At 47.7% G+C, this 57,671-nt stretch carries 48 protein-coding genes and 3 pseudogenes (1 of these 51 running past the window's edge); 12 read left to right on the top strand and 39 right to left on the bottom strand.

Translation table 11 applies throughout. The features are described from left to right. The 11 genes from traK to HMPREF3034_RS11420 form a co-directional block, all read right to left on the bottom strand. Window positions 1–369, bottom strand: the 5' portion of a protein-coding gene (gene traK / locus HMPREF3034_RS11470; protein WP_004291519.1) for a conjugative transposon protein TraK. The gene continues 255 nt to the left of window position 1, outside the view; only the first 369 of its 624 coding nucleotides appear in the window; its start codon is at window positions 367–369; the stop codon falls past the left edge of the window. Window positions 370–400: 31 nt separating this feature from the next. Then, entirely contained in the window at window positions 401–1,405 is a 1,005-nt protein-coding gene (gene traJ / locus HMPREF3034_RS11465; RefSeq protein ID WP_004291518.1) for a conjugative transposon protein TraJ, read from the bottom strand. Between the two features lie 3 nt (window positions 1,406–1,408). Further along, the gene (locus HMPREF3034_RS11460; RefSeq protein WP_004304283.1) at window positions 1,409–2,038 is read right to left on the bottom strand and encodes a DUF4141 domain-containing protein; all 630 of its coding nucleotides are present in this window, start codon (window positions 2,036–2,038) and stop codon (window positions 1,409–1,411) included. 23 nt (window positions 2,039–2,061) lie between these two features. Next, window positions 2,062–2,442 carry a DUF3876 domain-containing protein gene (locus HMPREF3034_RS11455; protein WP_004291516.1) on the bottom strand — a complete coding sequence of 127 codons (381 nt, stop codon included), beginning with the start codon at window positions 2,440–2,442 and terminating at the stop codon, window positions 2,062–2,064. Window positions 2,443–2,482: 40 nt separating this feature from the next. After that, on the bottom strand, window positions 2,483–4,987 hold the full coding sequence (locus HMPREF3034_RS11450) for a TraG family conjugative transposon ATPase (protein ID WP_004291515.1): 2,505 nt from the start codon (window positions 4,985–4,987) through the stop codon (window positions 2,483–2,485). Then, window positions 4,984–5,316, bottom strand: coding sequence for a DUF4133 domain-containing protein (locus HMPREF3034_RS11445; protein WP_004291514.1), 333 nt, complete (start codon window positions 5,314–5,316; stop codon window positions 4,984–4,986). Before HMPREF3034_RS11445 ends, HMPREF3034_RS11450 begins: the two co-directional genes overlap by 4 nt. A 10-nt stretch (window positions 5,317–5,326) precedes the next feature. Further along, a complete protein-coding gene (locus HMPREF3034_RS11440; RefSeq protein ID WP_002560983.1) occupies window positions 5,327–5,644 on the bottom strand; it encodes a DUF4134 domain-containing protein in 318 nt (105 codons plus the stop codon). Window positions 5,645–5,845: 201 nt separating this feature from the next. Continuing rightward, window positions 5,846–6,574: a hypothetical protein gene (locus tag HMPREF3034_RS11435; protein WP_004304280.1), complete on the bottom strand. Its 729-nt coding sequence runs from the start codon at window positions 6,572–6,574 to the stop codon at window positions 5,846–5,848. Between the two features lie 16 nt (window positions 6,575–6,590). Continuing rightward, window positions 6,591–6,944, bottom strand: a complete 354-nt coding sequence (locus HMPREF3034_RS11430) for a DUF3408 domain-containing protein (RefSeq protein ID WP_004291505.1) — start codon at window positions 6,942–6,944, stop codon at window positions 6,591–6,593. A 2-nt stretch (window positions 6,945–6,946) separates the two neighbouring features. Beyond that, window positions 6,947–7,387 (bottom strand): DUF3408 domain-containing protein, encoded by a 441-nt coding sequence (locus HMPREF3034_RS11425; RefSeq protein ID WP_004291503.1) that lies wholly within the window; start codon window positions 7,385–7,387, stop codon window positions 6,947–6,949. A 2-nt stretch (window positions 7,388–7,389) separates the two neighbouring features. Next, a complete protein-coding gene (locus tag HMPREF3034_RS11420) occupies window positions 7,390–8,316 on the bottom strand; it encodes a ParA family protein (protein WP_005783105.1) in 927 nt (308 codons plus the stop codon). Here HMPREF3034_RS11420 and HMPREF3034_RS13060 point away from each other — a divergent pair. The 4 genes from HMPREF3034_RS13060 (at window position 8,315) to mobC (ending at window position 12,564) form a co-directional block, all read left to right on the top strand. Beyond that, on the top strand, window positions 8,315–8,479 hold the full coding sequence (locus tag HMPREF3034_RS13060) for a hypothetical protein (RefSeq protein ID WP_196029218.1): 165 nt from the start codon (window positions 8,315–8,317) through the stop codon (window positions 8,477–8,479). The genes HMPREF3034_RS11420 and HMPREF3034_RS13060 overlap by 2 nt on opposite strands. 381 nt (window positions 8,480–8,860) lie before the next feature. After that, window positions 8,861–9,289: a conjugal transfer protein MobA gene (gene mobA, locus HMPREF3034_RS11415; protein ID WP_004291488.1), complete on the top strand. Its 429-nt coding sequence runs from the start codon at window positions 8,861–8,863 to the stop codon at window positions 9,287–9,289. After that, a complete protein-coding gene (mobB, locus tag HMPREF3034_RS11410) occupies window positions 9,268–10,515 on the top strand; it encodes a conjugal transfer protein MobB (RefSeq protein WP_004291483.1) in 1,248 nt (415 codons plus the stop codon). Before mobA ends, mobB begins: the two co-directional genes overlap by 22 nt. 30 nt (window positions 10,516–10,545) lie before the next feature. Then, window positions 10,546–12,564, top strand: a complete 2,019-nt coding sequence (mobC, locus tag HMPREF3034_RS11405) for a conjugal transfer protein MobC (RefSeq protein WP_004291482.1) — start codon at window positions 10,546–10,548, stop codon at window positions 12,562–12,564. Window positions 12,565–12,695: 131 nt separating this feature from the next. Here the strand turns inward: mobC and HMPREF3034_RS11400 are convergent, their stop codons facing one another. From HMPREF3034_RS11400 to HMPREF3034_RS11365, 8 genes and pseudogenes are all read right to left on the bottom strand, one after another. Beyond that, window positions 12,696–15,950: a P-loop NTPase fold protein gene (locus HMPREF3034_RS11400; protein WP_004291481.1), complete on the bottom strand. Its 3,255-nt coding sequence runs from the start codon at window positions 15,948–15,950 to the stop codon at window positions 12,696–12,698. Between the two features lie 16 nt (window positions 15,951–15,966). Beyond that, on the bottom strand, window positions 15,967–17,097 hold the full coding sequence (locus tag HMPREF3034_RS11395; RefSeq protein ID WP_004291480.1) for an ATP-binding protein: 1,131 nt from the start codon (window positions 17,095–17,097) through the stop codon (window positions 15,967–15,969). Between the two features lie 301 nt (window positions 17,098–17,398). Further along, window positions 17,399–18,004, bottom strand: coding sequence for an RteC domain-containing protein (locus tag HMPREF3034_RS11390; RefSeq protein WP_004304269.1), 606 nt, complete (start codon window positions 18,002–18,004; stop codon window positions 17,399–17,401). Window positions 18,005–18,242: 238 nt separating this feature from the next. Then, window positions 18,243–18,665, bottom strand: a complete 423-nt coding sequence (locus HMPREF3034_RS11385; RefSeq protein WP_004291474.1) for a dihydrofolate reductase family protein — start codon at window positions 18,663–18,665, stop codon at window positions 18,243–18,245. Between the two features lie 279 nt (window positions 18,666–18,944). Further along, complete coding sequence (locus HMPREF3034_RS11380) at window positions 18,945–20,267, bottom strand: sigma-54-dependent transcriptional regulator (protein ID WP_004291471.1); 1,323 nt, start codon at window positions 20,265–20,267, stop codon at window positions 18,945–18,947. After that, window positions 20,260–22,578 (bottom strand): hybrid sensor histidine kinase/response regulator, encoded by a 2,319-nt coding sequence (locus HMPREF3034_RS11375; protein WP_004291467.1) that lies wholly within the window; start codon window positions 22,576–22,578, stop codon window positions 20,260–20,262. Before HMPREF3034_RS11375 ends, HMPREF3034_RS11380 begins: the two co-directional genes overlap by 8 nt. Further along, the gene (gene tet(Q), locus HMPREF3034_RS11370) at window positions 22,578–24,503 is read right to left on the bottom strand and encodes a tetracycline resistance ribosomal protection protein Tet(Q) (protein ID WP_004291466.1); all 1,926 of its coding nucleotides are present in this window, start codon (window positions 24,501–24,503) and stop codon (window positions 22,578–22,580) included. Before tet(Q) ends, HMPREF3034_RS11375 begins: the two co-directional genes overlap by 1 nt. Before the next feature lie 657 nt (window positions 24,504–25,160). After that, window positions 25,161–26,930 (bottom strand): annotated as a pseudogene (locus tag HMPREF3034_RS11365) (helicase-related protein); the annotation flags it as partial. A 526-nt stretch (window positions 26,931–27,456) separates the two neighbouring features. Here HMPREF3034_RS11365 and HMPREF3034_RS11360 point away from each other — a divergent pair. Further along, on the top strand, window positions 27,457–28,725 hold the full coding sequence (locus HMPREF3034_RS11360) for a TonB-dependent receptor (protein WP_227198154.1): 1,269 nt from the start codon (window positions 27,457–27,459) through the stop codon (window positions 28,723–28,725). Here the strand turns inward: HMPREF3034_RS11360 and erm(F) are convergent. Next, window positions 28,713–29,513: a 23S rRNA (adenine(2058)-N(6))-methyltransferase Erm(F) gene (erm(F), locus tag HMPREF3034_RS11355; protein ID WP_004359035.1), complete on the bottom strand. Its 801-nt coding sequence runs from the start codon at window positions 29,511–29,513 to the stop codon at window positions 28,713–28,715. The genes HMPREF3034_RS11360 and erm(F) overlap by 13 nt on opposite strands. 193 nt (window positions 29,514–29,706) lie before the next feature. Here erm(F) and HMPREF3034_RS11350 point away from each other — a divergent pair. Both HMPREF3034_RS11350 and HMPREF3034_RS11345 read left to right on the top strand, forming a co-directional pair. Then, window positions 29,707–30,688: pseudogene (locus HMPREF3034_RS11350) on the top strand (IS30-like element IS4351 family transposase). Then, window positions 30,685–30,942: a hypothetical protein gene (locus tag HMPREF3034_RS11345; RefSeq protein ID WP_004359029.1), complete on the top strand. Its 258-nt coding sequence runs from the start codon at window positions 30,685–30,687 to the stop codon at window positions 30,940–30,942. The pseudogene HMPREF3034_RS11350 and the gene HMPREF3034_RS11345 overlap by 4 nt, the downstream one beginning before the upstream one ends. A 218-nt stretch (window positions 30,943–31,160) precedes the next feature. Here HMPREF3034_RS11345 and HMPREF3034_RS11340 read toward each other — a convergent pair whose 3' ends face one another. From HMPREF3034_RS11340 to HMPREF3034_RS11280, 14 genes and pseudogenes are all read right to left on the bottom strand, one after another. Beyond that, the gene (locus tag HMPREF3034_RS11340) at window positions 31,161–31,580 is read right to left on the bottom strand and encodes a plasmid mobilization protein (protein WP_004359027.1); all 420 of its coding nucleotides are present in this window, start codon (window positions 31,578–31,580) and stop codon (window positions 31,161–31,163) included. Between the two features lie 192 nt (window positions 31,581–31,772). Then, window positions 31,773–32,282 (bottom strand): DUF3408 domain-containing protein, encoded by a 510-nt coding sequence (locus tag HMPREF3034_RS11335; protein ID WP_004359024.1) that lies wholly within the window; start codon window positions 32,280–32,282, stop codon window positions 31,773–31,775. Then, entirely contained in the window at window positions 32,270–32,584 is a 315-nt protein-coding gene (locus HMPREF3034_RS11330) for a helix-turn-helix domain-containing protein (RefSeq protein WP_004359023.1), read from the bottom strand. The genes HMPREF3034_RS11335 and HMPREF3034_RS11330 overlap by 13 nt, the downstream gene beginning before the upstream one ends. A gap of 20 nt (window positions 32,585–32,604) precedes the next feature. Then, window positions 32,605–32,874 carry a helix-turn-helix domain-containing protein gene (locus HMPREF3034_RS11325; RefSeq protein WP_004359021.1) on the bottom strand — a complete coding sequence of 90 codons (270 nt, stop codon included), beginning with the start codon at window positions 32,872–32,874 and terminating at the stop codon, window positions 32,605–32,607. A gap of 390 nt (window positions 32,875–33,264) precedes the next feature. After that, complete coding sequence (locus HMPREF3034_RS12725; RefSeq protein ID WP_118264313.1) at window positions 33,265–33,510, bottom strand: hypothetical protein; 246 nt, start codon at window positions 33,508–33,510, stop codon at window positions 33,265–33,267. Window positions 33,511–33,537: 27 nt separating this feature from the next. Then, window positions 33,538–34,023, bottom strand: coding sequence for a DUF1896 domain-containing protein (locus HMPREF3034_RS11320; protein ID WP_062435649.1), 486 nt, complete (start codon window positions 34,021–34,023; stop codon window positions 33,538–33,540). A 55-nt stretch (window positions 34,024–34,078) separates the two neighbouring features. Beyond that, window positions 34,079–35,362 (bottom strand): site-specific integrase, encoded by a 1,284-nt coding sequence (locus tag HMPREF3034_RS11315; RefSeq protein ID WP_009292478.1) that lies wholly within the window; start codon window positions 35,360–35,362, stop codon window positions 34,079–34,081. 12 nt (window positions 35,363–35,374) lie between these two features. Next, the gene (locus tag HMPREF3034_RS11310) at window positions 35,375–36,628 is read right to left on the bottom strand and encodes a site-specific integrase (protein WP_004359018.1); all 1,254 of its coding nucleotides are present in this window, start codon (window positions 36,626–36,628) and stop codon (window positions 35,375–35,377) included. 266 nt (window positions 36,629–36,894) lie between these two features. Next, window positions 36,895–40,956 (bottom strand): annotated as a pseudogene (locus HMPREF3034_RS11305) (N-6 DNA methylase); the annotation flags it as partial. Beyond that, a complete protein-coding gene (locus HMPREF3034_RS11300) occupies window positions 40,946–41,398 on the bottom strand; it encodes a DUF1896 domain-containing protein (RefSeq protein WP_004304266.1) in 453 nt (150 codons plus the stop codon). The gene HMPREF3034_RS11300 and the pseudogene HMPREF3034_RS11305, both read right to left, overlap by 11 nt. Window positions 41,399–41,560: 162 nt before the next feature. Continuing rightward, window positions 41,561–43,648, bottom strand: coding sequence for a type IA DNA topoisomerase (gene topB, locus HMPREF3034_RS11295; protein WP_004291456.1), 2,088 nt, complete (start codon window positions 43,646–43,648; stop codon window positions 41,561–41,563). A 60-nt stretch (window positions 43,649–43,708) separates the two neighbouring features. Then, window positions 43,709–45,280: a DUF3945 domain-containing protein gene (locus HMPREF3034_RS11290; RefSeq protein ID WP_004291455.1), complete on the bottom strand. Its 1,572-nt coding sequence runs from the start codon at window positions 45,278–45,280 to the stop codon at window positions 43,709–43,711. A gap of 20 nt (window positions 45,281–45,300) precedes the next feature. Continuing rightward, window positions 45,301–45,651, bottom strand: a complete 351-nt coding sequence (locus HMPREF3034_RS11285) for a helix-turn-helix domain-containing protein (RefSeq protein WP_004291454.1) — start codon at window positions 45,649–45,651, stop codon at window positions 45,301–45,303. Window positions 45,652–45,654: 3 nt separating this feature from the next. Beyond that, window positions 45,655–46,017, bottom strand: coding sequence for a helix-turn-helix domain-containing protein (locus HMPREF3034_RS11280; protein WP_004304264.1), 363 nt, complete (start codon window positions 46,015–46,017; stop codon window positions 45,655–45,657). 201 nt (window positions 46,018–46,218) lie between these two features. Between HMPREF3034_RS11280 and HMPREF3034_RS11275 the strand changes: the two genes are divergently transcribed. Both HMPREF3034_RS11275 and HMPREF3034_RS11270 read left to right on the top strand, forming a co-directional pair. Beyond that, window positions 46,219–46,518 (top strand): helix-turn-helix domain-containing protein, encoded by a 300-nt coding sequence (locus tag HMPREF3034_RS11275; RefSeq protein ID WP_004291426.1) that lies wholly within the window; start codon window positions 46,219–46,221, stop codon window positions 46,516–46,518. 31 nt (window positions 46,519–46,549) lie between these two features. Continuing rightward, window positions 46,550–46,855 (top strand): helix-turn-helix domain-containing protein, encoded by a 306-nt coding sequence (locus HMPREF3034_RS11270; protein ID WP_004291424.1) that lies wholly within the window; start codon window positions 46,550–46,552, stop codon window positions 46,853–46,855. A 77-nt stretch (window positions 46,856–46,932) separates the two neighbouring features. Here HMPREF3034_RS11270 and HMPREF3034_RS11265 read toward each other — a convergent pair whose 3' ends face one another. After that, window positions 46,933–47,295: a hypothetical protein gene (locus HMPREF3034_RS11265; RefSeq protein WP_004291423.1), complete on the bottom strand. Its 363-nt coding sequence runs from the start codon at window positions 47,293–47,295 to the stop codon at window positions 46,933–46,935. Between the two features lie 11 nt (window positions 47,296–47,306). Then, on the bottom strand, window positions 47,307–48,542 hold the full coding sequence (locus HMPREF3034_RS11260; protein WP_004291422.1) for a site-specific integrase: 1,236 nt from the start codon (window positions 48,540–48,542) through the stop codon (window positions 47,307–47,309). Window positions 48,543–48,892: 350 nt separating this feature from the next. Between HMPREF3034_RS11260 and yihA the strand changes: the two genes are divergently transcribed. Next, window positions 48,893–49,489: a ribosome biogenesis GTP-binding protein YihA/YsxC gene (gene yihA, locus HMPREF3034_RS11255; protein WP_036896474.1), complete on the top strand. Its 597-nt coding sequence runs from the start codon at window positions 48,893–48,895 to the stop codon at window positions 49,487–49,489. After that, window positions 49,489–51,270, top strand: a complete 1,782-nt coding sequence (gene abc-f / locus HMPREF3034_RS11250; protein ID WP_036896476.1) for a ribosomal protection-like ABC-F family protein — start codon at window positions 49,489–49,491, stop codon at window positions 51,268–51,270. The genes yihA and abc-f overlap by 1 nt, the downstream gene beginning before the upstream one ends. On the opposite strand, the gene HMPREF3034_RS11245 is transcribed toward abc-f, so the two are convergent. The 3 genes from HMPREF3034_RS11245 to HMPREF3034_RS11235 are packed head-to-tail and all read right to left on the bottom strand — an operon-like array spanning window position 51,267 to window position 56,079. Next, window positions 51,267–51,869 carry an AbgT family transporter gene (locus HMPREF3034_RS11245; protein ID WP_036896478.1) on the bottom strand — a complete coding sequence of 201 codons (603 nt, stop codon included), beginning with the start codon at window positions 51,867–51,869 and terminating at the stop codon, window positions 51,267–51,269. The genes abc-f and HMPREF3034_RS11245 overlap by 4 nt on opposite strands. Then, window positions 51,859–52,584, bottom strand: a complete 726-nt coding sequence (locus HMPREF3034_RS11240; RefSeq protein WP_036896481.1) for a DUF5932 domain-containing protein — start codon at window positions 52,582–52,584, stop codon at window positions 51,859–51,861. Before HMPREF3034_RS11240 ends, HMPREF3034_RS11245 begins: the two co-directional genes overlap by 11 nt. Before the next feature lie 6 nt (window positions 52,585–52,590). Then, window positions 52,591–56,079, bottom strand: coding sequence for an ATP-binding protein (locus tag HMPREF3034_RS11235; RefSeq protein ID WP_052052764.1), 3,489 nt, complete (start codon window positions 56,077–56,079; stop codon window positions 52,591–52,593). A gap of 264 nt (window positions 56,080–56,343) precedes the next feature. Between HMPREF3034_RS11235 and HMPREF3034_RS11225 the strand changes: the two genes are divergently transcribed. Further along, window positions 56,344–57,456: a tyrosine-type recombinase/integrase gene (locus HMPREF3034_RS11225; protein ID WP_082721777.1), complete on the top strand. Its 1,113-nt coding sequence runs from the start codon at window positions 56,344–56,346 to the stop codon at window positions 57,454–57,456. Window positions 57,457–57,671: the final 215 nt, after the last annotated feature.

Raw genomic sequence — 57,671 nt, 5'->3', positions numbered from 1 at the left:
GTAGTACCCCTTCTCCGCGAAGTCCGAATAATAGTGGTACACGCTCTTGTCCGCCAGCAGCAAGGCACGTTTCACGTTGTGTTCAATCGCGCTTTTTTCAGGTGATAGCGTGAAGAACATCTCGTGGAAACGGCGCACATGTTCCCGTGCCTCCGCCGGGCGGTTCTGCGACAAATCCTGAGACAAGGCGAGCATCAGGCTCTTGCCGTTGTCCAGCACATAGATTTTCTCCCGTTGCTTCTCTGCGAAACGGTAGGAGTTCCACACGCTCCACACCGTCACCACGGCGCACAGCGAGAGGAAGACGATACCGAACAGGCGTATCTGCCTGAACGACGATTCGATGTTTCTAAGTGATTTGAATTCCATTTATATTTTCCAATTTATGATTGCACATTGATTATTTCAGCAATTTGCCGACACGTCCGACTGCGTTTCCTGCGGCTGCACCCGCCACGCTGCCCGCCATGCTTCCGGCTCGTCCCGCCATCTGGTTCACGTTGCGACCGTAACCGCCCATGCCTCCGGCTTGGATAATCCAGCCCGCAACGGTGGGAATGGTAAAGTAGCCGATGATGCCGATGCAGAGGAATACGATATACACCCCGTCGCTCGAATCCAGCGAGAAGTTCGGGTCTGCCTGCATCCGCTCGATGTCGTTTTGCAGCATCAGAACCTGTATCTTCGCCAGTATGGTGCTGAACATGTCCGATACCGGTAGCCACAGATAGACCTGTATATAGCGGCATATCCACTGCGTGAGCGTGTTTTGGAAACCGTCCCATACCGACAGGGCGAAGGCTATCGGACCGAGAATCGCCAGCACCACGAGAAAGAAGGTGCGGACGGTGTCTATCACGAGGGCGGCGGCTTGGAACAGCAGTTCGAGTATCTCGCGGAAGAAGTCGCGGATGCTCTTCTTCATGTTGTACATTCCCCGGTCGATATACATTCCCGCCATCGTCACCATGTCGGAGGGCGACCAGCCGAGTTCCTCCAGTTGCTTGTCAAATTCCTCGTTGGACACGAGGTAGGCGGTTTCGGGGTTGCGTACCATCGCCTCGTATTCCAGTTTGTCCTTCTGCTCCCGGTATCGGTTCATGTCCAGCGTTTCCGCCTCCAGCATCTTTGCCGTGCCCTGTACGACGGGTGAGAGGATGCTGTTTATCGTGCCCAGCACCACAGTCGGGAAGAACATGATGCACAGACCGATGGCAAAAGGACGGAGCATCGGGAATACGTCTATCGGTTCAGCTCTCGCCAGCGACTGCCATACCCGGTAGGCGACGTAGAACAGCGCACCCAGCCCGGCGATGCCTTTCGCCACACCAGCCATGTCCCCACACAGCGGCATCATCTGCTCATAAAGTGAACGTAAAATCTGATGAAGGTTGTCGAACTTCATAGGCTACCAGTATCTTTCGTTCATGTTCCCGTACAGCCCCATGATGCGGTCGAGGTCGTTCTTCTTTTTCGCACGCAGGTAACTCACGGAGATGTTCTTGTTCGTGTAGTAGCTCACGAGGTTGCGGTAACGCTTCATCTTCGAGTGGCAGCGTTCCACCACGTCCATGCGCTCCTTGTCGGTCATGGAGAGCGTGGTGATGTTCACCACGTTCCTGAGTTCCGTCAACACTTCGTTGCTTTCCTCCAGCAGTTTCGTGTAGCCGAAAGCGATTGCGGAAAGCTCTTCGGGTCTGAAATTCCCGTCACGGAGCATCCGTTGGAAACTGTTCACATAGATGTCTGTGATGTCGCCCACCATCAGGATGGTCTGCTGCACCTTGCGGGCGTCCTTGACCAGATTGTTCACCGATTTGAGGGCATCGTAATACTTCTTGCCCTGCTGATAGATTTTCACCGTCTCCTGAAAGTTGCTCACCATGTTCGTGGCGGTCTTGGAGGTATGGATGATGTTTTTGGAGGCATTGATGATGCCCTGCGCTAGATTGCCCGGATCGCTTACGACCCACTGTGCGCTTGCCCTGCCCGCGAAAAGCAGGCACAGGCAGATAATCATTGTTATTCTTGTTCTCATGTTACTTTGGATTTTAGTGGTTGTTATTCTTCGGTCGGATGTCCCGGCTGCGGCTTCACCCGCACATAGTCCCCGTTTGGCGAGAAAGTCAGCACATCCGTGGCCTCGTTGTAGGACACGTCGATGCGGAAGCCGGTGTTCATGAACAGGTTGCCGTTCTCCTCCTGCAAGAGATAGGTTTCCGGCTTGAGCTTGCGGCGCAGACCGCTACGACGGAACACCGTCACTTTGTAGGCTTCGCCCTCCTTGTAGATAAGCACGTCAGGTTTTCCCTCCACGCTCTCCCAGTTCCCGCACAGCATGTCGCGGCGGTTGTCGGCCACGTCGCAGGATTGCAGCATCATGACCGCCAATCCGATAAGGCACTTGCTGACTTGCAGCATTTTCACTTTTGGTAAATTCATACGCGTTTTTCTTTTTTGGTTGATACATTCTGTTTTTTAGTTATTCCTTGTTTCTCCGCCTTTCGGCAAGCTGCCGGATGGCGGCTTCGATGTCGTCGCCCAGCTTCTCCGCCAGACGGTAAACCTCCACTTTTTCCGTTTCCTCGGTGGTGTACGCCAGATACTCTTCCGCGCTGACCTCCGTGGCATAGACCGCCGACTGCGTGCCGCCCAAGCCTATCCACACCTCCTTGTAGAGCCGTGAAGGGTTGTTCGCCATGTTGATGGAGAGTATCTGCGACTTCTCCTTTTCCGTCAGTCCGAGCAACGCCTGTATCTGGTCGAACTTGTTCATATATTTCCTTTGGTCAAGCAGGATTTTACAATCCGAGTTGTTGATAATGCTCTCTTTGACCACCGGAGAACTGATAATGTCGTCCACCTCCTGCGTCACCACGATTGCCTCGCCGTAATATTTTCTGACCGTCTTATACATATAGCGCAGATATTCAGCCATGTTCGCCGATGAGAGGGCCTTCCAAGCCTCTTCCACGATAAGCTGTTTCCGCACGCCTTTCAGCCGCCGCATCTTGTTGATGAAGGCTTCCATGATGATGATGGTCACGACGGGGAACAGTTCGCGGTTTTCTTTAATCGAATCTATCTCGAAGACGATGAACCGCTTGCCGAGCAGGTCGATGTTCTCCGTGGAGTTGAGCAGGAAATCGTAACGCCCGCCCCGGTAATACTGCCGCATGGTGGTGAGCATGTTGTCGATGTTGAAGTCGGACTTCTCCACCTTGATGTCACGCTGTGCCAGTTCCTTGCGGTAGTCGTCACGCATATACTCGTAGAAGGTGTTGAACGACGGCACGATGCTACGGTCGGATTGGATGCGCTCAATATAGGCACTCACGGCACTGCCCAGCTCGCCGCTCTCCGTCTTTGTCACCTTGTCGTCCTCCGACTTCCAGAGCGTCAGCAACAGGGTCTTGATGCTGTCCTTCTTCTCCACGTCGAAGATGTAATCGTCGGTGTAGAACGGGTTGAAGCTGATGGGCTTATCTTCCGTGTAGGTGAAATACACACCGTCCGCTCCGCCTGTCTTGCGTCGGATCATGCCGCACAAGCCCTGATAGGAGTTTCCCGTGTCCACCAATACCACATGTGCGCCTTGCTCATAATATTGGCGCACGAGGTGGTTCATGAAGAAAGACTTGCCGCTGCCCGAAGGACCCAGCACGAACTTGTTGCGGTTGGTCGTGATACCTCGCTTCATGGGCAGGTCGGAGATGTCAAGGTGCAGCGGTTTTCCCGTGAGCCTGTCCACCATCTTGATGCCGAAGGGCGAGAGCGAGCTGCGGTAGTTGGTTTCCTCTGTGAACAGGCACACCGCCTGTTCGATGAAGGTGTGGAAACTCTCTTCCGCCGGGAAGTCCGCCGCATTGCCGGGTATCGCCGCCCAGTAGAGTGTCGGGCAGTCGATGGTGTTGTGGCGCGGCACGCATTCCATGCTTGCCAACTGGCTGCCCACGTCGTTCTTGATATGCTTCAGTTCCTCCGCATCGTCGCTCCACGCCATGACGTTGAAGTGTGCCCGTACCGAGGTCAGTCCGTAGGAATGGGCTTCGTTCAGGTATTGGTCTATCCACTCGCGGTTGATGCTGTTGCTCCTTGAATAGCGAGATAGCGACTGCATGTTACGGGCGGACTTCTCGAACTTCTGCAAGGTTTCCTCACTGTTGTCTATCAGCACATACTGGTTGTAGATATGGTTGCAGGAGAGCAGAAGCCCCACCGGGGAGGCGAATGACAGTCGGCAGTCACTCCGGTCGGTGGAGAGCTTCTCGTAACGGGTGTCGGTAGCCACCTTGCCCGGCAGGTCTTCCGCGTCGGAGAGGGTGTGCAGACACAGGCGGTTGTCGCCGATGCGCATCTCCCTTGCCGAAAGCTCGATGTCCTGCAAGGTGGTGTCACCTTCCGGCATGAGCGAGAAGTAGCGTTCAATAAGTCCCGTCTTTCCCTCAGTACCCACAATCTCATCGGTGGAGAGGCGGCGCAGCCTGACAAGCCCGCTGTCGTTCATGATGCGCTCGAACTGTTCGCAGGCTTCCAAGAACTTGGTCGTGGTTTCCCTGTCCAGCTCCTTCGGGATGATATGTCCCCGGCACAGCGTGCTGAAATTGCTCTGCATCCGGTTACGCTCCTTTGTTGTCTTGGTCAGGTAGAGGTAGCAGGTGTGTTTCAGGTACGGACGCTCGTTGAAGTGACGCTCGAAAGAGCGGCTTAAAAAGCTCATGTCGTCCTTCTGAAGCTCCGGTTTGTAGCGTTCCTTGATGAACCAGTCCTGTTTGTGGACGACGGAGTAGTCCGGCAGCACCTTGATAGCCTTGCACCAGCAACTGTGTATCGCCTCGTACTCCGCACCCGTCACGGTGTAAAGTTCCGGTAGTTCCACCTCGAAAGCCACCGTGATGTCGGCGTCCTTTGAGATGATGCAGCCATGCTCCACCGCTAAAAGTGGGAACCTGTTTTCCAGTGTTGTCATTTTCGATGTATTCCTCATTGTCTTTCTTCCTTTCGTTGTCGTTTGAACAGACGGGTTATCCGCCGCCGGTTGATAAGGTATCGGGGATGGCTCCGTGCCGCTCCTAATTTCATCAGCCCGTGTTCACCGTACCGGGCGTTCAGCGCGAAGGTCTGCCATACAAGGAGGGAGGACGATGCCGCGCCGAAGCCGATACATATCCACTGGTCGATACCGACCATGTAGAGGATGACGAACAGGACGAAGAGAGCCAGCAGACCTCCGCAGAAGATGAAGAGGTACTGTGCCTTCAAGCCCTTGAACTCTACCGGACGGCCGATACCCTTGTTGATTGGGTATTCAGCCATACATTATTTATTAAAGGAAGAATGAGCGCAGGATGGTGGCGGCAACAATCAGGAAGATGCACGCGCCGAACCACGAGGCGGCTGTCTTGCTGGTGTCGGGGTCGCCCGATGAAAACTTGCCGTACACTTTTACGCCCCCGATAAGCCCGACGACTGCACCGATGGCGTATATCAGTTTAGTTCCGGGGTCGAAATAAGAACTCACCATAGAGGTGGCTTCGTTGATGCCCGCGATGCCGTTTCCCTGCGCGAAAGCGGAGGCGGTTGCGGCGATGACAAGTGCCGCGGAGAGGATTGCTTTTCTGTTTTTCAAGATGTTCTTGTTCATAAACTGTTCTTGTTTTTTGCCGTCAAAAGGGTGGATGGTCCTTTGTCGGGCGGTTGATACTTTGTTTCTTTACTTTGGTTTTAGTGGATGCCCGTTTGTTTCCACGGACGTGGGCGTGTCCGTTGCGGATGGGGATGCGCCTTGCGTTTCCTCGCCGCGTGGGTTGATGTCATTCTTTCATGTTCATTTCTTTTATTGTTGTCATACATAGTTGCGAATGTCGAACTCCTCGATGTTGTCCGGCACGACGAACTCCTTTTCAGATTTCTTCAGCCGAATCTCGATAAGCCCCTTGATGCGGATGCCTATCTCCGAAGAGCCTTCCATCATTTTCTCGTACAACTCCGTGCCCTCCATGTCGGTGAACACCTTAGCCGCCTTTTCACGTTCCGCCTGTGTCGCGTCCGGGTTTTTGGCGGTCTTGCAGGCGTCGTCAATCTCGTCAAAGCTGCTGCCCGAAGCCCGTGGCGTGTCCGAGGCGTCCTCTTCCGGTTCGTCGTCCCCGTATCCCAGTTCCTCCGGCGGTATGCTCGTGAAGGTCTCATCGAGTTTTTCCTCCGGGACTTGTGCCGGGCGGGATGCGTTTCCCGTTTTTCCGTCGTCAAAAGTAGCCTCTTCCTCCGACAGCTCAATGCCTTTTTCAATAGTGGCGGCTTCTTGCGTCGGTATGGCAGCGGTTGTCCGGGTGGATGCCATCCTGAAACGGCTCTTGCCGATGATGTCCGCCTTTTCCGCAGGGACTTCCTCGTGTGCCGCTATGCGTTTAGCCTCATTCCCGTCCAGTGACCGCCATAATCCGACAATGCCCTTGAAGAAGCGGACAATCCGCGTGTCCATGATGCGCTCGTAAAGGAGCAGGAACAGGAACCAGAGGTTGCAGCCGACCGATACCGCCAGCAGAATGTCTGTCATGCTGATTGTGTAATTCATATCCTTCCGTTTTTGGTTAGAATACTGAATTGTAATTTCGGGCATAAAGGCTCTTTATCGCATCTTCGCACTGGTTGAAGTGGTGCGTCAGCACATGGTCGATGTAAGCGGACAGCGTAAGCCGGTCATGCCCGATTACACGGGTGATACGCATGATACGCTCGTGGTACTCCGGGCGCACATACGCCATCTTCCCCTCACGTGCCTTTACTTCCGGGTCGCGGATGAACAGGCGTTCATAGTCCTTCTCACTGCATTTGCCGCTTACCGGGACAGGCGACAGTATTTCCACACTCGCCTGCACTTGGGTAAACATACCTCCGCAGTCTTGCTGTGGTCTTTTTTCATTCGGTGTCATTTCTTTTTCCATTTTCAAATCAGATCTTCACGTTGTTTCTTGTACAGTTCGTTGATTCTCTCCTTGTGCTGTTCCAGATGCTGGCGCAGCACGGTATCCACATATCCGCCTACTGAGATTTCCCCTCCGGCGATGTCGTTCACGATTCTGAGGATCTTGCCGTGGACGTCACGGCTGATATAGACACATTGGCGGGTCTTTATCTCGTTGCGGCGCAGGAATAGCTCGTTGTAGTCCTCGTCCTGCCTTTTCCGGCGTCCACTTTCCCTCTGCGCTTTTTCCCGTGTTACGGGTTGCACAGGAGATGGTTCCGGTGCGGCGGTGTCCTCTTCGGTCGGTGCAGCTGCGGGTACTTCCTGTGCGGGGCGCAGTGTCCCGTCCTGTGTGCGCCGCCCGATGGAGGCTAACAGCAGTTCCTCGTCGATGCCTTCCGTGTTCACTTTCCTGCTGCCCATGCTCACTGCGGTCTGATGATGTCGCTTATCTCTTCGGAAAACTCCCGGATGCCACTCCCTTTCAGCAGTGCCGTGTCCATCGGGAAGATGGTGGAGCGGAAAACGCTCTTGCGCTCTTCCGAAAGGTCACGGCGGAACTTCTTGCTGTCGGGCAAGCGGGTGGAAAGTACCGGAAAGCCCATTTCGGCTATCACTTCCTCGTAGATGCCGTACAAGTCGTTCCTCTCCCTGCCGTCCACCATCGTCCAGAACAGATGCAGCCCCTTTGTTTTCGCCTGTCCGGTAGTCATCAGCCTGTCGCGGAACATCGTGACGAATTTCAGGGTACTCTCCACGACAAAGCGGTCGGCACTCAGCGGAGTGAAAATGTAGTCCATCTGCGAGAGCGTCTTTATCACGCCGTTGCTTCGGAGTGTGCCGGGCATGTCGAAGAACACCACGTCGGGTTTCACGTCCTCAGTGGCAATCATCCTCTCGGCATCGTCGAGGGCGTTCACCGCATTGCTTTTGACGATGGTGTAGGCGTTCTTTTTGATCCGGCGGAAATGGTCGCAAGCGAGAGCCTTGAAGTAGGTGCTGCTGTCGATAAGCCCCATTTCGTGTTCGCGCAGCCCGTGGATGCTGTGCTGCGGGTCGTCGCAGTCCACGACGGCGACATTGTAGCCTTTCACGTTGTGCAGGTAGCTGGCGGCAAGTGCCGTGACAGTGGATTTGCCGATGCCACCTTTCTGTGTTGCGAATGCAACGAAGATTTCCTTACTCATAGTTCCATTTATTTTAATTGTTGATGATTTGTTTTTCTGTTTCCATACGGATTTGGCTGTCGCACCATCCGCTTCCGTGACTACACACGCAGGCGGGTCGTCGCGTATCCGGTTCTGTGGTGAAGCGGTGCGTCGGACAAATGGTGATTGACGACATTGCGTCATGAAGTCATTGAATCCATACGTCACCGAATTGTCGGAGAACCGGGTTTCCGACGGTTCGGGTATCCGTTTCGGCAAGTATCCGAAGAAGCGGATTTCCGGGTATTTGAATGTTCCGTTTATCATATCTTCAAATCGTTCGTTTCTTGAATCATGCTGCAAATAAACAAGTATATTTTGGAACCTGTATCACTTCTCCGGCAAGTGGCGGCACGTTGCGCCGGTTGGCAGTCATTGACCGGGTCAAGCATCTGTCCGATACCGCTTTAAGGGCGTAACTTTGCACCCGGACAGCAGGGTTCGCCGATGACGCGCGGCCCGGAGTCCTGAAAGGTATTTTCCCAATCCGTCCCCTGACGGATTTTTATGTTCACCTGAACATAGCAAGATGTCTTTTCAGCCGCTCAAAATATTTTGAGCAGCCACGAAAAGCACTTGCCCTTGCAGGGGGCGGGCTTTCCCTCCGAAGTCGGGAAGCCTTTCAGAACTGCGGTGCTGTAATCCGAAGCGGCGGCTTATGCCGTCAATCCGCTAAATCCAAAGTAATATGAAAGAGAAAAGGAAAAGCAAATCAGGGAGAAATCCCAAACTTGATCCGGCGGTGTACCGGTACACCGTCCGTTTCAACGAGGAGGAACACAACCGTTTCCTCGCCATGTTCGGAAAATCGGGTGTCTATGCACGGTCTGTTTTCCTCAAAGCGCACTTCTTCGGGCAACCGTTCAAGGTGCTGAAGGTGGACAAGACGTTGGTGGACTATTACACCAAACTGTCGGATTTTCATGCACAATTCCGTGCCGTGGGTACGAATTACAACCAAGTCGTGAAGGAACTGAGGCTGCATTTTTCAGAGAAAAAGGCGATGGCGTTGCTCTACAAATTAGAGCAACACACCGTCGAACTCGTGAAACTGAGCCGCCGGATTGTGGAACTTTCAAGGGAAATGGAGGCAAAATGGTCGCAAAAATCAGTGTAGGAAGTTCGTTGTACGGCGCGATTGCCTACAACGGGGAGAAGATTAACGAGGCGCAGGGGCGGCTTCTCACCACCAACCGCATCTACAATGACGGTTCGGGAACGGTGGACATAGGCAAGGCGATGGAGGGTTTTCTCACCTTCCTGCCACCGCAGATGAAGATCGAGAAGCCGGTGGTGCATATCTCTCTCAACCCGCACCCGGAGGATGTGCTGACCGATATTGAGTTGCAGAATATCGCCCGCGAGTATCTGGAAAAACTCGGTTTCGGAAACCAGCCTTATCTTGTATTCAAGCACGAGGACATCGACCGCCACCACCTGCACATCGTGACGGTCAACGTGGACGAGAACGGGAAAAGGCTCAACCGGGATTTTCTCTACCGCCGCAGCGACCGTATCCGCAGGGAACTGGAACAGAAGTACGGATTGCATCCGGCAGAACGTAAAAATCAGAGATTGGATAATCCGTTGCGCAAGGTGGCCGCATCGGCAGGTGATGTGAAGAAGCAGGTAGGCAACACCGTGAAGGCTCTGAATGGGCAGTACCGTTTCCAGACGATGGGCGAATACCGTGCGCTCCTTTCCTTATATAATATGACGGTGGAGGAAGCGAGGGGCAACGTGCGCGGACGGGAGTATCACGGGCTGGTCTATTCCGTCACGGACGACAAGGGTAACAAGGTGGGCAACCCGTTCAAATCCTCGCTTTTCGGGAAGTCCGCAGGCTATGAAGCCGTACAGAAGAAGTTTGTCCGTTCCAAATCGGAAATCAAGGATAGGAAACTGGCAGACATGACGAAACGCACCGTCCTTTCCGTGCTGCAAGGCACTTATGACAAGGACAAATTTGTATCCCAACTCAAAGAGAAGGGCATCGACACCGTACTGCGCTACACAGAGGAAGGGCGCATCTATGGGGCTACCTTCATCGACCACCGCACGGGATGCGTGCTGAACGGTTCGCGCATGGGTAAGGAGCTTTCGGCGAATGCCTTGCAGGAACACTTCACCCTGCCATACGCCGGACAACCGCCGATACCGCTATCCATCCCTGTGGATGCTGCGGACAAGGCACACGGGCAGACCGCCTACGACAGTGAAGATATATCGGGCGGTATGGGCTTGCTCACTCCCGAAGGTCCGGCGGTAGATGCCGAGGAAGAGGCTTTCATCCGGGCGATGAAGCGCAAAAAGAAGAAAAAACGCAAGGGCTTGGGTATGTAATCAGAGTATCAACAATTAAAAAATCAATGTATGTCACAACAAGAAGACGATTTGAGGGCATTGGCGAAAATCATGGATTTTCTGCGTGCCGTGAGTATCATTTTAGTGGTCATGAACGTGTACTGGTTCTGCTACGAAGCCATCCGGCTGTGGGGCGTGAACATCGGCGTGGTGGACAAAATCCTTCTGAACTTCGACCGCACGGCGGGGCTGTTCCATTCCATTCTCTACACGAAGCTGTTTTCCGTCCTTTTGCTTGCCTTGTCCTGTCTGGGTACGAAGGGTGTCAAGGGTGAGAAAATCACTTGGGGGAGAATCTGGACAGCATTTGCCGTCGGGTTCGTGCTGTTTTTCCTGAACTGGTGGTTGCTGCCCCTGCCGCTGCCGCTTGAAGCGGTGACGGGACTGTATGTCCTTACCATTGGAACGGGCTATGTCTGCCTGTTGATGGGTGGTCTGTGGATGAGCCGCCTGTTGAAACACAATTTGATGGAGGATGTTTTCAACAACGAGAACGAGAGTTTCATGCAGGAAACGAGGCTTATCGAAAGCGAGTATTCGGTCAATCTGCCGACACGTTTCTATTACAGGAAACGCTGGAACAACGGTTGGATCAATGTAGTTAATCCCTTCCGTGCGTCCATCGTGTTGGGTACGCCGGGCAGCGGCAAGTCCTATGCCGTGGTAAACAATTTTATCAAGCAACAGATTGAAAAGGGCTTTAGTCAATACATCTACGATTTCAAGTATCCCGACCTATCTACTATTGCCTACAACCATTTGCTGAACCACCCGGACGGCTACAAGGTAAAGCCGAAGTTCTATGTGATCAACTTCGACGACCCGCGACGCTCTCATCGGTGCAATCCCATTCACCCGGATTTTATGGAAGATATTACGGATGCCTATGAGAGTGCCTACACAATAATGCTCAACCTCAATAAAACGTGGGTGCAAAAGCAGGGCGACTTCTTCGTGGAGTCACCTATCATTCTGTTTGCCAGTATTATCTGGTATCTCAAAATCTATCAGAACGGGAAGTTTTGCACGTTTCCCCATGCTATCGAGTTTCTGAACCGCCGTTACGAGGATATATTTCCGATACTGACCTCTTATCCGGAGCTGGAGAACTACCTTTCGCCGTTCATGGATGCGTGGCTTGGAGGGGCTGCGGAGCAGCTCATGGGTCAGATAGCGTCGGCAAAAATCCCGCTTTCGAGGATGATTTCACCGCAGCTCTACTGGGTGATGTCAGACAGCGAGTTTACGCTGGACATCAACAATCCCGAAGAGCCGAAAATCCTCTGCGTGGGTAACAATCCCGACCGTCAGAATATCTACGGTGCGGCACTCGGTCTGTATAATTCCCGTATCGTGAAGCTCATCAACAAGAAGGGGATGCTGAAGTCATCGGTCATCATCGACGAGTTGCCCACAATATACTTCAAAGGGTTGGACAATCTTATAGCTACCGCCCGAAGCAACAAGGTTGCCGTGTGTCTGGGCTTTCAGGATTTCAGCCAGTTAGTGCGTGACTACGGGGACAAAGAGGCGAAAGTGGTGATGAACACTGTCGGCAATATTTTCTCCGGTCAGGTGGTGGGGGAAACAGCCAAGACGCTCTCCGAGCGGTTCGGTAAGGTGTTGCAGAAACGGCAGTCCATCTCCATCAACCGGCAGGATGTTTCCACCTCCATCAACACGCAGATGGACGCGCTCATTCCACCGAGTAAGATTTCCGGGCTTACGCAGGGAATGTTTGTCGGTTCTGTATCCGACAACTTCAACGAGCGTATCGAGCAGAAGATTTTTCATTGCGAGATTGTGGTGGATGCCGAAAAGGTGAAACGGGAAGAAAGTGCCTACAAGAAAATTCCCGTCATTACAAACTTCACGGACGAGGACGGCAACGACCGCATGAAGGAAACGGTGCAGGCGAACTACCGGCGCATCAAGGAAGAGGTGAAGCAGATTGTGCAGGAGGAACTGGAGCGTATCAAAAACGATCCGGTGCTGTGTAAACTGCTACCAGATAATGAGACTGTCTAACAAGTCCCCAAAATTGAAAATTATCCCTATCGAAGTTTGAAGTGACCCCCAAAAGTTGGATACAATTTTTTTGGGGGGCACTTCAGTTCTGACGGGTAAAATCGTAAAATTCGGACTTGTTAGACAAATACTTACGCGGTTTCAACCTCAGGTACTGAATCTATCGAATTGACAAATTTAACCAATTGCGGATCTGAATCTTTTTGTATGAGGTTTCGGAGACTCTTTTTCAATTCATAAGCATCATCCCCTGCTGTATTTATTAAATCCATATAAAAATCTTTGTTTTGCAGAATCAATGAACGGCATGCCCCATCGGAAATTACAGGTTTCACTATTTTATCAATAACGTCTCCAGCTTGACTTTTCAAATTACCATGCGATCTAAGCCATGTTTCGAAAAATTGAAACTTTATTGCATTGATAGTCTTTTTACCGATGCAGAAATCATTTCTTATATCGGTAACTGTCGATTTAATTTTTCGTTTATCCAATCTTTCAACTATATTCTTGAAACAATTAGGGAAAGGATTCAAACTTTGAGTTCCAGAAGCAATATCCATCAGAATCTTTTTGCCAAATTCAGTCAAGTTATCTGGCAAGGATTTGATTTTAGCCAGTAAATGTTTTATTGCGACAAACCAATAATATGATGTATGTGCTGTTCTTTGGGCGTATAATGTATCAACACTTATTTCAGACAACGCTTCGAACGCTATTTTATTGATATGATCGGTCAGGACATTGCTTATTTTAGTGGTCAAATCGTAAAAAGATGCGTCAGGAATTACATCTTTAATATTGTTCTTAGTGATATACTTATCCAAATCGGTATTCCACTCTGCTAAATGCTCGATAAATACCTCATCCGTTACACCTATTCTGTTCTTAATATCTTCAAATTGGGGCAATATGTCTGAGAGCAATAATTTATAGCCAAGTTTATGATTTACCATGTATTGTAGTGTTTCATTTAATAGCGGTATATTCCATCCCACACTATTTACTAATAAGTCTCCATGATCCACATAATAGTCCATGAGTTCTGCAACATATTTTATATCTCCACCCTCTATTAAGGAAACGGAATGACCATGTGCCAATTGCATGGCGACTAAATCGTAATATCCAGACTCTTTAATGTTTCGGCCATCAGTTTCTAATTCAGAATGCAACTGATTTATGTAGGTTGAATCTAACGTTACAGGTAAAGGTCTTTCTTCGTCAGATGCCAATAAACGATAGGTTGTAAATATAGCCCCTATATTATCTTTATTTACATTCTGTTCATCAATGCAATTCGTGATCGCTTGCAAAAGCGTTGGAAACGTATAGGTAGAATTATCTTTTAACGTTTTTACAATATCTGCATGGTCGAAATTATCGGGTAGTAAGTTTGCCAAATAATTATCGAGCGCCTCCGAATTTGTTGCTACTTGATAATATTTATATGCTTTAGTTGTCGCGTTATCCCGATAGGCAGCATCTGTTGCATTTGCAGCTTGAATATAATCGATAAATGTATTTGGCTTGACTGTTTTTGCTTCAATCAATGACGTAAAATCGCACGCCAACTTATTTTGCGCAATAAACCTGTCTATTGCATCTAACGTTTTGAAATAGTCGCCGCCATTGAAGTCATTGAACCGAACTATCTTCTTATATAATTGAGCAATCACATGGTTTTGGCTTTCCGTGTCTAAATGCAACAGCAGTTCTTGGTATTCGACAGGGAACACCTGCTTCTCTATGGATTCTTTTAATTTCAATTGTGCTATTCTTTGCCATACACGCAGAATAACATCGCTCTTTCGAGTTAATTTATGCAAACAATGTATAATCTTATCGATAAGCGCATTGTCCATACATTGTATAACTTCTTCTAATACAGTGTCAAATTGTTTATTAGTCTCTGCATATTGATTTATGTCGTGGTCTTCTTCTCCGTTGATGCAGCCTTCAATATATTTTTTCAATGGAATTTGTCGAGCATCTTCAACATCGACACCATATACCAAAGCTGCAATTTCGCGTTGTGTTTGCAGATCATTGTTAATTATTGTTTGAATGCCATTCAGATAGTCGCCGGACAATATTTGTTCTACTGGATTTGCCAGAATATCCGTCTTCTTCAAACAGAACAATGCTATGTTTATCATCAAAATTTCGTTACACCACTCTTGTTTAAGAGCGACCATCTCATTGATATATGATATAATTTCCCTAACATTGGCATTAGGATTTACCAATCTGAATATCCGATTTATAGTTTCTTTCGCTTCATTTTCTGTTTCTCCAAATGCTTCAACAAACAGTTTGTTGAATATACTTCGATAGTCGGTAATAACAGGAGGAGCAACACGATAAACAATAGGGAAAGTTTTATTGATAAAATACTTGGTCAGTTGTTTCGTTTGTTCGTCGGTCTCATCTCCGAATGCACAAGCTAAATGTGTTTCATCGAAAGGAATAACAGCCCAAACATTTTCAAAACCGCTATCGGCGAAGAACGTATGGATAGAAGACCATAATTCTTTTACTTTTTCAGCGGGGAGACGATCCATGTTGTCAAAAACAAGGACTAATTTACGTTGTCCTTTTTCCTTGATAAAATCAGAAATGTCTTGCATCCATGTTTTGAACTCGTAAACCGTTGGTTCGTCTTCGCTCAAAGTCTCATAGCAAACGTCCTTTTCGACTTTATCTTGATAAATAGCTAACATATAACTCCATCCATATTTATGATCTTTGCTATATGCCCATTTCCAAACGCACAATGCAATAAGAACTGGCAGTGCAGCTATGATAATAGACAATAAAGAAAACCACCATGTTGTGGGTGTAGGTTTTACTGCATACGCAATAAATGTAAATATCGGAGTTAAAACTGCAACCAAAAATGCCGCAACCATACCATTACTGATAAGGGGATATTTTTCGGTTACGGTCTCCGTTTTACGGGCTAATAAATATTTCAGCTTTTCAGACCATGATACGGTTTTCGTACCTCCACCTTTGACTTTTATTGTTGCATTTCCAGATAGGATACCATCATCAATAAGTTTGCTTGTAAGCAATTCCAATATAGAGCGGCGTTGCAAGTCCTCTTGATGTCCCCATGCGTCATACTCAAAAAAGTAATAGTCGTCTGATAATTCACGTTCCAACATTTTAACCACGTTGGATTTTCCAGATCCCCAAATACCTTCGATGCCGATAATTCGAGGTAAAGTACATTCCTCATCCAATGAATCATTCTGACAAAAATGGCGAGCAATAGTTTTTGCCAACCTTTCTTGCGAACCTCCATCGAATTTGTCAATACCACACGGTTTATTTTGGATAAACCGCGGATATTGCTGTTTGGATTGTAGTTTTGTTTCCATATACGTAATTTATTGATTATACGAACTCCAAATAATTCTCCCGATTTACCACATGAAACTCGGCATAGGGATAGGCTTCTTGGAAGGCTTTCGGTGCGGCCGGCATTTTATTTCCCCACTTGAACTCCAAGGCGGTAAGACTGTCGGCACTCTCCTCAATCAGGTCGATTTCCTGTTTGTCGTAGGTGCGCCAGAAATAGAACTCCCTGTGCAGTCCCTCATTGAAGTTCGCTTTGCGCCGCTCTCCGATGATGTAGTTCTCCCACAGCGCACCGACATCCTGCCGAATGGCCAGCGGTGAGAAAGCCCCGATAATGGCATTGCGAATGCCGTTGTCGTAGAAGTACCACTTGCCAGCTTTTGTAACCTCCTTGCGTAGGTTACGCGAATAAGCCCCCAGACGATAGATAACGAAGACCTTTTCCAATAGGTCGAGGTATTTTTCAACGGTCGTCTTGCTCATGCCGAGTTGTTTACCTAACTCTTCGTAAGAAACTTCGCTGCCCAACTGAAAAGCTATCAATCGCAGTAGATCGCGCATCTTGCTCGAATTTTTTAAGCCGTCAATTGCTAAGATATCTTTAAGCAGGTATGCACCGACAATATCACGTAGGTAGTCTGTTTTACGTTCATAGTTCTCCATCATTACTACTTCGGGATAGGAACCGTAAATCAAGCGCGCTTCGAGGTTCTGGCGGGTTTCAAGTGCCGTTTCCGTCTGTGCGATTTCCCGTTGCGAGAATGGTGTAAGGAGAAATTGCGTACTGCGGCCGACCAACGGTTCACCAGTCTTATTCAGCAAATCGAATGACGAAGAACCACTTGCCAAGACACTTATTCCCGGTATTTCATCAACTATCAACTTCAGAATACTACCGATTTGTGGTATGTTCTGTGCCTCATCAATAGCCAGCAAATCAATACCATCCAATAAATGCCGATAATTGGCTATTGAGCGATTCTCCAATAGTGCTAATGTGTCGTAGTCTTCGCCGTTGAGCATCATCGTCCTACCTGAATAGTTGTCCACAATTTTACGCATCATTACCGTTTTACCAACACGGCGAGCACCAAAAATCAGTACTGCTTTATTGGGCGCGATTCGTGCTGTAATCTTCTCTTGAAGTATTCTATTTACTGTTTCCATACCTTATAAAATATAATGCAAAGATAATCATATTTTTTTAATTGGCGAATTTTACAAAAAAAACGGGCTATTAAATGGCGATTTTTACAACCACAATCTTATGGAAGTTGTTTCATTGTTTTTAGTAATGATATATGTTCATACTATGATGACTCAATAATTTACCAGACATACGTTTCTGAAATTTGTCCTTATAGGAATGAAAAACTCACATATATTGTGCTAATTAATATATAATTAAATGAAAATAAAAAGACAGGATACGAGTATTCCTGTCTTCTCATATGTAATGGATATTTTTTTATTTTCTCATCCGCTCCAACTCCTCATCACGCAACATTCTCTCGTTCAGTTTTTCCTGCATCCTGTCAATGAAATAGGTGCGGCTTTCGTTCTTCCGGCGTTTGATATCAGTGTAGAAGCGGTAGCAGTCTTTAGAATCAACCCCGAATATCTTATAGAGAAGTGGGGCGAGCTGTTTGAGCGGCATATTGCCGTTGTTGATGCAGCCCATCACGTCTATGCCGTAGATAAGTTCCACGAGGTCGATGGCATTGCCCGTCCATTGAAGAAGGCTGGCGGTGGTTTCTGTTGCGTTGTTGGCGGATATTAGTGGTGGCACTTGGGGCGTGGCAAGGAATTTCTGCATCTTTCTTACGAAAGACAGAGCCTTGCTGACGTAGGCGGCAATCTCTCTTTTTTCTTCTGACAGATTACGTACGGGATGGTGCTGCAACTCGATTTCGATGTAGGCAAGCGCGATGACGGTAAGGTTCATGTCCATGCCGCCGTTGCACAGTTCGATCACTTGGGTGGCGAAAGCCGTGTATGCCGTTTCCATATTGCAGTCGCCGGCTTCGTTTATCAGGCGGAAAAAGTCGGTTTCCGCCAGCAAGAAATAATTCATGGTTCTGTCAATTTTGAAAATTACACTTTGTTTTCTGCGTGCGCACATGAATATAATTGGCAAAAAACGCGGCAGAAAATAAAAAATCCAACACTCAATTTTACAAAGTGCTGGATTTCAGAGGTATAAAATTCAGTATTTTTTCACAAGGACAAATTATCTCCGACTTAAATTGTTTGTAATCGGAACATTTATTCTATTCCTGAAAATAGAAATGTATGCTTGCCGCACATTTTGGCTATCTTGCTTTTTTATCAAGGATATAGATAATGCGACATACACCGTTGGGATAGCTTTTCAAAGAGGAAAGCGTCCAGTGTTGCTCTGGCAGAGCCGACTTAAAAAAATGTCGTCCGCTTCCGGATATGAAAGGAACGGTGTATAGTATGATTTCATCCACAGCGTGCATCCGCAGCAGTCCGTTTATATAGTCTGCCGTGTCCGGTGTGGCTTCCGCGAGGTAACGGATGTTTGTGCAGTCTTTTCTCCATTCGTGCAGCATTGAAATGGAATAGTCCGGTGTCACACGGTAAAAGGCTTTCTTCCTGATTTCATCAAGACCGCAACGGTCAAGGCACAAATCCTGATGTGCTTTATCATATAACTCTGAAGAAAGACATCCGTCCATCGTCAGTACGGCGAGAATCTGAACTTTACCCATAATCGTTTCCTTTCGTTAGGCAAGGGTAAAAAAGTAGCGTGCAATTCACACTACCTTCAAGCGATGGCTCTGGTAAAGCCTTTACGGAGAGTACGTGAATGCACGCTATGCGTAAGCATAGCATAAGCATCACGCAATCGTCTCCGTAGTTCCAATTTACCAGATTTTCGCTTGAAACGCCTTGCGGTCTTATCCTATATGTTGGCGGCGAAAAGCTCCTGCCAATCGCCGTTTTTCTCAAATGTTATGCAAAGATAGCCAAATTCAGTGAATTACGGGCTATGATTGCTTGAATTTATATTTAAGTCCATACTCTTCAAGTTTGCTGTATAGTGTTGTCCTGCCTATGCCGAGCAGTTCTGCGGCGACACTCCGGTTGCCGTTTGCCTGTTTCAACGCACGCAATATCCGCTCCTTATCCTCCGCGTCATTGCGCAAGGCGAAGCTGACAGTAGAGGTCGGTTTCGTCACGGCAAGTTCCAGATGCTCTTTCATGACAACACCTTCCTGCGCCTGCAATACAGCACCCATAACTTTCTGCCGAAGTTCCCGCACGTTGCCCGGCCATGCGTGTGTCAGCAACGCTTTACGTGCTTCGGAACTGAACCCGCTCACGCTACACTCCAGCTCTCTGTTTGCCATATCACGGAAGAACTCTGCCAGCGGCATAATGTCTTCTTGACAGTCACGCAACGGAGGAACGGTTATCCCGAAGTCGTGCAGGCGGTACAGAAGATCCTGCCGAAAACGCTTTTCATTCACCGATACCTCCAAATCTTCATTGGTAGCAGCGATGATGCGGACATTGAAATTCCGGTCTGCCTTGTCTCCGACCGGGCGATACCGCCTCTCCTGTATGGCACGGAGCAACATCTGTTGGGTTTCCAACGCGAGGTTTCCTACCTCGTCCAGAAACAACGTGCCGCCTTCCGCCTCATGGAAATATCCTTTCTTGGCATTGTCCGCACCTGTAAATGCACCTTTGACGTGTCCGAAGAAAGCCGACGGTGCAAGCTCTTTGGAGAGTGAACCGCAGTCCACCGCCACAAATGGCTTGCCTGCACGTTTGCTCTTGTCATGCAACAGGTGGGCAATATGCTCCTTGCCCGTGCCGTTCTCACCAAATATCATCACGCTCATATCGGTGGCGGCTACCAGCCTTATGCGGTGCATGATTTTCTGAAAGGCGGAACCTTCACGGGCGAATATAGGCATACGGCGTTGTCCTGCCTGACGTTCTTTCAGTATGGAACGGATCAGGGGGACAAGTTTATCCTCCACAAGCTGTTTGGGAATATAGTCTATCGAGCCGAGTTTCATGCTTTCCACGGCGGTATTAACTTCGGCGTAGTCGGTCATAATGATGAAGGGCTGCATCTTTCCCTCCTTTCGCATCCAGCACAAAAGGTCTATGCCACTGCCGTCAGGCAGACGCAGGTCGGCAACCACGATATCATTATCTGTTGCCTGTTGCAGATGTTTCTTCGCGGTTGAGAGGTGGTAAGCCTTCATATTGCGGTAGCCCTCCCGTGACAGCATATTGCAGACATATTCGCAATACACGATGTTGTCTTCCACCACAATTATTTTTGTCTTATTCATCTTCGTATTTTCTCCTTTCCTCTTCTGCCAACCGTATTATTTCCACTCCCTTATCCAGCACGGCAGTCACGGCATGGCTTAACGCTTCACCATCCGGGAGAGCATCGCCACGAAGCAATCCGTAAAGTACATTCAGCGGTTGGTCGGCACGGAGCACCTCCCACGAACTGCGCAGGTGGTGGATCAGGGAATCCAGCTTTTGCAGGTCTTTTTCTTTTGCTGCATCCCGTACCGCCTGCATTTCCTTTTCTGTTTCAGTTATCAACTTTTCCAGCATGACGGCTTCATTGCCATAGGACAATAAGGCGGAAAAGTCCGGTTTCCCGTCCGGTGTCGCTTTTATGGCACACCTGTCGGAAACCTCCATCAGTTCCGATATGGAGAACGGTTTGAACAGGCATCCGGCAAAGCCTTTTGCCAATAGTTCCCCTTTGTTACAACTGCCCGAAGCGGTTGCCACAACCACCGGGATTGTTGGTGAATTGCCCACGTTGGACGAACGCAACAGTTCCAGCAATTCGAAACCGTTTATATCGGGCATATTCAAGTCTGTCAGCAACAGGCTGTATTCTTTCTGGCGTATCATTTCCATCAGTGCCGCAGCATCGGTGCAAGTGTCGCAGTGTATTCCTTCTTGGGAATACATCTCTTTCAGCATCAGAAGTAATACCTCATCATTGTCAATGGCGACAACATCATGGAATTTATTGTTATGATAAACAGGTGTATTGCTTGTATATCCAAGCTGTTCTTCAGCTTCCTGCATAGAAATTTCAACTGTGAAACGACTGCCTTTCCCTTTCTTGCTGTCTAAACGGATTGTTCCGCCAAGCATCGACACAATATTACGCATTATGGCAAGCCCAAGCCCGAAACCCTCCTTTGCGGCGGCATTTGATAGACGTTCAAACGCACCGAACGCTTGTTTCTGTTCCTCTTCTGTCATGCCTGTACCTGTATCTTCAACGACCAGTGTCAGAACTCCATTATCATATTCAGTAATCAAAGAAACACCGCCTTCTTCTGTGAACTTGACAGCGTTTGACAGCAGGTTATTCCCGATTTGTATTATTCGCTCTTTGTCGGTCAATACAATGGCATCGTGTCCAGTCTTCACGGACAAGGACAGCCCTTTGTTCACGGCAACAGGCATGAACTCCGTTTCAAGTGTGTGCGTGATTGCTGAAATCCGGCAGGGTGACAGACGGGGCTGTTCCTTGCCGTTGTCCAGGCGGAAGAAGTCAAGCAAAGTGTTAAGCATATCCCGCATACGGTCGGAGGATTGCAGTATGTTTTGGATATACTGCCCGGACTTATCCTCACACTGTTCTTTCCGTATCAGTCCGGCATAGCCTGTTATTGCTGTCAGCGGTGTGCGCAGTTCATGGGTGATAGTATGTACCGCCTTCTTCCTTGACGTTATCAGTGCCTCGTTCCGTTGTACGGATTGTTCCAGTTGCCTTATCAAATCAGTTGTCTTGTGCTTGTATTGTTTAATGCTTTTTGCATCACGATGTATGATGATGTAGGAAATTAACAACAATAGAAGAACGAATCCCATTAAACCGCCTACTTGCATAAATGACTTTTCACGCATGGCAACTATTTCGTTTTCCCGGCTTTGCAGTTCGGTTTGTACCTTTTCTTCTATTTGGCAAATCAATTCTTGCAGTTGTCTGTTAAGTTCTGCATTACGAGCTGCAAGGCTGTCGGCTTGTTCCGACAATTGGCGATCCTGCACTTTCTGTTCGCTGATTACGTTTCTATTGACCGAATGAAGGATAGTGGTTGATACTGCTGGAGTTACTTCCTTTTTTTTGCCGAATATGCCTAAGAAACCTTTTCGTTTTGGCTTTTTGGACTGTTCCTGCACACTTTTCTGTACAATAACCGGAATTTGATTGGCTATCTTCTTGTTAATAGATTGTTGTTCATCCATTAACCGGACTATCTGGAACATCTGTCGTTCCTTATCCTCTAAAAGACTGCGCACACTATCGATGCGCTCTGCTGGATAGGTGGCCTTGAAACGGCAGAGCATACTGTCCATTGCCATACGCCGTGCATGGTAATGCTCGATATCTTTATCGTTCCATTCCAGTATTGTTTCACCCAATAGAGAAAATTTTATCATTTGAATATTGATATTGTTTATTTCTTTTCGGAGCTCGTCTATTTTTTTATTGCCAAGTTCTAATGCTTCTATCTCCTGCCATTCATAGAGGCTATTATATGCCATACATCCGATAAGAATGGAGATAAGTATATATCCCAACCGTATTGCCTTATAGAAATTTCCTGACCGCTCCATTATTTTAATGACATTGATTTTTGGAACATGAATAAAAGTTTATCTTTTTCGTTCATGCGGATATTATCAGAATAACCGTCTTTTGTTATTTGATACCCACATGGCTTAACCATAAAAATGCCTAAGCCCTTAGTGTACGAACTTACTTCTGAGGCATAGTCTTTACTTGTATTTAATGGAACTTTCCCTTTAATATGACACCACTCATTATTACAACTGATGTCTTCAATCTCAGACATCAGTTTTTGCAAATCTGTAATAGCTTTGGAACTCGCTACTTGGGGTATCTGCAACTCAAAACAGAGCATCGGTTCGAGAATGTCCACACCTGACTGTTGCAAAGCCAGCCTGAAGACATAAGGGGTCAGCTGTCTGAAATCAGCAGGTGTACTTACCGGGCTATAATACTCGGCTTGAGTAAAAGTTACTTTCAGATCTGTCACTTCCCATCCATGTAAACCAGATTGGCAAGACATACGAATCCCTTCAAAAACGGCATTTTGAAAAGAATGGTTCAGATAACCATAGGAGATGTCACTTTCGATTTGCAACCCTGCCCCTAACGGTAAGGGTTCAAGAGTCAGCCCTATTGTGGCCCAGTAAGGGTTGGGTGGTACTTCGATCTGAATAATCTTATTGACCTTTTTTATAGGTCGTTCTTTGTAGATAGTCTTGATCTCATCAAAATGGACCTTTACGGAAAATCGTTCTTCCAGCAATGTCTGTATGATTTCCTTTTGGGTCAAACCATATAACGAGATTTCCAATTCATCACTATATGAGTTTATGGAAAAGGACAAAGACGGGTCTTCAATCCACAATGTATTCAGAGCGGATATCACCTTGCTTCTCTCTTCGGGCTTATTTGGCCGGACGGAGGATTTGAGAGCGGGATGCTGATGAGATAATCCTTGAATCAAACAAGGTTTAGCACCTAAATAATCTCCGATTCGAAAATCTTCTATATCTTCTACAATCGCGATATCATTGGCACCCACTTCATCAACATTTATCTCTCTGCCCTGATAAATAGTCTTTAGATTTTTAATCTTGATGAATTTTTCCGAATCGTTGATTCTTACAACGTCTCGAAGTCTCAGACTTCCGTCAATTATTTTAAGAAAACTTCTTTTATGCCCTTTGGGGTCATGCTCTATCTTATAGAGATAAGCTGAAAGTCTGTTTGAGACTGATGCCGGAGGAAGTATAAAAGAAGAAATGGCGTCCAACAACTCATTGATACCGATATTGAACATTGCTGATCCATGTAGCACCGGATAGACTTTGGCTTTTGCCACAAGAGCGATTATCGTATTCCAATAATCAGCCGGTGAAATTTCGCTATCCGCCAAATATCGTTCTAATATATCGTCGTCATGGTTGCATACAAATTCTTTGTATTCTTCCTTTATATATGTTTGGGAGCAAACCGGATAAACCGATCCATCGACAACAGTTTGCATAAACAGGACATCTTGCGACAGATTTGTTTTTATATCCATATACAAACGCTCCAAATTCACACCGGCACGGTCAATCTTATTGATAAATATAATTGTCGGGATTTGCAGCTTTTGTAAAGTACTGAACAGCAACTTTGTCTGCGCTTGTATGCCTTCCTTTGCGGATAAGATGAGGACTGCTCCATCAAGCATTTTGAATGTCCGCTCCACTTCCGCAATAAAATCCATGTGTCCCGGAGTGTCAATGATATTGCATTTCACTCCATTCCAGATAATAGATGTCGTAGAAGCCCGGACAGTAATTCCTCTACGTTTCTCTATATCCATAGAGTCCGTTATGGTGTCACCATTATCCACACGGCCGCACTTTTCCGTTGCTCCACTGGCAAACAGCAGATTCTCGGTTACGGAAGTTTTTCCTGCATCAATGTGAGCAAGAATTCCTAAATTTATAATATTCATTTGGATTAAGCAATAATATACTACAGTAGATGCATTGTCGAAACGCACCTTTTAATACCTCCTCGTAGCATATGAGAACTACAGGATTACTAACTCGTATTAATATGTATATTATTACTGCCGCATAACGATTACAAAATTACACAAAAAAATATATCTAACAAAAGTGGGAGGATTTTTTAACTTTTTACCATAGACATTTTATTAGGGAAGCGTAGGTTCAACTGGCAAGTACAAATAAGTAGAAATGTTTGAACAACACCGTTTTAGGAAGTTGAAAAATCAAGTTTCTCTCTCGGTATAGCGTTTATTTTGGCCAATATCTTCTTTAGTTTAGCATTTGTGTATTTCCCATTCGTGTTCTATTTAGCTCCTTATTATGAGTATGTAGCAAGTTACTTATCAAATTCAGCCTCTTTGAGGGTCAAATATGGTTTTGCAAATGGTGACTGACAAGACATAAACAAGGTCAGCAGGAATTTTTTACATAAATGGACATGAATGTATATAACCTAAAATAAGAATAAATTTTAATAAGGGCTGCCCAAAAAGAAAAAAATGCAGTTGCCATCCTATAGATACTTGCAGAAAGGATAAAATTTACTTTTAGACCTTTTGGGATAGCCCTTATTAATACTTCAGATAAAATTCCTTAGGTTATATTTTCAATCCTTTGGACCGGGTTTCCTCCTTGGCATACAGTCCCGGACGCCCGATTATGACATGGTTGGCAACGATACTATCCGCCGGACTGCGTATCTGCGGCGGTGCATTTTCGGGATATTGCGCCTGCCTGTTCCTCACATCTTCCGCTTCCGGCTTGAGCTGTTGCCCTTCATTCTCCTTTTCTGCGACTTCGGGCGTGGGTGGCGCAAGCTCCAGCTGAATTTTTCGGTCAAGGGCGGCAAGTTCGGACTTCAACTGCTTCAGCTCGTCCTCCTTCTTCCACACCTTACCCGCTATCTCCTGTAACTGCGGTATCTCCATCTCCAGCACCTCGTTCTTCGCCTTGTACTGGTCGATGATGGAGGGTATCCTCTCCATCGCGTTGAGGAAGTTGCGGGCGGCGGCCAACGGGTCAGCCATCGCCAGATGCCCGTTGTTGTAGGTGTACTTGTAGTTCCCCTCGACCACGAAGCGGTTGTCGGTGAACTCCAATCCCTCTTTGAGTATCCTTTCGCTCACCACCTTTATCGGAAAACCGTAAAGTTCACCGACCTGCGTGTACAACCCTCCGGTCGTGGCATTCTTGGCTATCTCCTGCAAACGCTTTCCGATGACCTTCTCATCGGCGGAATCCACTCCGTCCACCTTTATTATATTAAGGCGGTTGCCCTCCTTGTCGGTCTGCACCACCGACAGGAAGCGGTTCCAGTCCTCCGTCATGGCATCTATGAAAGCCGTGTTGTTGCGCAACTCGCCGGTCTTTGACTCCAGCTTGAACTCCGAATCACGCTTGCCCTTGTTGAACGACTTGCGTTCCCCTTCGAGCGATGCGATCCGCTTTTCCAGTTTCGCCTTGTCCAACAGGTCGGTATTGCCGGAGAGCAACGCCATGTATTCCGAGAAATTCATGCCCGATTTTTCGTCCATTGCCCCCTCGTCGATGGTACGCGCACCCATCGCACCGCTTTTGAGCTGGCTTATGAAAGTCTGCTTGCAGTGCAGGAGGTTGAACTTGTAGCTGTCCAGTGACTTCTCCACCGCGTAGATGATTACATCCACGTTGTTCCCGGCGAAATGTTTGGCAATCTCATTACCTGCCCTAACTCCGCGTCCGTCACGCTGTTGCAAGTCGGACGGTCGCCACGGCGTATCGAGATGATGGATAGCCACACACCGTTTCTGGGCGTTCACACCCGTTCCGAGCATAGAGGTAGAGCCGAACAGCACACGCACCGTCCCGGCGTTCATGGCGTCTATCACCGCCTTCCGCGCCTTGTCGGTCTTGCACTCCTGAATGAAGCGCACCTCGCTTGGCGGTATACCGTAGTCCTCCGTCAGTTTGCGCTTGATTTCCGAATAGACGTTCCACCCGTCGCCCGGCTGGTATGTCCCCAAATCAGAGAAAACGAACTGCGTGCCTTTCTGGGCGTCGTATTTTTGATAATACTCCGCGATCATCTTGGCACAGTGACTCGCTTTGTTGTCGGGATGATCTTCGTAATTCGGGTCTATCATGCGCATGTCGAGTGCCATTTTCCGGGCATAGTCCGTGGCGATGAGCATCTTCGCCTTTTCTTCCGTTTCCGAAAGCGGCAGCCTGCCCAACAAGGTGGCATCGCCCGTCTTGGCGAACTGCATCAGTTTCTGTATGAAGTCCTCCTGTTCCGGCGTGGGCGGTATATGGTGCAGTATCTCGTTCTTGGCAGGACGGTCAACGCCCACATCCTCCGCCGTGCGGTAGTCCGTGATTTCCGCATAAAAGTAATGGGGGTGAATGTAATCGACTGATTACTAATAAAAAGCAGAATATATAATCTGATAAGGTGAACGACTAAGAAACGAGCGAGTTTCTTTCCCTTTCTTTATTCTGCAAAGTCTCAAAGAACTCTCTGTTTGATGTTGCAAAGATAGCGATATAATTCATATAAGCAAAGTATTTACGTTGTTTTTTCAATGAAAATCAACCTTAGACATTTCTAATTCTATAAAATCGCCATTTTAAGGTATTGCATATATCTATGAACAATGGTAATTTTGCAAAATGATAATCAAAAGAATTCTTTTAATCTTCATCATTCTACTTCTGCTGTTTCCCACTGCTAATGCTACTATTTTGAATTTAGTTGTGGGTGATACTATATACCCTACTCGAAAACATGTTTCTTCATTACATAAAACGATAGAACTCGATGAAGTTCAAGTTATTGGACAGCGGAAATTGTTTTCCATAAGAAAAGACACCACGTTTATCAATACTGATTGCCTTCGAGTAAGGAAAGGTGCTAACTTGGAAGACTTAATCAGGAATATTCCGGGCATGGAATACGACAAGGCGAACAGGCAACTATCATTCAAAGGAAAGCCATTGAACGGCGTAAACATCAATGGCGAGACCTTTATGGGCAACGACATTATCGCAGCGTTGGAGAATATGCCAACCGATGCAGTGGAACTACTGAAACTGTATGACATGCTCAGCGCATTGGAGAAAATGACGGGAGTAGATGATGGTGCCGACAATTATGTGCTGGACATCAAGACCAAATCTACCTACAATGGCAGCCTGACAGGAACACTAACGGCTGAACACGGCAATCGCGACAGACGCAGGGATGAGGTACAGGGCAATCTATTCAATGCCGATGGCGAAAACACCTCGCTGACTTTGCGCTCTGACAATCTTAGTAATATGAACATTGGGGGAAACAATTTCCAAAACATATTGTCGGGCAATATCGTGAAGAAATTTGGTAAGAAAATTACGCTCAATGCAAGCCTCTCACTCAATGCCTTCCACAATGGAAGCGAGAATCATGACTATGATGAGCAATATCTTTCATCGGGAACAAAATATCGGGAATCAATGCTGCTTTCCTTGAGCAAGAATCACAGTAATGCCGCAAACATAAATCTGCAGTATAACATAGACAAAAAGACTTTGCTGAATATAAGTGCAAATGGAAACTTCGGACGGTCAGACAACCTGACTGACAACACAACATACCTATATGAGCGCAATACGGCTGCGGACACGCTGACCTCGGGAACGCTGCGAAATAACACAAAAAGCAATGGAAAGAATTACCATGTATCTGCCGACCTCACACGGCGGATTGGCAAGGCTGGGGCATCATTTACCGTGAAGGCGACACTTGGCGGTAACTCGAATGAAACTAATAATACCAGCCTTTCACTGACGAAATTCCACCACCTGCGCAACGCTGTGGGCGGAGATTCACTACTGTTGCGCAATCTTTGCCAACAACTGCCCACCCTGCGCAACGAAAGCAGAATATCATTGCAATATACCCATCCTTTTGGCAAACAGTTGAAATTGCAGACAGGGTACGGACTGCATCACGAAGAGGATAGAAACACAAGCAACACTTACGACTATACTATACCGAATAGACCATACATAGATAGCCTAAGTTATGAGAACACACTATCTATATGTGGGCAGGAACTCACCCTGAGAATGGATTATAAGGGTAAGCAATGGAAGATAAACAGTGGCATTGATGTAGACCACCCGACTTTGAACTACGAAGGATGAAATTTTTCAGGGACAACTTCCAGCATTTCCAAAAAACAGTTTAACCATTGACTTGGAGACAAACAAACAATTTGAGCATTAAGGTTTAAACCGAATTTTTCCGAAATTGACCTGACCTGACTTTTCCTGAAAATCGACTTTAAAGCTGTTTTTACAGATAAATCAGGTTTCTCTAACAGACAGGAAATAAATGCTAAGTATTTGGCTTTAAACTTAAAATCAAAAAATAAGTGTTTTCTTTTAATGTTTAACAGGGCTGATTTGACAGTTGGCGGTGGCAAGAAACTTTCAGGACCTACCTCATAGACAAGTTTCAAATCAAAAAAAGTATGATAGAAAACGGTATATGGATTGTAAAGCTTCCTCGAAAATAACTTTTGTGTAGGTTCTAATTGAAGGATAATGGAACCTCCCAGAAAATTTCCAAGACTCTCAAACATCAGGATTTTGAAAATATCGGAAGTAATGCCATAAGGAATATTTGACACCACTTTGAAAGGAAATTTCGGAACTGCAAAATTCCTAAAATCACAACCGACAACTTGAACATTTCGGGCATCAGAAAATAATTTTCGTAAATGTTCAACCAAAGCTGTGTCGTTTTCAATAGCAACAACATTGTTGGCGATTTTTAATAAATGAACAGTAAGAAACCCCTTGCCTGCCCCAATATCTAAAACCGTATCCTGATTACTTATATTTGCTTGTCTTATTGCATCTTTTATTAGCACTTTATCAATAGTAAAGTGCTGACCCGTAAAACGAACGGGCAATTTCTTTTTTGTCATTAGTAACTTCTTACAGGTGAATACTTCTTGAGTTCAACTTATAAATGCAACTTTTTGGGTGCGGATAATAAGCAATAAAAACATTTATTTTTCAGAGAGGAAAGAGAGACAATGTCCCCCTTTCTCTCACTCTGAATGGATAAAGTTTGCTATCTTTGCTTTAATTGTCCGTCCAAAGAAAAAAAAGTTGCAGATGAGCAAACATATAACCGAGGAACAAAGGTATGCAATTTTCTATGATGTTGCAAATACCGATGAGCAAAAAAGCAATAGCGGAAGCTATCGGAGTAGATAAAAGCACTGTTTACAGGGAGATAAAGCGCAATTGCGACGCCCGAAGTGGTAGCTATAGCATGGAGCTTGCCCAGCGAAAAGCAGACAGGCGCAAGCAGCAAAAACATCGCAAGGAAGTGCTTACACCGGCAATGAGAAAACGGATAATAAAGCTGTTGAAGAAAGGATTCAGCCCGGAGCAGATTGTCGGCAGGAGCCGCTTGGAGGGAATTGCGATGGTATCTCACGAAACGATATATCGCTGGATTTGGGAGGATAAGCGGCGGGGTGGCAAACTGCACAAATATCTTCGCAGACAAGGTCGCAGGTATGCCAAACGTGGTTCTAAAAATGCAGGGCGAGGATTTATCCCAGGCAGGGTGGATATTGATGAGCGTCCCGAGATAGTGGAACTGAAGGAGAGATTTGGTGATTTAGAGATAGATACAATTATTGGTAAGAACCACAAAGGTGCCATTCTTACCATTAACGACAGAGCAACAAGCAGGGTCTGGATACGCAAGTTGTCGGGAAAAGAAGCCATCCCGGTAGCTAAGATTGCAGTATGGGCACTGCGGAAAGTGAAAAACTTAATACACACAATTACGGCTGACAATGGAAAGGAGTTTGCAAAGCACGAGGAAATTGCGCAAAAATTGGAAATAAAATTCTATTTTTGCAAACCATACCACTCATGGGAACGTGGTGCCAATGAAAACACCAACGGGCTTATCAGGCAGTATATCCCAAAGGGTAAGGACTTTAGTGAAGTAACCAACAAACAGATTAAGTGGATTGAAAATAAACTCAATAATCGACCTCGTAAAAGACTTGGATACCTCACGCCAAACGAAAAATTTAAACAAATTATTAATCAGAATTCTGTTGCATTTGCAAGTTGAATTCAGCTTATAATAAGAAAGGAGATGAAGAATTTACTTCCCAACAGGACATTTTATTCCCTAAAGTGTTTGATGTTGATGGCATGCGAGTTTTTATTTATTGGAAACTTCCACATCCTGTGGAAAAGCTCTATCCATATGTTGATTACAAAATACGGAAAATTTCAAAAGATACGTTAGTTATAGGGGATTATACAGACTTTGTGTTTGTTAATGGTCATGGTAATGCCCCAAATCGGGAATTGTCAAAATAAAAAAATAATAAATGTGGGGTAATACTCCAAATCGGGAGTTATTGAAATAATTATCTGATTATCAATGTACTTTCCAAAAGATAAAGTATTAGGGCAGAGTGGAAAAATCGTTGAAACTGGTCCTATGTAATCGTTCAAAGTGACCCTTTTGTATCATCCAAAGAGGGATTGGACATTCGCGGTACGATACGAGTATGGGTGTTATGATTTATCAGCATTCATTCTTCTCTACTCCCAAAGGATTTTGTCAGTTGTACTGCTTGCTGTTGTAGTCTGATGAGAATTTGGGAATAGGTTTCGAGTTTGCCGAGCAGTTGTTGAGCAGTGGCAACAGAATGATAAGTATTGAGGACTTTCACGACTTCGTTGTACAGAACTCCTATCTTATGAGCCAAGGCAACGATTTCTGAGAGTTTCTCCAAGTAAGGTTCTTTTGCAGGGTCTTGGGTGATGACCTTAAAAGATTCACCAAGAAGCCTTGCTCGGACAAAGTCGCTCTTTGTCTTTGCTCCCGACTTGCGATAGAGTCTGATAAGTTTCTGCTGGTCTTCGGAATTAGGTATTCTGATGTGCCATCTGTCCCATCGTGGGCAGGTGGCACATCTGCCGTCTGGCTTCTTTTGTTTTTGCTTCTTCATTGCTTTCTAATCACGACTTTGGAGTGATTTAATCCCCTTTCGGGGCAAGGGTCTTTGTGGTACAAATGGCAATTTGTGGTACAAAGACACACCTTGCTGATGTAGAAAATGGGATTATAAGCCCCTGCTGTGTTACTGCATTCATTGAATACAGTAACTCGGCGTAGGCTTGCATTCGAGGAATGCAGTAATTCAGAGTTTCCTCCATCTTTCCACATCTTCCTTGTATTGGTCGAGGTGTTCCCGCAGTACCTGTTCGACATATCCCGAAACGCTCGCTCCATGCTCACCGATTCTCCGCACCACGAAGTCTAACTTTCGTTGGGTTTCCTCTGATACATACACGGCTTTGCGGTGGCTGTTGCGAAAGGGCTGGAGATATTTCCCCTGAAACTCGGATAATTGCTTTCTGTCCTTTGTTTTTCCCATTCTTTGATGAAATTCTTCGGTAGAAGTAGCCCTTTCTGTTGGCGACAACGCTGTTTCTTGATAGGACGGTTGAGAAAAATCCTTGTTACTCTCCTTGTCATTTTGTTCCTCAACTTTATCAACAGGCTCAAACCTTCTCTTTTCCTCTTCATAATCGAAGGGCTGGTCAAAATCGGGTAACTCTTCGGGCTTGCGGAGCTTAACGCCATAATTTCCCATATCTCTAATGGCTTGTTCCAAGCGTTGTTTCCTTTTTTCATCTATTCTTGCCATAATTTCTTGGGTATCGGGTTATAGTGTTTTTCAAGCATGGCTTGTATGTCGCTCTGCTTGTAGAGTATCTTCCCTCCGATTTTGTAGAAAGGAAGCGTTCCTGAGTTTCTGTACTCTTGGAGCGTGCGTGTGCTGAGCCGTAATTGGCTGCAAACCTCCTCACCCGAAAGGTAAACCTCACCATTCAGCATCGGACGGGCGGTAGAGCAATACCGCTCCAACTTCTTCAAAGTGCCTTCCATCAGTTGTGAAAACAACTGCATCTGAGGGTCTTCCCGCGTAATGATTTCATTCTCTGCCATAATTCATTCATTCTTTGATTTCAATCCTTGACTGCATTCAGCATTTCACAGATGTCGGTCTGTTTGTAATAACACTTATGTCCAATCATGGAGAAAGGGATTTTGCCCGTATCTCGGTATGATTGTAGGGTACGCTTGCTGATGCCTAAACGCTTGCACACGGCTTCGTTGTCGAGCCATTGCTCGGTCTTGGGAGGATTACCGATGAGTTTTTCCACACGATGGATAAAGTCTGCAAATTCGGAGCGATGTCGCTCCCACGCTTTGCGGTCGATGATAATGAGTTTCATTGCCTTAATTTTGTTTTGATTACTTTATTGTTACTCAGCAAACAAACTGTTATGCAGTCCATTGCCGTACTTCTCGGGTGCAAAAGTAACCCCTCGGAAGCACCACTGCAAGAAATGAGGATAAGCAGGGAAATAGAGAGAAAGCAATAGAAAAACAAAGGAAATCCGTCTGTGTTATTGCGGTAATGAGATGAGGTGCCGGCTCGTTCCTTTTATTATCTTGTTGTTTTATCGATAATTCGATAGTTCGACAAATCGAGATGTCGAAGTGTCGATAGATAGTTTTATCGATAGATTATTTTGACGATATATAGTTTTGACAACAGATAGTCATGACAACAAATTGTACAAACAATAGATTGTCCGTATTATCGTCAGTCCTATCTGTTGTTAGTTGTTACGCCTTGCGTCCAAAGAGCCTGAGTATGCCGTATTCTTGTCGTGCCTATACTCTCTACGGCAGCCCAGCCCTGCAAGGTTGGGAGAGATGAATACGACCGCATGGATATAGAAAATGGCAATACCACCTTGAAACAGAGAAATCCTGCGGTGGAGATTCTTCTCTCCATCCGCAGGACTCGACCTTGTCAGGGCAGACAGGCTGCCGTTGTACCTTTGCACGATAAGAAACGGCATCAGGAACTTTGCGTGCGCCGCCTTTGCCTACAACGCCTTCAGGATTGCTTCCTCCGTCAGTCTGACCGTTGGCAGATTGTTGCTCTCGATGAGCAGCACTATCGTGCCTGTCAGTTCGGTGTAAAGACGGCCGTATTGCTCGTCAGAAGCCAATGTGTCCGTCAAACCGAACTTGTCGAATGTGGCTTGAACAGCCTTGTTCGACAACAGTATAGGTATGAGTTTCTCTGGGAGCGGTGCAGGAAGTTCCCTTTCAAACTCGTTTTCCAACACGGATATAAGCGTATCGTACTTGGAAAAGTGCAAGCCTTGATACAATGCCTCGCTTGCCATGCTCTCCGCTTCAATGTGTGTAAAGCCTTGTGCTACAGCATCGCAGTAAACTGTGAGAGCCATATCTGCCCGTGCAGTGATAAACTCCGTATCTTGCAACTTTTCGGGGTGATGCTCACTTATGTAACTTCTTAACTTCAATCGAAAGTAGGAAAGTTCCTGTTTGTTCTTCTGTTTCATTGTTTTTCTTGTTAAAAAGTTGGACTTCTTTTTTTTGAATCATTCATTACGGCTGTTACATCCCAATTATGGGACTTGACTTTTTCGGTGTTCTTGACGGACACAGCCGTAAGGCTTTACGCAGTACCCTTGTATGCTCACTACCCATCAGGGGTTGCATTTCCTTGGCAATCTTGCTCTTGGTCACCCGTGCATAAATCTCGGTCGTGGAGATAAAGCGATGCCCCAGCATCTTGCTCACCGTCTCTATCGGAAGTCCGTTCTCCAGACAGATGGTCGTGGCAAAGGTATGCCGTGCGGTGTGCGAGGTCGCTTGGGTATGCGGTGACAGTCCCGCCTTAATACAAATCTCCTGAATAGTTCTATTGAAATTACTGTTGCTGGGAAACTCTCGAAAGAAAAGCCCCTCCCTTCGTCCGTGGCTCACAATGGCGAGTATTTTCTCGGCAACGGGCAGCAACGGGACAATACTTCTGTTCTGTGTCTTTGTTCGGCAGAGGGAGATATATCTGCGTCCATCACCGAGCTTATAGACATCATCCATTCTGAGTTTCTTCAAATCGGAAAATGCCAGCCCCGTAAAACATCCCAAGAGGAAAATAAGTCTGCAATGGTTGTCTGTCGAGCGGTGCGGACGGTAAGCCAAGAGTTTTTGCAGGTCGTCCGCCGTAAGTGCATTGCGCTCGTAGGTAGGCGTTTCTATGTCTATGAGTTCAAAAGGGTCTTCACGAACGTATCGCTCCTGCAATGCCTTGCGAATGACCTGATGCAAGTGGCGTAGGCGGTTGCCGACACAGCTTTCCTTGTTTCCCAAGTCCCGAAGCATATAAAGGCGATAGTCCTCAAGCAAAGTCTTGTCCACCTCTGTGGGCATACAGTCTGCCCTGCCCCTTACTTGCAGGAAATGAACAAAACTCTTGTAGCTGTCCTTAAAAGCCCTGACGGTTGCCTTGCTTAAGGTTCTGCCCTGCAATTCCTCCTTGTATTCACAAACGGATTGATATAGCTCCGTAAGTGTTGGCATGGGGCGACTTTGCTGCATATAACGCTCCTTGAGGTATTCCGCCGTGATATAGTTTTCTTCCCTTAATGTACGTTCATAGAGTGAATGCAAGCACTCTTCTATTGAGTTCAGTTGCAGATTGATGCCGCTTGAATTACCTGTTGTCGCCTTGATGCACCCTTTTCGGGCAAGCCACTCGTCGGGGGAAGTTTGCAACTGCGTGGAAAACGATGAGGACGTTCCATTACAGGTGATACGGCAACGGATTACGCATAGTCCGTCTTCATTGGTCTTGCTTCTATCTATGTAGAATAGTATGGCAAATGTACTTTTCATTGTTCTGCGGTTTTAGTTGGTCAGTTGATAATGTGCGAGTTGTGGAAGTATTTTCTCTATGTCCAGAAAGACACGCTCGGGAGATGTCTCCGCATACACTTGCGTGGTTTTGATTTGACTGTGTCCGAGCATTTTGGAAACGCTCTCAATGGACACGCCCTCCGACAGTGTCATCTGAGATGCGAAGGTATGCCGTGCCATGTGATAGGTCAGCGTTTTCTGAATACCGCAAAGCCGTGCTATCTTTTTGAGGTGTATGTTTACCGTGTCGCATCCGGGTATGGGCAGCAGATACCCCTTGGGCGGTTCGTGTCGGAAAGCCCTCGTGTGAATGCCCCGATAACGCTCGATAATGGCAGTGGCTTCGGGAAGTAGGGGGATGTGGCACACGTTGCCCGTCTTTATTCTCGGCTTGCGTATCCAAGTCATTCCCGCTTCGTGAAAGACGTGCTGCTCCGTCAAGTGATACACGTCGGTATAGGAAAGCCCCGTCAGGCAGGAGAAAAGGAACATATCCCTCGACACTTTTTCATAGCCTTGCAATTTATCTTCTCCCAAGGCTGCGATAAGACCTACCTCCTCCCTTGTGATGTAACGTGGAGTACCCACTTCCCAACGAATGGAATGGTTGATGAAGGGATAGGTGTCAATGATGTGCCGTTTATGCAGGTCTTTGAGCAAGGAAGCCAGCATGGAGAGATAGCCAGCCGAAGTGTTGAGCTTGAATCCCTTTTCTTTGGCGAAGTAGTCCTCCAAGTCTTTGATAAAGGCGATGTCGGCTTTCTGCACGGGAATATCCTCCACACGGTAGCGATACCTGACGAAGTTTGCCAGATGCTTGTGAAAGAGCAACAGGCATTTTAGTCTGCGTTCGCTGCGGTCTATGCCCACACGCTCACGGAAGCGGTCGATATACTCGTCTGTATGATGCAGCAGTCCTTGTGACTCACTGTTCAGTCCGAATACAAGCTCCCGTACTCGCTCTGCCGTGATGGGAGCATCGGATTTACCCGAAAGAGACTCATAAACCTTGTGTATGCTCACCTGAAGGCGGTCAAGTTCCTTGTTTACCGATACGGCTTCGGCACTCTTGCCCAGCAGTCGGTTTTTGCGACTGTCCCACAAACGAGGAGTACACGAGCATTTGCAACTGAACTGTACCATAGAGCGTCCTGCGCTGATGCGTCCCATGATGGGACTTTTTCCGTTTTTGTCCTGCGTACCTCTCTTGAGGTAGAAAAGCAGCTTGAATTTTTCTTTTTCCATTGTTTTTTACTTGCAAAATTACACTTCTTTGAGGAACTTTGAACGATGCAAAACATTGATAATGAAAGAGAAAACTCCGTTTTAGTTACCACTTTCAGCCGTCCTTTTCCTTTCATCGTTTTTCGAACGATTTGGTAACTGAACTCCCTCCTTTTCGCTCCCTTTTCTGCCTGTTTCCTATGATGCAACCCTAAGAAGAAACAAGCAATATCCGCTGTATTTCAGTCAGATATGAGTTTTATGCCATTTTCTGCTTTCTACTCCCATACTTCATTATAGAAGGCGGCAAGCTCCGGCACTTTGATGAAGTAGCGGAAACGCTCCTTCTGGACCACATTGTTCGTCACGTTAAATTCAAAATCCGTCGTCTTCTTGGCAAATATCGCCGCCCAAGCGTCGAAACACCTTATGTCCTGCCGTTCCAGCTCCTTCGGGCGCAGGTACTTGAACAGCAGGTACAATTCAGTCAGTGAGTTGCTGATAGTCGTGCCGGAGAGGAAGGTCGCACCCAAGTCTTTTCCTGTGCGCTCCTGTATGGTGCGTATGGCAAAGAGCATGTTAAGTGCCTTCTGGCTTCCCTCGCTGTTTCCCAATCCCGCCACACGGTCGTGGCGCGTGTTGAAAGTCAGATTCTTGAACTGGTGGCTCTCATCTATGAAGATGTGGTCGATGCCCATCTGCTTGAAATCCACCACGTCGTCCGTGCGTGACTTTATGGCGTGTTCCACCTTCTCCAGCTTCGCTTCAAGGTTGTGCTTGCGCTTCTCCAATCCTTTCAGCATCGCCCGCGACACGTTCTTTCCCTGCTGCCGTAGCACTTCGAGGTTTTCCTCCACCGTGTCAAGCTCTGCTTGCAGGATGCGCTGCTGCAATTCCGGCGACTGCGGTATCTTGCCGAACTGGTCGTGCGACATGATGACGCAATCGTAGTCGTTGTTCTTTATATTATTGAAGAAGCGCACACGGTTGGCGGTCGAAAAGTCCTTCTCCGAAGCGTACAGAATACGTGCGTTGGGATATGCCGCCTGATAGGTGGCTGCAATCTCCGCAACGTTGGCTTTCAGCCCGATAATCATCGGCTTGTGTGCCAAATTCAGACGCTTCATCTCATGCGCGGCGATGCACATTATCAGCGTCTTACCGGTTCCCACCTCGTGGTCGCAAATTCCGCCGCCGTTCTGTTTCAACATCCAGACGCAATCCATCTGTGAGGGATAGACGCTCTTGATACCCCGGCTTGCCAGCCCTTTCAGGTTGAGGTCGGGAAAGGTCTGATGGGAGCCGTCGTAGCGCGGGCGCACGAAACAGTTGAACTTGCGGTTATACATCGTCACAAGCCGCTCCTTGAACTGCGGCGACTGCTCTTCGAGCCATTCGGAGAAGCCGTTTCGTATCTCGTCAATCTTGGCGTTGGCGAGTTGTATTCCCTCGCTGTCGCGCATCTTGATGTCGTTGCCATGCTCGTCCTTGCCGATGGACTTCATCATGTCAGGGCAGGTGTTGTGCAGGGCGTGTTTTAGGAGGTGCATACCGTCATAGTTCCGGTAATACCCCTTCACCAGAAACTCGTCCGTGATTTTCATGGTGCGGTAGCCGCACACCACCGAAAACTCGTCCATGCTTGCGGAATAGGCGATTTTCACCTCCGTGTCGAACAGCCGGCTCATGTAGGCGGCATAGACACCCGTCGGAATCCAGCGTTCCCCGAAATTGAAGTCCAGATCCTCGAAGGCGATGCGCTGCGGCTCGGCATCTTTCAGAGCCTCCAACGCCTGCTTCACCTCCGGCATACGCTCATTTTCGGGATTGTCACCCATCCATGCCTCTATGCGTTCCGCTTTCTCTATGACATTTCCGGCGATGAAACGGTCTTTGATTTCGTAACCGGTCACGAGCGGATTGTAGTAGATGCGCCCTTGCAGGGCAGTGAGCAAATCCTCCGCCGTGCTGTCGGTTATCTCCCGCATATAGTCGAGATTGACCGTACCATATTTGTTGAGCGACGCAGACAGGGCTTCTTCGGGAGAGCCTACGTTGGCATGGCTCTCCACCGCGAAGGAAACAGGATGCTCGAAGATGTCCGCCTTGACGAACTTTCCGTTTTCCATCCGTTCCAGCGAAAGGATGTCGCGCCCGCCCGCATCCATCATCACTAACTTCACGTTCTGCTTGGCGTTGAGGTTGCCGTAGCGCATGACAAACTCATCGTAACAGGTATTCAGATGCTCTCGCCACGGAACATTTGCCTCGCGCCGGAGCGATTCATAACGGTACAGACGCTCGTAGGCGTCACGCAGCGACACATACAACAACGCCTTTTCCTTCTGGTATCCTTTCAGGTCGAGCGGCTGGAATGTCGCCCCGTATGGCGTGATGTCTTTCAGGTAGCCGATGTTATGACGCCCCCGGTCAGCCACCAGCGACCCTTCGCGCAGGTGCATCTCCGGCGTGCGGTGGTAGGCACGCGGAGAAAGGTCCACGACTTCCTCCTTCGGCTTTTCCGCTTCGATGTCGGGGAAAAGGAAAGTCCCCACCGCTTCCGATGGGGTATCTGTAACGGCAGGTGCGGCGACTGCCTCCGGCTGTGTTTCCTCCTGTCGTGGCTGCTCACGGGAAGTTTCCGGCACGGCTTTCACTTCCGTCTTTTCCGCCACTTGTTTCTCGTTATGCTGCCTTGCCAGTTCCCGAAGTTCTTTCCTACGCTCCGGCGTCAAACCCATCATCATTTCATAGAAACCGTTGATGGGAGGATTGGTATCCCAGTCCAGTGTGGCATAGATGTCGTCCGGGTCGGCAGGCTTGGCGGTGTTCTCCGCTTTCACCTCCTTATTCTCCATTGCGGGTTTTGCAGTTGGAGCTGTCGGTGTAACCGTGACTTTCGGTTTGGGCGGAGTGGACTTTGCCGTAACTGCCTTTTTCACCGTCTTTTTCTTTTTGGAGGTTTTCGGTTGGCTGACCTCTTCCGTCATCCCCCAGAGGTCAAGCAGGGTGAGCTGCACGCCTGCGGAATATTGCGGGCGCGGTTCTATCTCCGGCTTTTCATCTGCGGGTTGCGGCTTTTCTGTCGGAGTTTCCACCGTCTGCGCCGAGGATACTGTTTCCAATTTTATGGCAGGACGCTCTACTTTATTTTGAACGGCAACTTTTTCTTCCGTTCCTGCCTGCCGGATTGAACCCGAATACAAGCGCATGGCAAGCCTGTAATGGAAATCCTCGTCGAGCATACGGCGCAAATCCCCGGCGATGCCTGCTGCCTTGCCCTCGTGCAGATAAACCATAGCGGGCTTCCCGTAGGGGTCTGTGTCAAGTTTCGCCATCGTATGCACGATGCGTTCCGGGTGGTGGATGAAATAGGCGTTGTCGGTCAGGGCGGTTTTCGTGTCCGTCTGTATCACGGTCATCAGCCGCTCGTCCTGCGACATTTCCTTCTTGCTGAGGTTCTTTTGCAGGACAATCAGGTCACTGCCCACCTCCGTGCCCGCGTTGTCCGTGAACAGGTTGTTGGGCAGGCGTATCGCGGATACCAGATTGGCCTGACTGAACAGCTCGTTACGCACGGAGGTCTTGGTGCTATTCAATACCCCTTGCGAGGTGATGAACGCCACGATACCGCCGTCACGCACGGCATCCAGTCCTTTGAGAAAGAAATAGTTGTGGATGGTTTTCTGGGCGGAGCGTCTGCCGAAAGAGTCGCTCCGCTGAAACTCCGCGTCGAACACGGCAATGTCACCGAACGGAATGTTGGACACCGCCAAGTCGAAATAATTGTTGAACGGTCTTTCGATTTTCTCAAAACCGCAGGTGCGCATTTTCTGGTCGGGATAGAGATGCCTCAAGATTGTACCCGTGAGCAGATCCTTCTCGAAAGCCATCACATCCGCATTGGGGCTGTGCCGCAGCATGGAATCCACGAACACGCCGACACCTGCCGACGGTTCGAGCATACGGGCGGGGCGGACGCTGTAATCTGCCAGCACGTCCGCGATGGTGTCGGTTATCTCTTTGGGGGTGTAGAAAGCGGTCAGCACGGACGCTTTCAGCGAATCCACAAACCGCTTGTACTCTGTTTCGTCCTTGCTGTTCTCACGGATAAGCCTGTGCAGCTCCACCGTCGGGGCGAACAGTTCGAGGTCGGATTTCGCCCACCGGACGGCATCCGTCAGTTCCTTTGCAGGGTTGAGGATACATTTCAGACCGCCGAAACCGCAGTACCTTTGAAGTATGGCACGCTCTTCGGTTGTCGCTGTCCTATTTTCCCTGTCAAGGATGAATGCCGTCCGTATCGCCTCGATGTTGTCCCGCAGTTTCTGTTTGCGGTTAAACGCCATATTCGTCTAAGTAAAGGACGGTTGCTCCCGTCAGCTCCGTGTAGAGCAGGTCGTAATCGGAAGACAGGGCGAAATTGTCATCCGAGAGGTCATAGACGGAGAACACGTTGCCGACAAGCGGCAGCAGTTTCAGGACAAAGGCTTCACGCTTCTCTTCCGGCACTTCATCGGCAAACTCGTTTTCCACGACTTCGCGGAGGATGGCGTAACGGGAATAATGCAGCCCGCGCAGCAGCGTGTCCATCGCCAGTTCCTGCGCACCATCGGCGGGATAGCCTTCAAGCCGTGCCCTCTCATACGTTTCGGCGGCACGGTCGGCCCGTTCCCGTATGAAAGCGGTGTCGTCAGCCTGTTCAAACTTGTTCGTGCGGAGATAGTCCAGCAGGTACAGACCGTAATAGGAAAAGTCGGTCTGACCCTCGTTTTTCTTCTTGTTGTTCATTACTTTGGATTTAGCGGATTGATAATTAACGGGATAATCGGTTGGAAAAAGGAAGAAAAAGGCACTCGGTATCCCTCCGAGTGCCACCACTAAATCCAAAGTATGAGTGTAATCCGGTATCGAAGAACAATTCATTACTCTGAACAAGTGGCAAAGTTAATACTATTTCTTCCGTCCTGAAAATTTCTTGTCCTTTTTAGCCTCCGGGAACACAAAAGTCGTGTTATATTCCCCGTCAAAGGCGACAACAGCATCGAAACTCTTGCCCTGTTTGCTCTTGAACCCTTTGAGCAGCTTGGTATGCCCTTCGGTGAGCAGGTCTTTGATTTCATCGTCGGACAGGGTGCGTCCCGCTTTCAGCCGGAACACGGGCAGTCCGCACTCCGTGTTGTCGCAGCGTACCACCTTGCCGTAGAACCGCATCCTGCCCGTGCCACACTTGGGACACGCGCAGCCGGAGTCACGGCTGCCGAAGAGCTTGTCGCACGAGATCAGTTCGGAGGTTATCTCACGTGTGTACGCCTCTATCTCCTTGCGGAAGGTGTCGTCGGACAGTTCCCCGCGCTCGATACGCGCCAGCTCCTTTTCCCATTCGCCCGTCATGGCAACATCGGCGATGCGCATCGTCTTGACGACGGAATTGAGGGCAAGTCCTTTTTCGGTGGGAACAAGCGACTTCTTGCAGCGTTCCATGTAACCGCGCTTGAAAAGCGTTTCGATGATGGAGGCGCGTGTGGCGGGAGTACCGATGCCACAGTCCTTCATCGCCTGCCGCAGTGCGTCGTCCTCAATTTCCTTGCCCGCCGTTTCCATTGCCGAGAGCAGGGTGGCTTCGGTATGCAGCGGCTTGGGTTTGGTCTTTCCTTCGGTAATGGACGAGCCTTTCGGTGTCAGCGTGTCGCCTTCCTGCCAGCCGGGGATGGTAATTTCCTCTTTTTCCTCGCCATAGACGGCACGCCATCCGGTTTGCTTCACGACGCTGCCTTTTACGGTAAACTCCACTCCGGCACATTCCGCCGTGACAGTGGTCACATCCTTGACGCATTTCTCAGAGAATGCCTCGACCATGCGCCCGGCAATCATCTGATAGATGGTATTGTCCTCTTTGGAGAGGAAGAGCGGTTTCTCACCCGTGACGAGCAGGGCATGGTGGTCTGTCACCTTGCCGTCGTCCACGCTGCGGCGTGTCGGGGCGGCTTTTGCCCGCACCTTGTCTTTCCATTCGGGCTGTGTGCCGATGAAAGCGAGCAGTTTGGGAATTTCGGCAAACACGTCTTCGGGGATGTAGCGGCTTCCCGTTCTCGGATAGGTTATCAACTTCTTTTCGTAGAGTTTCTGCGCGATTTCAAGCGTCTGTTCCGCCGTGAAGCCGTGCTTGGCGTTGGCTTCTTTCTGGAGCGTGGTCAGGTCGTAGAGCAAGGGAGTTTCCTCCGTCTTCTCCTTGCGCTCGGCTTTCGTGACAGTGGCGCAACCTGCCGCCTTTACCTTATTATATAGTTCCATCGCCGGTTCTTTCTCTTTCCATTTCTCGGAGGATGAGAATTTCACGACTTCGCCGTCGCAACCGTCCGTTGCGATATGGAGCTGCCAGAATGCTTCGGACGTAAAGCGGCGGTTCTCCCAGTAGCGTTCACATACCATAGCCAACGTTGGTGTCTGCACCCGCCCCACGGAATACGTGCCGTGTCCGGCGGCGATGGATAACGCCTGTGTGCCGTTGATGCCCACGAGCCAGTCGGATTCGCTCCGCGCTTTGGCGGCGAGGTAGAGGTTGTCGTATTTGCTGCCGTCTTCGAGTTTCCGCAGTCCCTCGCGGATAGCTTTGTCGGTGAGAGAGCTGATCCACAGGCGCACGAAAGGAGTGGTGCAACCCGTATAGTGGTAGAGGTAGCGGAAGATAAGCTCTCCCTCGCGTCCGGCATCGGTCGCCACGATGATATGTTCGCTTGTGTCGAACAGTCTTTTGATGACTTTTATCTGCGACACCACGCCGCTGTCGGGCTTGTAACCTTTCTCCGTCCTGACCTGACGGGGGACGAGCGTGAATGTGTCGGGAATAATCGGGAGGTTGTCACGGACAAATCCGCGCACGCCGTAGCCGTCGGGCATGGCAAGCTGAACGAGGTGTCCGAATGCCCATGTCACGGCATAACCGCCTCCCTCGAAATATCCTTCCTCTCTCTTTGTCGCGCCCACGATGCGGGCGATTTCACGTGCCACGGAGGGCTTTTCTGCAATGATTGTCTTCATGTCTTCTTCTTTTTTGTTGATACTTTGGATTTTATTTTGGATTCAGTGGCGGACACGGGATTACATTTTCATGCCCTTGCCCGTTTTCTTCTGCGGCTTCTCCTGCTGCTGTTGCTGGCGGGCGTCCTTCGGGTTGGTCTGACCTTTCTGCAACGGCTCTCTCAGATTCTTTGTAGCCTCGTTGGTCTTGCCATCGTTGTTCACCGCCACCTGCGTGCGGCTCTCGTTGGACGGAGCAACCTGCTGTGCATTGTCAGGGTTCGTGTCGTAGCGGTACGGGCGTCCCTTCTCCGGGTTGAACTTGATATACATCGTGGCATGGAAGCCCTGCTTGTCGGTCACGTTCTCCAGCTTCACGGCTTTACCCGCCACATAGTCGGCTTTCTGCTGGTCGGTGAAGCTCACGCCGCTCCATTTGCTGATGGGGCGGATGCTGCCGTCCTCGTTCGTCCACGTGTTGCGGCGTTGCTCCTTCTTGGTCTGTGCGGCATTTTCCCCGCCCTGCGCCTGACTTTTCGATGTGTCGCCTTTGGTTTCCTGTGTCTGTGCGGTACGGGGCGACTTGCCGGTTCCCGGCACGAACTCCACGCCGCGCTGCTCCACGTTCACTTGCAGGGTGGTGACGAACTTTCTGCCGTCGTTGCGCTCGATGAGCTTGTCGCGTACGGGCAGTCCGGCGCGGAGCATGTCCCGCTCCTGCGTGGTGATTTCCGTCTTGCCGATGCGCTCCGGGATGCGCACCCTGCTTGCCGGAATGTCCGTGATTTCATTCGTCTTGCGGTCGATGCTGATGTAGGAGGGGATGATCTCGCCCGTTTCCCTGTCCACAATGTCCACGACCCTACCGAGATTGCCCGTTTCGCGGAGGTTCTTCCGGTCATTGTCGGAGAATTTGTGTTCCTTGTACTCATCCAGCTTCTGCTCCTTGCGGATGAAGTGCGGCACGAGGCTGATGTTTCCCTCACCGTCCTTCTTGAAGGAGAGGCGGGCGTCCAGCTCGAATGATTCGCCGCCGAAGGTCGGTTTGACCTTTACCAAGTCGGACTTGCCATAGTTGAGCATCTTCGTAAGGTCGCCGGACTTTTCAAGGTTGTCCCGCTTTACGCCCCATCTGTCCTCCAGCTCCTGCCAGTTGATTTTACTCTCGTCGATGGGCTGGTAGCCACGTTTGCCCTGCATCTGTTCGGATTTGTCCTGTTGCTGTTCTTTCCGTTGTTCCATGTTCTCCTGTTTTTGAGGTTCTTGTTTCTCTGTCTGTTGTGCTGCCATCTCTTCCTGCACCTTCTTCTCATAGTCGGAGGTGTCCACCTTGTGAGGGGCGAGCAGCTCCTTGTTCGCTTCGGGGTCTTTCAGCAGTTGCTTCATCACCTCTAAGAGATTTTCAGCTTGGTCTGCCGCAATGCGGTAGAAACCGAAGCGGCTGGGTTCCTTGCACTGCCGGAAGAAGTTCTTGAAGAAGTTGTCCAGCACGTCGCCATGTCGGTCGAATTGCAGGAAACTCTGCGCGTTCTCCGCTTTTGCGGGGGTGCGCTTGGGTGTGCCGTCCGCGTTCAGCCCGGCTACCACGCTGATCTCGCCTGTCTTCTCGTCACGGACTACCAGCACGTCCTTTTCGTCTTTTTTCTTTGCCATCTGAAAAATGTTTTAATGGGTTATTTATGAAAGAAATTATGGATACGAGCCTTGTAGAAGGCTATATCTTCCTTTTTGAAGTCCTTGATATGGTTGGAAAGGAATGTCAGCACGTCCTCCTCGCTGTAATAGGTCTTCTTGCCCAGCGTCTTGTAGGGCAATGCGCCTACGCTGCGGTAGCGTTGGAGGGTGCGTTTGCTTATCTGGAGCAACATGCACAAATCCTGATTGTCGAAAAGGCGGATGCTTTCCGTGATAGTGGGCTGTTTCCCCTCAGCCTTCATCGCCAGCAGCAGTTCGTCCTGACGGTCGAGCCGTTCCATCAGCTTCTGCATCCAGCCCTCGAAGTTGTTTCGTGTGAGCAGTTCCATGACCTATGTCCTCCTTCCTTTTGGTTTGCCGCCCGTGCGCAGCGTGTGGTTGTGGAACAGGGTGTCTATTGTCCCTTCCTCGTTCCTTACTGTGTTGTCCTCCAATAGCCGCAGTATCTCGGAAAGGCGGTAGCGGCAGCTTCCGCGTACCACCACATACTCGATACGGTGGTCGGTGCGCATACGCTGCATGGTGCGCTTGCTCACGTTGAGCATCTTCGCCGCCTGTGCCGTGTCAAGCAGCTTGTCTTCGGTTTCCCGCTTCCGTTTCTTCTCGTCCCTTGCCTCGCGGATGTACCCTGCGATGTTCGCAATCTGCGCCATCATCTCCTTGTAGGCGGAACTTTCCATTGTTATCACTTTCATGTTCAGTCCTTTCTTTTTGTTTCTGCGACAAAATTCGGCAATAAACAAAAGGGGCTTTAACAACTCACTACGTGACTCACGTAAGATTTTTGCGGAAGATGGCTCCGTAACCCGGTCAAACGGCGCAACAGGCAGCCTTTCAGCGGAAAACGATACGTCTTGTATGCCGTTTCGTTACCTTTGCGGCAAACTCTAAATGACATGAATATGGAAATAGTATCTATCGAGAAAAAGACTTTCGAGATGATGGTGGCGGCATTCGGCGCACTCTCGGAGAAGGTCGCCGCCCTGAGGCGCAAAAGCGACACGGGGCGCATGGAAAGATGGCTCACGGGCGAGGAGGTCTGCGGGCAGTTGAGAATAAGCCCGCGCACGTTGCAGACGCTGCGTGACAGGCGGCTTATCGGCTACTCGCAGATAAACCGCAGGTTCTATTACAAGCCAGAGGAGGTGAAGCGGCTGATACCGCTTGTCGGCACGCTCTATCCGCACGGCAGATGATTTGATTTATTCACCCACTGAATCCGAAGTTATGATGAACGAGAACAACGATGTTTTTACGATGGAAGACGAGCCGATAGCCTCTGTGGTGCAGGATATGCGCAAAGGCTCGAAATGGCTGTCCGCATTTCTGGAAAGCTACCGTCCTCCGCTGGACGGGGAACGTTACCTGACGGACGGCGAGGTGTCGGAACTGCTCCGTGTGAGCCGGCGCACCTTGCAGGAATACCGCAACAACCGCGTGTTGCCCTTCATACTTTTGGGAGGGAAGGTGCTTTACCCGGAAACGGGGCTGCGCGGGGTACTGGAAGCGAACTACCGCAAGCCGCTGGAGTGAGGCGGTTTCATGAAAAAGTAAACGGGTGACACCTTTTGTGGTGCTACCCGTTTACTTGTCTTATGGGGTATGTGCAATCAGCAATACCCGGCTTTTCCGTTCTGTATGAACATCACGTATGTCTGCCGTTTCTCTTGTGAGAGTGCCTTTCCCACCAGCCATGTGCGGAACAGGTGGGTGTTGTAGGTATTCACCCTGAAAGCGACCGGGATGATGATTTCAAGGGCGTACACGTCCGCGTGCAGCCCGTTTTCAAGCTGCATGTAGCGGCACACCTCGTAGTCGTTCAGCACGTCCGACTTGCGGACGGCTCTGATGGCGGCGTTCACTGCCGGGACGGTCGTATGGAACAATCCGGCTATTTCGGTGGCGGTCATCCACACGTCGTTACCGGTTACGCTGACTGCCTTGTCCTCGATGATGATTGTGTCACGTTTCATGGCTTTTCTTTTTAGATGGTGCAACCTGCAAATTCCTCGACGCCGTTCAATCTTGCGGCAAGGTTCTCCATGTCCTGATTGAGCTTCTCTTTGGTTATCTTTGCGTAAATCTGCGTCGTCTTTATGCTCTTGTGTCCGAGCATGGAGCTGACCGTTTCGATGGGAACACCGTTGGAGAGGAATATCGTCGTGGCTGCCGTGTGGCGGCTCTGATGCCACGTGATATGCTTGGTGATGCCGCAACGCTTGGCGACGGCACGGATACCGGCAAGGCACGTGTTATAATGCGGAACGGGAAATATCCTGCCGTCCCCGCACAGTCCCCGGTATTTGCCGATTATGCGGTTGGCGATGTCGAGCAGGCGGATGTTGGACACCACGCCCGTTTTCTGGCGGTTGATGTTTATCCACTCGTGTTCGTCGAAGTAGGTGCGGATATTCTCTTCCGTAAGGTTGCGCATATCCGCGAACGACAGCCCCGTGAAGGCGCAGAACAGGTAGAGGTCGCGGTACAATTCCTGTTTGGCGTTTTTCAGTTTCCCCTCCATCAGCAGGCGGATCTCATCTTTGGTCAGGAAACTGCGTGTTGTTTCCTCCTTCTTGATTTCATACTCGCGGAACGGGTCGCGCGTCAGCCACTCGTTGTTGATGGCGATGAATACCATCGTCCGTAACGGGCAGACGTACAGCCACACGGTATTGGTGCAGCAGTGCTTGTCCGTGCGCAGGAACATCTCGAAGTCGGAGATGAAAGCCGGGGTAAGCTCTTTTAGGGCGATGTCCTTCACATGGTAGCGGATGTCGAGGAACTCTTGCATGTGCTTGTAAACGGTGCGGTACTTCAGCAGCGTGCCTTTGGCTTTCATGCCTGCCTCCACCTGCTTCTCGTAGTCCTCGTTGTGCTGGCGGAACACCTGCATCAGCGTGTGGTAGCGGTGTTCCAGTCCGAGAAAGGCGTTCTTCACCTTCTCCGCCGTGACGAAGTTGTCACGCTCCATGATTTCCTGATAATGCCTGTTGATGCGTACCCGCATCTTGTCAAGCATACGGTTCGTTTCGAGTGCCGCCGTGCTTCTGCCCGTGACACGTCCACCTTTGGTGTCCCACAGTTTCGGATCGACAGTCAGTTTGCAGCTGAACTGTGTCTGGCTGCCGTCCACCGTGATGCGTCCCATGACGGGAACTGTCCCGTCCTTTTTCACTACCTGACGCTTGAGGTAGTAGATTACTGAAAATGTACTCTTCATTGTCCTTAATTTTTGGGTTTCAAAATTAGTTGGTGAAGAGTCCGGTGTTGGTACGCAAAACGGGGAGGAACGGCGCAATCTTTTTCCGTAACCTGATTTTTCGCATGAGTTATGGATAACTCACTATTCCTTAGAGCCTTGTTTCGCTATTCGTACCCGTTTGTCGCATTTTCGGGCATGGTTACGAACAAGTAACGTAGCGGCGTCAGGATTTGGCTTCGGCAGGGATTGTAATGGCTTCACGGATTATCGCCACTTCAACCAAAACCCTTGTAACTCAATTCTATCACTATATCTTTCCGCATTTCACTTTTTTGTAGTAACTTTGCAGAAGATAACAACACGAATATATGGAAATCAAAAAATCTGAATTTGTCATTTCATCTCAGACTGTAACCCAATGTCCAAAGGATTCCAAGCCTGAATATGCATTCATTGGCAGATCCAATGTTGGTAAATCCAGTCTCATCAATATGCTTTGCAACCATAAAAATCTTGCAAAGACATCAGCTACTCCGGGTAAAACATTGCTCATCAACCACTTTATTATCAATAATGAGTGGTATCTTGTAGACCTTCCCGGCTACGGTTATGCAAAGCGTTCAAAGGTGATGCAGAAGAAATTGGAGCAAATGATAAGTTCTTATATCCTACAAAGGGAACAACTCATCAATGTGTTTGTGCTCATCGATGTAAGACATGAGCAACAGAAAATAGACCGAGAATTCATCGATTGGTTGGGCGAAAGCAATGTACCATTCACCATTATATTTACCAAGGCCGATAAGCTGGGGGCAGTAAAAGCGCGTCAGAATGCTGCAGCTTGGATGAAACAACTAGAAGACAGATGGGAAGAGCTGCCACCATATTATATTACCAGCTCTGAAAAGAAGATAGGGCGAGAAGAAGTTCTCAACTGTATTGACGAAATCAATAAGACTCTCTGATGCCAGTACAACGCCCTTATCTTGATGTCCAAAACCTCACAAAGAGTTTTGGAGCTTTGGTTTTATTCGACAAAATCTCTTTTTCCGTAGCCGAAGGGCAACGAGTAGGCTTGATTGCTCAGAACGGAACGGGCAAGTCTACCCTACTCTCTGTACTCACAGGAAAAGAGGGTAAGGATTCAGGAGAAATCATTTATCGCAATGATTTGAAGATTGGCTACTTAGAACAATCCCCTGCCTTTGCCCCGGAAGAAACAGTCCTTGATGCTTGTTTCAATCATCATGGCTCTGAAGAAAAGATGCTCAAGGCCAAACAAATACTCACTCAGCTTAAAATCAGCGACATGAATCAGAAGATGGGAGAGCTGAGTGGTGGCCAACAAAAACGTGTCGCATTGGCTAATGTGCTTACCACCGAACCGGATTTCTTGATTCTTGACGAGCCTACCAACCACCTCGACCTTGACATGATAGAATGGCTTGAAGGCTATTTGTTGCGAGGTAATAAGACTCTTTTGATGGTTACACACGACAGATTCTTCCTTGACAGGGTATGCAATCTCATCGTAGAACTCGACAACAAGCAGACTTATACTTATCGGGGTAACTATGCTTATTATCTGGAAAAACGCCAAGAACGCATAGACAACACACGAGCCGAGATAGCAAGAGCCAACAATCTGTATAAAACGGAGTTGGAATGGATGCGCCGTATGCCACAAGCACGTGGACACAAAGCACGTTATCGCGAAGAAGCTTTCTATGAATTGGAAGCCAAAGCCAAACAAAGAATCGAAGAAAGACAGGTTCGACTGAAAGCAAGAAATGTATATATAGGATCTAAAATCTTTGAGTGCCAATATGTATCAAAAGCATGGAGCTCAGAGAAAGTGATTCTCAAAGATTTTTACTACAACTTTGCACGATTCGAAAAGATGGGAATCGTAGGTAATAATGGAACCGGTAAATCCACCTTTATCAAGATGTTACTGGGCTTAATACAGCCCGACAACGGTAAGTTTGATATTGGCGAGACCGTGCGTTTCGGCTATTTCTCACAAGAGGGACTGCAATTCGACGAGCAACAGAAGGTTATTGACGTCATCACAGACATTGCCGAATACATCGATCTTGGTGGAGGTAAGCATCTTACAGCAAGCCAATTCCTGCAACACTTCATGTTCTCGCCTGAAGAACAACATAACTTCGTATACAAATTGAGCGGTGGAGAGCGTCGCAAACTCTATCTATGTGCCGTACTCATGAGGAATCCTAACTTCCTAGTATTAGACGAACCTACTAACGATTTAGATATCCAGACACTCCAAATACTAGAAGCTTATTTGCAAGACTTTCCCGGTTGTGTCATTGTAGTGAGTCACGACCGTTACTTTATGGATAAAGTTGTAGACCATCTTTTGGTATTCAAGGGCGATGGAGAGGTACAAGACTTCCCCGGAAACTATACACAATATAGAGAATACAACGCCCTTAAATCGCAAAAGGAAGAGAAGGCAACTTCACAGACAACCACAACTACCAAAAACGACTACCATAATGTCACCAAACGAAAGCTTTCTTTCAAGGAAAAGAGAGAATACGAGCAATTAGAAGCAGACATTTCTGCCTTAGAAACAAAGATAAAAGACATTGAGACAGCCTTGTGTAGTGGCACGTTAAGTGTAGAAGAGCTTACAGAAAAAAGTAAAGAGTTGCCTCTGCTCAAGGATGAATTAGATACCAAGGAAATGCGTTGGCTGGAACTAGCAGAATTTGCTTAATTCACAGTCAACATGAAAACAGCAGAGGCATACAGCTGCACCGCTAAGAGATAAACCACAAATAGCGGTGCAGCAGTAATAATACCGGCAGTTAACATACTAAAAGCATCCTCTATCTTTTGCACTTCTCCGCAGACAACAGCATAACTAATAGAGAATGCTATTAGCGCAAATGCACCAATAGGAATAATTCCTTGCGAAAAACTGCTGGGATATAAATGCCCCGTAACACTCAACAGAATGGCATGAGGTAGCAGTGTCAAAGATGCAATAATGGCAAGGAAGATTAATAACTCCACTCCTACAAGTTGCAAAGCAAGGCGTTGTCGAAACGTCAGAGGGAACTTAATACTGAAAATACGACTACTTTTAACAGCGCCAAGAGCCACACATAGCAACAATAACCAACTAAGATAAGGAGATGAAAAATTCTCTATCATATGGCCGAAGTACCATCTCACTCCCTCACTACTCAATAAAGAGCGCAACGGTTCTTCCGGCATGGCTGCAGTAACCAGCCACGACAGTAATATAATAACAAACTGAGCCAACAGTAAACCCAGTGTCACAAAGCCCCATATTCGGTAACTATTCCTCATCAGGACGTAGATTATCTATATCAAGGATTCTTAATTCAAAAGCCCGTACCACCAATCTTGTGGCATTTACTCCCATTCCTCCGTTTCCATCGGGGAACATTTTCTGCACCAACTCGTTTTGTCTCTTTTCCAAACTCTTTACTCCAAACGGCATACCACGCAAGTTTGTAATTTGCTCCTTGGTATATCCCAATGCCAAATGGCGTAAAAAACGCTCATCATACTCATCAATCTCGTAGTTGACCAAAGCCTCTTGACGCATCAATTGATTGTTCACACTACGCTTGAAACGCTCCACTATCTTCTCTAGAATAGGCTGGTTGAATACCAATCTTTTCCCATCCATTACGCTAGATACATCCCCACGCGTGAGCAACTCACCGCTTTTCAAGATGACACCCTCACATCCGGCATCCAAAACATCCACCCATAGCTTCTCATTCAATATTTCACCTGTGAATATAAGCACCTTAACTAGGGGATAAGACTGCTTGGTCTGTCGGCATATTTCCACACCTACGGTCGTCGATCCACCCAATCCTAAGTCTAACAAGACAAGATCCGGCAAGTTTTGTTTCATCAGTTTCCAATACGCCTGTTCGTTTTCGGCCGTTCCAAGTATTTCCGCTTCCGGTATATCATTACGGATAATACCAAGCGTTCCCTTCAGTTCCAGAGGGACATCTTCTACTATTACAATCTTGAAATTATTCATATTCGGTTATTTTAATTTATCTGCTATCTGTTTAGGTAATACAATATCAATGGCTATACCACCAGTTACAGCGCTATGCCGTGCTTGTATTCCACTGGCTCTTGCATTTGTCGTCTCGCCAATCTCGCGCACTATCTGCCTGCAAATCATATATTCTATATTTACAGAAGAAGGCGTAAAGAGTTCCAAACATTCTTTATCAGACAATTCTAACTGCGGAATTTCAACTGTTACAATGCTATAAATGCCATCACGCTCCCTACTTTCCAACTGCAAATTGGATGTTCCGGTCAACTTACGGAGCTTATCTAGCAAGTATTTAAGAATGTCATCGTCTATCGTAACATTACTATCAATCTGTCGCATAGCCTGCATACTCAGCAACATGTACAGCTCTTTATAATAATCTACGACTTCTTTTATAACCTGCAAGTCTCCTTTATCGTCTATCAATTGCTTGATTCTAGACGGATAATACATGGTTTCGTGCTTCAATGTAGACAAGCAATTATCTAGCACACTATTACTTACATACAGCCGATCGCTTTCGTAACGAGTCCTATTCAACTCATCTTCGGCCAGTTCCAATCTGTTTTCTGTCTCTTGATTGTGCTGGATACTTTGGCTTAGCGACAATTGCACCTGACTTACAAGCGCATTTAATCCTGCATAACGGGGATGTAAAGGATGATTCAGTCCTTTCCACATCCTTTGAATCAATGTCAATTTCTCCTCAGGAGTCATGCTCGACAACAACACTTCGTTTATCTTGCGCACCTTTTCTACACAGAAACGATAATAAAGGCGATGCCTATAGTAAACGAAATAATAAGCCGGTAAGATACTTAACAGCAGAATTATCAAAATAGCAATAGCAACATTCTTATTGGTTTCCGACCGTTGCATCAGCGTCACATAGTTTCCCAAGCTTCTATCTGCCGAACGTTTCCTAAACAACTGAGTATAAGCTTTGTTATTATAATGGTACAATTTCCACTGATGTAAGGCCAAAGCTGCCACTGCACTCTCATTTCTTACCCTTAATATCACATCATAATTGGTACGCAAACCATCTTCAAGCCAAATCTGTTCGGCCGGTATATCTCCATTATCATACAATTTCATCTGATAAGGTGTACCCATTTTCTTGGACAGATAGAATGCATTTAAAGCGTCAATACACTTTTGGGCATAAACGAGCGTACGACTATAATCCCCACGAACGTTACTATCGTATACTGAATCAGAATACTGTAAGGCTATAGATAAGTCCTTATTCGCAGCATTCATCTCTTTTGGTGCCAACAATAAGATGGCAAATATAAGAATCCGACTAATCCCTTTAGGCAGTCGGAAAGAAAATACACTACCCTTCCCTACCTCACTGGCCACACTGATAGAGCACACATTGAATATTTGACTCACCTTGCGATACTTATCAATGATACCCTTACAATTCATCAAGCCGAAACCATGAGATTTCTCTGATGTCTCTATCTTTTTCTCATCAAGTAAGTGTTTATGGTCAAAAATGTGAGCAATGTGCTCTTCATCCATACCTACACCGGTATCAGATATGGAGATTTCAACATAATCAGAGGCCGAACGGCTGCACACAGACACCGTTCCACCTTTCGGAGTGAATTTACGTGCATTGTCTGTCAACGTGTTAAGCATAAACAGGGTCAATGTTTTATCGGCCTTAACAACACTATCCGTGTCTCCCACCTGTAAAGTAATGCCTTTCATGGCAAAACTCATTCCACCTTTTTTGAGTAATTCAAATAAATTTTGTAGTTTGAAACTCTCAATGTGAAGGTTCAATTGTCCCTGCTTCAACTGTATCCATTGAGTCAATTTATCATTATAGGCATTAATTTGACTCGTCAACTCCGAGATATACATCAAGCGTTTTTGACGCATATCCTCATCTTCATGAGAATTTGTAAGTCGCTGAACTTCATTGGAAATACGGTCTATCAATGGAGTGATACTATTGACTAGTGCTATCTTGGCACGCTGTTCTAAGTTTCGCTTACGATTATCCAATATGCGGAAGTGCATCATCTGGATTTCCTCTTCTATCTCATCCAGTTTATTCTGTTGGCTTACTAGCTGCTGTTCAGACTGCCTATTCCACTGCTCCAATGGCTCAAACAGATTCTCGGTATCTAATTCTTGGTCTTTGCGCTTACGCATTCGACTGAATACGATAAGCAATGCGATAATCAAAACTATCGTCACAACCACAGCAACAATCATCAGATTCAATACTTGCGACGACTGGTCGAGCTGTGCAGCACGTGCCTCTAGCAATCGGTCTTGGCGTGTCATCTCTTGTATATCCAAATAGATATTGCGATTATAATCACTCTGTGGCTTGTCGTCAATAGCCGAAAAGGCAAGACTTAATTGCTCTCGAATAGACGCAACTAGATCGGGCGCACGATTGATAACGGTATCTGAGTTCAACGCATCGTTCAAACAAATGATAGCAGAACGATAATCTTTCTGTCCCCAATAGCACTCTGCCAACGTTCGATAAGCACCTGCTATCTGATAAACATCACCATATTGCTTAAACAAAGCTAACGCACGCTGTGCCAAATTGCCTGCCAAAAGCGAGTCGGGCATTTGATCTACATTGAGATATTTAATTGCCGGGAGATTATTCTTAATCAGTCGCTGAGCCGATTGAGGTGATTTCAAATGCTCACTGATAGCTTGCATAGAATTAGCTTCCCAATAAGGATAGTCGTTTTCGCGCGACATGATATAGCAACGCACCAAATAATCGAACTCCGTCTGACTGATTTCCTCTTCCGTTCCACGCGTGATAATACCACCAGAACCTACATTATAATAATAAGATAGTAGCTGGGCGGTGTCTTTAGATACGATTCCGTTAGGGTCAATGCGTGCCATTGCCTTGAGAGAAGGCGCCGACAGGCCCACATAATAGAAATAGGTAGACCCCACAATAGCATACTCGCTCTGTGCATAAGCTACACGCATCTGCTGGCGAACATTCAATGTCCCGACCTCTTCATTGATACGCTTCAATCTAAGAGAAGCACGTTCACGGTATTTATAAAAATCTTTGTTCCGGGATTGTCGCTGGCATAAACGCATAAACTGGACATCAGCCACCAATAATTCTACCTGATTATCGGTAGCGTCTTGAGCTTTTGACAAATATTGGGCAGCACGGTTATAGTCCATTTTGACCATGCTGACAAAAGCCAAGTTATTCAGTGCCTCCGCCCGCCCGTCGGCATAACCATGGGACAAAGCATAAGCCTTGTTGGCATACTTTAAAGTTGAATCCAAATCACGGTAATGGAAAGCATACGAACGAGCATTCAATTCATCCACAATTTGATGATTTGAATGAGTACACGCAACGCAAAGAGACAGATTGATAATCCAAAAGACTACCAATAACAACCTCTCTATCAGCCGTTTATGACACGTATGGTACACCGATAAGGTCATGATTATTCAAAGGTAGTATTTTTTTTCTACATACATTCTAGCCTTTGGACTTTTTTAACAACACACATCTATAAAGCAACAGAGCAAAAAGGAAAGTTGTCAGGTTCTCTAATGTCTGAGCAGTTCTATCTGTTCTTTGAACGTTAGGGGCGATTTATCGTATGTCCTCATGTTGCTGTTCTTAAAATAATTACCTGCAAAGGTAAGGAAACAAACGAGAAGTTTATTATCTTGATGATATAAACCCTTTCACAATTAAAAGTTATGACAATCAGAAAGATGTTTTCATTCATCGGGAAAGCAGGAAGGCTCATTTTGCCCATAGGCAGACTTCCTGAAAGAAAAAAGTCAAGGAAAAAGAAACGAGCCCGCTTTTCGGAGAAAGAAAAAAGGCGGGACGCTATTGCAAAGAGGGAACAGAACAGAGCGGTTGCAAAAAAGCAGGCTTCCCTCTCCACCTTCCTTCCCGTTGCCTCACGGGGCATGAGTTCCTCCACCGTTGCAAACTACCAGACTGCCGTGCGGTCGTTCATTCGCTTTGGCGGTGGTAGAGACATGCCGCTGTCGGGCATCGACTGCCGGCTTGTAGCGTGTTATGAGCGGTGGCTCCACGAGAACGGTGTATGCCCCAACACCTCGTCGTGCTACCTGCGCTCGCTGCGTGCCATCTACAACAAGGCGGTGGCACGACGGCAGGTAAAGGACAAGAATCCGTTCCGGAACGCCTTCACGGGCAACGACCGCACCGTGAAGCGGAGCATCGGCGCGCCCGACCTCCGCAAGCTGCAGGCCCTCGAACTTCCCGCCGACTCCTCACAGGCCCTTGTCCGCGATCTGTTCCTCTTCTCATTTTGCGCCATGGGCATGCCCTTCGCCGACATGGCACGGCTACAAAAAAGACAGGTCAGGGATGGCGTACTAACCTATTGCCGTCGTAAGACAGGCCGTCAGGTACGCGTGAAGATTGAGGGATTCATGCAGAACATTCTTGACAGATATGCCTGTGAGGATACCGACTATCTCTTCCCGATACTTTATAGGGGCGGCGGCAAACACCTCCGCCCACGTCGCTACTCCACGGCATTGCACAACTATAACCGCACCCTGCAAACGCTTGCCATGAAATCGGGCATCGAAACTCACCTGTCCTCTTATGTCCCCCGGCACTCGTGGGCAAGCATGGCCTACCGCCACAACGTGTCCCTACCTGTCATTTCTCAGGCTTTGGGACACAGTGATACCCACACCACGCTCATCTATATCCGTGGCATAGACGACCAGCAGGTGGCAAAAGCCAATGAAAAACTGTTGTTGGAAATCCTTGCACCACCTCTTGGTAAGAGGTGGAATAAAATATTTAATCGGATGCAAAGTTAAGTTTTTTATTTCATACTTTCAGATATTTTGCAGATTATTTTTTCTTCTTGTTAACTCAAACATAGCAAAAAGTACGGAAAAATATCCTTTCAGATTCCCATGTTTTGCAAAACATGCCCATAAACAGGACGATACGCTGCATTGGTACTACAGACAGATACTCTTACCAAGAGGATTTCCTCCCGTTCCCACACCTCTTACCAAGAGGTGGTGCA

The sequence above is a fragment of the Prevotella sp. DNF00663 genome, from assembly GCF_001553265.1.
Lineage (GTDB): Bacteria > Bacteroidota > Bacteroidia > Bacteroidales > Bacteroidaceae > Prevotella.
The sequence above is the reverse complement of the archived record's forward strand: the minus strand, read 5'-3'. Positions and strand labels throughout refer to the sequence as shown.

Coding starts and splice junctions, on each gene's coding strand:
- HMPREF3034_RS11390 (WP_004304269.1), bottom strand. CDS start 18,004: ATGAATTATTTCTTGCTGGCGGAAACCGACTTTTTCCGCCTGATAAAC.
- HMPREF3034_RS11445 (WP_004291514.1), bottom strand. CDS start 5,316: ATGGCTGAATACCCAATCAACAAGGGTATCGGCCGTCCGGTAGAGTTC.
- HMPREF3034_RS11330 (WP_004359023.1), bottom strand. CDS start 32,584: ATGGCAGAGAATGAAATCATTACGCGGGAAGACCCTCAGATGCAGTTG.
- topB (WP_004291456.1), bottom strand. CDS start 43,648: ATGAAGACAATCATTGCAGAAAAGCCCTCCGTGGCACGTGAAATCGCC.
- mobC (WP_004291482.1), top strand. CDS start 10,546: ATGTCACAACAAGAAGACGATTTGAGGGCATTGGCGAAAATCATGGAT.
- HMPREF3034_RS11460 (WP_004304283.1), bottom strand. CDS start 2,038: ATGAGAACAAGAATAACAATGATTATCTGCCTGTGCCTGCTTTTCGCG.
- HMPREF3034_RS11395 (WP_004291480.1), bottom strand. CDS start 17,097: ATGGAAACAGTAAATAGAATACTTCAAGAGAAGATTACAGCACGAATC.
- HMPREF3034_RS11315 (WP_009292478.1), bottom strand. CDS start 35,362: ATGAAAAGTACATTTGCCATACTATTCTACATAGATAGAAGCAAGACC.
- HMPREF3034_RS11300 (WP_004304266.1), bottom strand. CDS start 41,398: ATGAACAACAAGAAGAAAAACGAGGGTCAGACCGACTTTTCCTATTAC.
- HMPREF3034_RS13060 (WP_196029218.1), top strand. CDS start 8,315: ATGAAGTCATTGAATCCATACGTCACCGAATTGTCGGAGAACCGGGTT.
- HMPREF3034_RS11275 (WP_004291426.1), top strand. CDS start 46,219: ATGAATATGGAAATAGTATCTATCGAGAAAAAGACTTTCGAGATGATG.
- HMPREF3034_RS11430 (WP_004291505.1), bottom strand. CDS start 6,944: ATGGAAAAAGAAATGACACCGAATGAAAAAAGACCACAGCAAGACTGC.
- yihA (WP_036896474.1), top strand. CDS start 48,893: ATGGAAATCAAAAAATCTGAATTTGTCATTTCATCTCAGACTGTAACC.
- HMPREF3034_RS11265 (WP_004291423.1), bottom strand. CDS start 47,295: ATGAAACGTGACACAATCATCATCGAGGACAAGGCAGTCAGCGTAACC.
- HMPREF3034_RS11235 (WP_052052764.1), bottom strand. CDS start 56,079: ATGACCTTATCGGTGTACCATACGTGTCATAAACGGCTGATAGAGAGG.
- HMPREF3034_RS11320 (WP_062435649.1), bottom strand. CDS start 34,023: ATGAAACAGAAGAACAAACAGGAACTTTCCTACTTTCGATTGAAGTTA.
- HMPREF3034_RS11260 (WP_004291422.1), bottom strand. CDS start 48,542: ATGAAGAGTACATTTTCAGTAATCTACTACCTCAAGCGTCAGGTAGTG.
- HMPREF3034_RS11440 (WP_002560983.1), bottom strand. CDS start 5,644: ATGAACAAGAACATCTTGAAAAACAGAAAAGCAATCCTCTCCGCGGCA.
- HMPREF3034_RS11285 (WP_004291454.1), bottom strand. CDS start 45,651: ATGGAACTGCTCACACGAAACAACTTCGAGGGCTGGATGCAGAAGCTG.
- traJ (WP_004291518.1), bottom strand. CDS start 1,405: ATGAAGTTCGACAACCTTCATCAGATTTTACGTTCACTTTATGAGCAG.
- HMPREF3034_RS11385 (WP_004291474.1), bottom strand. CDS start 18,665: ATGGGTAAAGTTCAGATTCTCGCCGTACTGACGATGGACGGATGTCTT.
- abc-f (WP_036896476.1), top strand. CDS start 49,489: ATGCCAGTACAACGCCCTTATCTTGATGTCCAAAACCTCACAAAGAGT.
- HMPREF3034_RS11325 (WP_004359021.1), bottom strand. CDS start 32,874: ATGAAACTCATTATCATCGACCGCAAAGCGTGGGAGCGACATCGCTCC.
- mobB (WP_004291483.1), top strand. CDS start 9,268: ATGGTCGCAAAAATCAGTGTAGGAAGTTCGTTGTACGGCGCGATTGCC.
- HMPREF3034_RS11380 (WP_004291471.1), bottom strand. CDS start 20,267: ATGAATAAGACAAAAATAATTGTGGTGGAAGACAACATCGTGTATTGC.
- HMPREF3034_RS12725 (WP_118264313.1), bottom strand. CDS start 33,510: ATGCCGTTTCTTATCGTGCAAAGGTACAACGGCAGCCTGTCTGCCCTG.
- HMPREF3034_RS11420 (WP_005783105.1), bottom strand. CDS start 8,316: ATGACGCAATGTCGTCAATCACCATTTGTCCGACGCACCGCTTCACCA.
- HMPREF3034_RS11310 (WP_004359018.1), bottom strand. CDS start 36,628: ATGGAAAAAGAAAAATTCAAGCTGCTTTTCTACCTCAAGAGAGGTACG.
- HMPREF3034_RS11270 (WP_004291424.1), top strand. CDS start 46,550: ATGATGAACGAGAACAACGATGTTTTTACGATGGAAGACGAGCCGATA.
- HMPREF3034_RS11290 (WP_004291455.1), bottom strand. CDS start 45,280: ATGGCAAAGAAAAAAGACGAAAAGGACGTGCTGGTAGTCCGTGACGAG.
- mobA (WP_004291488.1), top strand. CDS start 8,861: ATGAAAGAGAAAAGGAAAAGCAAATCAGGGAGAAATCCCAAACTTGAT.
- HMPREF3034_RS11435 (WP_004304280.1), bottom strand. CDS start 6,574: ATGAATTACACAATCAGCATGACAGACATTCTGCTGGCGGTATCGGTC.
- HMPREF3034_RS11375 (WP_004291467.1), bottom strand. CDS start 22,578: ATGGAGCGGTCAGGAAATTTCTATAAGGCAATACGGTTGGGATATATA.
- HMPREF3034_RS11340 (WP_004359027.1), bottom strand. CDS start 31,580: ATGAAGAAGCAAAAACAAAAGAAGCCAGACGGCAGATGTGCCACCTGC.
- HMPREF3034_RS11225 (WP_082721777.1), top strand. CDS start 56,344: ATGACAATCAGAAAGATGTTTTCATTCATCGGGAAAGCAGGAAGGCTC.
- HMPREF3034_RS11335 (WP_004359024.1), bottom strand. CDS start 32,282: ATGGCAAGAATAGATGAAAAAAGGAAACAACGCTTGGAACAAGCCATT.
- HMPREF3034_RS11400 (WP_004291481.1), bottom strand. CDS start 15,950: ATGGAAACAAAACTACAATCCAAACAGCAATATCCGCGGTTTATCCAA.
- HMPREF3034_RS11450 (WP_004291515.1), bottom strand. CDS start 4,987: ATGAGGAATACATCGAAAATGACAACACTGGAAAACAGGTTCCCACTT.
- HMPREF3034_RS11455 (WP_004291516.1), bottom strand. CDS start 2,442: ATGAATTTACCAAAAGTGAAAATGCTGCAAGTCAGCAAGTGCCTTATC.
- HMPREF3034_RS11280 (WP_004304264.1), bottom strand. CDS start 46,017: ATGAAAGTGATAACAATGGAAAGTTCCGCCTACAAGGAGATGATGGCG.
- HMPREF3034_RS11240 (WP_036896481.1), bottom strand. CDS start 52,584: ATGAATAATTTCAAGATTGTAATAGTAGAAGATGTCCCTCTGGAACTG.
- HMPREF3034_RS11245 (WP_036896478.1), bottom strand. CDS start 51,869: ATGAGGAATAGTTACCGAATATGGGGCTTTGTGACACTGGGTTTACTG.
- HMPREF3034_RS11425 (WP_004291503.1), bottom strand. CDS start 7,387: ATGGGCAGCAGGAAAGTGAACACGGAAGGCATCGACGAGGAACTGCTG.